58 protein-coding genes (2 of these 58 cut by a window edge) are annotated in these 53668 nt (G+C 67.7%); 32 read left to right on the forward strand and 26 right to left on the reverse strand.

The genetic code is table 11. The annotated features are described in order from the left end of the window. The 5 genes from ACFPN9_RS20745 to ACFPN9_RS20765 form a co-directional block, all read left to right on the forward strand. A protein-coding gene (locus ACFPN9_RS20745; RefSeq protein WP_377817543.1) for a hydantoinase/oxoprolinase family protein crosses the window boundary here: on the forward strand, positions 1 to 94 show its final stretch. 1964 nt of this gene lie to the left of the window's left edge; only the last 94 of its 2058 coding nucleotides appear in the window; its start codon lies off the left edge, out of view; its stop codon occupies positions 92 to 94. Further along, positions 91 to 1734, forward strand: coding sequence for a hydantoinase B/oxoprolinase family protein (locus ACFPN9_RS20750; protein WP_066722336.1), 1644 nt, complete (start codon positions 91 to 93; stop codon positions 1732 to 1734). The genes ACFPN9_RS20745 and ACFPN9_RS20750 overlap by 4 nt, the downstream gene beginning before the upstream one ends. 133 nt (positions 1735 to 1867) lie before the next feature. After that, a complete protein-coding gene (locus ACFPN9_RS20755) occupies positions 1868 to 2482 on the forward strand; it encodes a TRAP transporter small permease subunit (RefSeq protein WP_066722338.1) in 615 nt (204 codons plus the stop codon). Then, a complete protein-coding gene (locus tag ACFPN9_RS20760; protein ID WP_066722340.1) occupies positions 2479 to 3783 on the forward strand; it encodes a TRAP transporter large permease in 1305 nt (434 codons plus the stop codon). Before ACFPN9_RS20755 ends, ACFPN9_RS20760 begins: the two co-directional genes overlap by 4 nt. A 37-nt stretch (positions 3784 to 3820) precedes the next feature. Next, complete coding sequence (locus ACFPN9_RS20765; RefSeq protein ID WP_066722342.1) at positions 3821 to 4858, forward strand: TRAP transporter substrate-binding protein; 1038 nt, start codon at positions 3821 to 3823, stop codon at positions 4856 to 4858. A 62-nt stretch (positions 4859 to 4920) separates the two neighbouring features. Here ACFPN9_RS20765 and ACFPN9_RS20770 read toward each other — a convergent pair whose 3' ends face one another. Then, a complete protein-coding gene (locus ACFPN9_RS20770) occupies positions 4921 to 5934 on the reverse strand; it encodes a LacI family DNA-binding transcriptional regulator (RefSeq protein ID WP_197426655.1) in 1014 nt (337 codons plus the stop codon). 164 nt (positions 5935 to 6098) lie between these two features. On the opposite strand from ACFPN9_RS20770, the gene ACFPN9_RS20775 reads away from it, so the two are divergent. The 8 genes from ACFPN9_RS20775 to ACFPN9_RS20810 all read left to right on the forward strand — a co-directional run bounded on the left by ACFPN9_RS20775 (position 6099) and on the right by ACFPN9_RS20810 (position 13982). Continuing rightward, a complete protein-coding gene (locus ACFPN9_RS20775; protein ID WP_066722346.1) occupies positions 6099 to 6875 on the forward strand; it encodes an ABC transporter permease in 777 nt (258 codons plus the stop codon). After that, positions 6875 to 7663: an ABC transporter permease gene (locus ACFPN9_RS20780; RefSeq protein ID WP_377817544.1), complete on the forward strand. Its 789-nt coding sequence runs from the start codon at positions 6875 to 6877 to the stop codon at positions 7661 to 7663. The genes ACFPN9_RS20775 and ACFPN9_RS20780 overlap by 1 nt, the downstream gene beginning before the upstream one ends. A 13-nt stretch (positions 7664 to 7676) precedes the next feature. After that, complete coding sequence (locus tag ACFPN9_RS20785; RefSeq protein WP_066734838.1) at positions 7677 to 8474, forward strand: ABC transporter ATP-binding protein; 798 nt, start codon at positions 7677 to 7679, stop codon at positions 8472 to 8474. After that, the gene (locus ACFPN9_RS20790) at positions 8464 to 9720 is read left to right on the forward strand and encodes a DegT/DnrJ/EryC1/StrS family aminotransferase (RefSeq protein ID WP_245282298.1); all 1257 of its coding nucleotides are present in this window, start codon (positions 8464 to 8466) and stop codon (positions 9718 to 9720) included. The genes ACFPN9_RS20785 and ACFPN9_RS20790 overlap by 11 nt, the downstream gene beginning before the upstream one ends. A 33-nt stretch (positions 9721 to 9753) precedes the next feature. Then, positions 9754 to 10803, forward strand: coding sequence for an ABC transporter substrate-binding protein (locus ACFPN9_RS20795; RefSeq protein ID WP_068072729.1), 1050 nt, complete (start codon positions 9754 to 9756; stop codon positions 10801 to 10803). 88 nt (positions 10804 to 10891) lie between these two features. After that, a complete protein-coding gene (gene hpsN, locus ACFPN9_RS20800; protein WP_066720921.1) occupies positions 10892 to 12205 on the forward strand; it encodes a sulfopropanediol 3-dehydrogenase in 1314 nt (437 codons plus the stop codon). A gap of 3 nt (positions 12206 to 12208) precedes the next feature. Next, complete coding sequence (locus ACFPN9_RS20805) at positions 12209 to 12979, forward strand: SDR family NAD(P)-dependent oxidoreductase (protein WP_066720923.1); 771 nt, start codon at positions 12209 to 12211, stop codon at positions 12977 to 12979. 13 nt (positions 12980 to 12992) lie between these two features. After that, positions 12993 to 13982: a zinc-dependent alcohol dehydrogenase gene (locus tag ACFPN9_RS20810; RefSeq protein ID WP_066720925.1), complete on the forward strand. Its 990-nt coding sequence runs from the start codon at positions 12993 to 12995 to the stop codon at positions 13980 to 13982. Between the two features lie 199 nt (positions 13983 to 14181). On the opposite strand, the gene ACFPN9_RS20815 is transcribed toward ACFPN9_RS20810, so the two are convergent. Then, the gene (locus ACFPN9_RS20815; RefSeq protein WP_082737698.1) at positions 14182 to 15171 is read right to left on the reverse strand and encodes a Bug family tripartite tricarboxylate transporter substrate binding protein; all 990 of its coding nucleotides are present in this window, start codon (positions 15169 to 15171) and stop codon (positions 14182 to 14184) included. Positions 15172 to 15512: 341 nt separating this feature from the next. Here ACFPN9_RS20815 and ACFPN9_RS20820 point away from each other — a divergent pair, with 341 nt between their 5' ends. Further along, positions 15513 to 16415 (forward strand): MBL fold metallo-hydrolase, encoded by a 903-nt coding sequence (locus tag ACFPN9_RS20820; RefSeq protein WP_066720927.1) that lies wholly within the window; start codon positions 15513 to 15515, stop codon positions 16413 to 16415. A 21-nt stretch (positions 16416 to 16436) separates the two neighbouring features. On the opposite strand, the gene ACFPN9_RS20825 is transcribed toward ACFPN9_RS20820, so the two are convergent. The 8 genes from ACFPN9_RS20825 to soxY all read right to left on the reverse strand — a co-directional run bounded on the left by ACFPN9_RS20825 (position 16437) and on the right by soxY (position 23307). Then, the gene (locus ACFPN9_RS20825; protein WP_377817551.1) at positions 16437 to 16820 is read right to left on the reverse strand and encodes a c-type cytochrome; all 384 of its coding nucleotides are present in this window, start codon (positions 16818 to 16820) and stop codon (positions 16437 to 16439) included. 100 nt (positions 16821 to 16920) lie between these two features. Further along, positions 16921 to 18198: an NAD(P)/FAD-dependent oxidoreductase gene (locus tag ACFPN9_RS20830; protein ID WP_066733795.1), complete on the reverse strand. Its 1278-nt coding sequence runs from the start codon at positions 18196 to 18198 to the stop codon at positions 16921 to 16923. A gap of 72 nt (positions 18199 to 18270) precedes the next feature. Next, positions 18271 to 18600, reverse strand: a complete 330-nt coding sequence (locus tag ACFPN9_RS20835; RefSeq protein WP_066724383.1) for a c-type cytochrome — start codon at positions 18598 to 18600, stop codon at positions 18271 to 18273. Continuing rightward, positions 18600 to 19355: a c-type cytochrome gene (locus tag ACFPN9_RS20840; RefSeq protein ID WP_377817545.1), complete on the reverse strand. Its 756-nt coding sequence runs from the start codon at positions 19353 to 19355 to the stop codon at positions 18600 to 18602. The genes ACFPN9_RS20835 and ACFPN9_RS20840 overlap by 1 nt, the downstream gene beginning before the upstream one ends. Beyond that, on the reverse strand, positions 19339 to 20616 hold the full coding sequence (gene soxC, locus ACFPN9_RS20845; RefSeq protein WP_377817546.1) for a sulfite dehydrogenase: 1278 nt from the start codon (positions 20614 to 20616) through the stop codon (positions 19339 to 19341). Before soxC ends, ACFPN9_RS20840 begins: the two co-directional genes overlap by 17 nt. A 46-nt stretch (positions 20617 to 20662) precedes the next feature. Continuing rightward, positions 20663 to 22360, reverse strand: a complete 1698-nt coding sequence (soxB, locus tag ACFPN9_RS20850; protein WP_377817547.1) for a thiosulfohydrolase SoxB — start codon at positions 22358 to 22360, stop codon at positions 20663 to 20665. A gap of 101 nt (positions 22361 to 22461) precedes the next feature. Then, entirely contained in the window at positions 22462 to 22791 is a 330-nt protein-coding gene (gene soxZ / locus ACFPN9_RS20855) for a thiosulfate oxidation carrier complex protein SoxZ (protein ID WP_068075380.1), read from the reverse strand. Positions 22792 to 22842: 51 nt separating this feature from the next. Next, entirely contained in the window at positions 22843 to 23307 is a 465-nt protein-coding gene (gene soxY / locus ACFPN9_RS20860; RefSeq protein WP_377817548.1) for a thiosulfate oxidation carrier protein SoxY, read from the reverse strand. A 215-nt stretch (positions 23308 to 23522) separates the two neighbouring features. Here soxY and soxA point away from each other — a divergent pair, with 215 nt between their 5' ends. Together soxA and soxX are read left to right on the forward strand one after the other, a co-directional pair. After that, the gene (gene soxA, locus ACFPN9_RS20865) at positions 23523 to 24314 is read left to right on the forward strand and encodes a sulfur oxidation c-type cytochrome SoxA (RefSeq protein ID WP_068075161.1); all 792 of its coding nucleotides are present in this window, start codon (positions 23523 to 23525) and stop codon (positions 24312 to 24314) included. A 12-nt stretch (positions 24315 to 24326) separates the two neighbouring features. After that, positions 24327 to 24941, forward strand: a complete 615-nt coding sequence (gene soxX / locus ACFPN9_RS20870; RefSeq protein WP_068075153.1) for a sulfur oxidation c-type cytochrome SoxX — start codon at positions 24327 to 24329, stop codon at positions 24939 to 24941. Between the two features lie 5 nt (positions 24942 to 24946). Here the strand turns inward: soxX and ACFPN9_RS20875 are convergent, their stop codons facing one another. Beyond that, positions 24947 to 25516, reverse strand: a complete 570-nt coding sequence (locus tag ACFPN9_RS20875) for a SoxW family protein (protein ID WP_067253742.1) — start codon at positions 25514 to 25516, stop codon at positions 24947 to 24949. Between the two features lie 74 nt (positions 25517 to 25590). On the opposite strand from ACFPN9_RS20875, the gene ACFPN9_RS20880 reads away from it, so the two are divergent. From ACFPN9_RS20880 to ACFPN9_RS20890, 3 genes are read left to right on the forward strand one after another with little or no spacing between them, the layout of a single operon-like run. Then, complete coding sequence (locus tag ACFPN9_RS20880; protein ID WP_067253746.1) at positions 25591 to 25995, forward strand: thioredoxin domain-containing protein; 405 nt, start codon at positions 25591 to 25593, stop codon at positions 25993 to 25995. 2 nt (positions 25996 to 25997) lie between these two features. After that, positions 25998 to 26375: an ArsR/SmtB family transcription factor gene (locus tag ACFPN9_RS20885; protein ID WP_067253749.1), complete on the forward strand. Its 378-nt coding sequence runs from the start codon at positions 25998 to 26000 to the stop codon at positions 26373 to 26375. Between the two features lie 35 nt (positions 26376 to 26410). Further along, positions 26411 to 27481: a YeeE/YedE family protein gene (locus ACFPN9_RS20890; RefSeq protein WP_067253751.1), complete on the forward strand. Its 1071-nt coding sequence runs from the start codon at positions 26411 to 26413 to the stop codon at positions 27479 to 27481. A gap of 19 nt (positions 27482 to 27500) precedes the next feature. On the opposite strand, the gene ACFPN9_RS20895 is transcribed toward ACFPN9_RS20890, so the two are convergent. From ACFPN9_RS20895 to blh, 6 genes are read right to left on the reverse strand one after another with little or no spacing between them, the layout of a single operon-like run. Next, complete coding sequence (locus ACFPN9_RS20895; RefSeq protein ID WP_067253754.1) at positions 27501 to 28295, reverse strand: sulfite exporter TauE/SafE family protein; 795 nt, start codon at positions 28293 to 28295, stop codon at positions 27501 to 27503. A 28-nt stretch (positions 28296 to 28323) separates the two neighbouring features. Then, complete coding sequence (locus ACFPN9_RS20900; RefSeq protein WP_245282321.1) at positions 28324 to 28632, reverse strand: YgaP family membrane protein; 309 nt, start codon at positions 28630 to 28632, stop codon at positions 28324 to 28326. Between the two features lie 9 nt (positions 28633 to 28641). Further along, on the reverse strand, positions 28642 to 29079 hold the full coding sequence (locus ACFPN9_RS20905) for a YeeE/YedE family protein (RefSeq protein WP_067253761.1): 438 nt from the start codon (positions 29077 to 29079) through the stop codon (positions 28642 to 28644). Beyond that, positions 29076 to 29483, reverse strand: coding sequence for a YeeE/YedE family protein (locus ACFPN9_RS20910; RefSeq protein WP_067253764.1), 408 nt, complete (start codon positions 29481 to 29483; stop codon positions 29076 to 29078). Before ACFPN9_RS20910 ends, ACFPN9_RS20905 begins: the two co-directional genes overlap by 4 nt. Further along, a complete protein-coding gene (gene bigR / locus ACFPN9_RS20915) occupies positions 29480 to 29797 on the reverse strand; it encodes a sulfite-sensing transcriptional repressor BigR (protein ID WP_067253767.1) in 318 nt (105 codons plus the stop codon). The genes ACFPN9_RS20910 and bigR overlap by 4 nt, the downstream gene beginning before the upstream one ends. 17 nt (positions 29798 to 29814) lie before the next feature. Further along, positions 29815 to 31110, reverse strand: coding sequence for a bifunctional sulfur transferase/dioxygenase Blh (gene blh, locus ACFPN9_RS20920; RefSeq protein ID WP_068075155.1), 1296 nt, complete (start codon positions 31108 to 31110; stop codon positions 29815 to 29817). Positions 31111 to 31596: 486 nt separating this feature from the next. Between blh and ACFPN9_RS20925 the strand changes: the two genes are divergently transcribed. After that, entirely contained in the window at positions 31597 to 32475 is an 879-nt protein-coding gene (locus tag ACFPN9_RS20925; protein WP_066721388.1) for a LysR substrate-binding domain-containing protein, read from the forward strand. 139 nt (positions 32476 to 32614) lie between these two features. Continuing rightward, a complete protein-coding gene (locus ACFPN9_RS20930; protein ID WP_066721389.1) occupies positions 32615 to 33559 on the forward strand; it encodes an AraC family transcriptional regulator in 945 nt (314 codons plus the stop codon). 48 nt (positions 33560 to 33607) lie between these two features. Here ACFPN9_RS20930 and ACFPN9_RS20935 read toward each other — a convergent pair whose 3' ends face one another. Genes ACFPN9_RS20935 through ACFPN9_RS20950 form a run of 4 tightly spaced genes read right to left on the reverse strand, consistent with a single transcriptional unit; the run spans position 33608 to position 38122 of the window. Then, positions 33608 to 34294, reverse strand: a complete 687-nt coding sequence (locus ACFPN9_RS20935; RefSeq protein ID WP_066721391.1) for a hydrolase — start codon at positions 34292 to 34294, stop codon at positions 33608 to 33610. Positions 34295 to 34343: 49 nt separating this feature from the next. Continuing rightward, positions 34344 to 35948 carry an MFS transporter gene (locus tag ACFPN9_RS20940; protein WP_066721393.1) on the reverse strand — a complete coding sequence of 535 codons (1605 nt, stop codon included), beginning with the start codon at positions 35946 to 35948 and terminating at the stop codon, positions 34344 to 34346. Between the two features lie 9 nt (positions 35949 to 35957). After that, positions 35958 to 37835, reverse strand: a complete 1878-nt coding sequence (locus ACFPN9_RS20945; RefSeq protein WP_066721424.1) for an amidohydrolase — start codon at positions 37833 to 37835, stop codon at positions 35958 to 35960. A 14-nt stretch (positions 37836 to 37849) separates the two neighbouring features. Next, positions 37850 to 38122: a XapX domain-containing protein gene (locus ACFPN9_RS20950; protein ID WP_066721395.1), complete on the reverse strand. Its 273-nt coding sequence runs from the start codon at positions 38120 to 38122 to the stop codon at positions 37850 to 37852. A 282-nt stretch (positions 38123 to 38404) separates the two neighbouring features. On the opposite strand from ACFPN9_RS20950, the gene ACFPN9_RS20955 reads away from it, so the two are divergent. Continuing rightward, entirely contained in the window at positions 38405 to 39331 is a 927-nt protein-coding gene (locus ACFPN9_RS20955) for a VOC family protein (RefSeq protein ID WP_066721397.1), read from the forward strand. 95 nt (positions 39332 to 39426) lie between these two features. Here the strand turns inward: ACFPN9_RS20955 and ACFPN9_RS20960 are convergent, their stop codons facing one another. Further along, positions 39427 to 40269, reverse strand: coding sequence for an alpha/beta fold hydrolase (locus tag ACFPN9_RS20960; protein WP_066721426.1), 843 nt, complete (start codon positions 40267 to 40269; stop codon positions 39427 to 39429). A 291-nt stretch (positions 40270 to 40560) separates the two neighbouring features. Here ACFPN9_RS20960 and ACFPN9_RS20965 point away from each other — a divergent pair, with 291 nt between their 5' ends. Continuing rightward, a complete protein-coding gene (locus tag ACFPN9_RS20965; RefSeq protein WP_066721399.1) occupies positions 40561 to 40815 on the forward strand; it encodes a DksA/TraR family C4-type zinc finger protein in 255 nt (84 codons plus the stop codon). Between the two features lie 207 nt (positions 40816 to 41022). Here the strand turns inward: ACFPN9_RS20965 and ACFPN9_RS20970 are convergent, their stop codons facing one another. Further along, positions 41023 to 42351 carry an NAD(P)/FAD-dependent oxidoreductase gene (locus ACFPN9_RS20970; protein ID WP_066721402.1) on the reverse strand — a complete coding sequence of 443 codons (1329 nt, stop codon included), beginning with the start codon at positions 42349 to 42351 and terminating at the stop codon, positions 41023 to 41025. Positions 42352 to 42668: 317 nt separating this feature from the next. On the opposite strand from ACFPN9_RS20970, the gene ACFPN9_RS20975 reads away from it, so the two are divergent. From ACFPN9_RS20975 to ACFPN9_RS21005, 7 genes are all read left to right on the forward strand, one after another. Then, on the forward strand, positions 42669 to 43520 hold the full coding sequence (locus ACFPN9_RS20975) for a VOC family protein (RefSeq protein ID WP_377817549.1): 852 nt from the start codon (positions 42669 to 42671) through the stop codon (positions 43518 to 43520). A 93-nt stretch (positions 43521 to 43613) separates the two neighbouring features. Then, positions 43614 to 45221, forward strand: a complete 1608-nt coding sequence (locus ACFPN9_RS20980; RefSeq protein WP_066721406.1) for an ABC transporter substrate-binding protein — start codon at positions 43614 to 43616, stop codon at positions 45219 to 45221. A 180-nt stretch (positions 45222 to 45401) separates the two neighbouring features. After that, on the forward strand, positions 45402 to 46379 hold the full coding sequence (locus ACFPN9_RS20985; protein ID WP_066721408.1) for an ABC transporter permease: 978 nt from the start codon (positions 45402 to 45404) through the stop codon (positions 46377 to 46379). 4 nt (positions 46380 to 46383) lie between these two features. Then, entirely contained in the window at positions 46384 to 47214 is an 831-nt protein-coding gene (locus ACFPN9_RS20990) for an ABC transporter permease (RefSeq protein ID WP_066721410.1), read from the forward strand. Next, positions 47211 to 48833 (forward strand): ABC transporter ATP-binding protein, encoded by a 1623-nt coding sequence (locus tag ACFPN9_RS20995; RefSeq protein WP_066721412.1) that lies wholly within the window; start codon positions 47211 to 47213, stop codon positions 48831 to 48833. The genes ACFPN9_RS20990 and ACFPN9_RS20995 overlap by 4 nt, the downstream gene beginning before the upstream one ends. 142 nt (positions 48834 to 48975) lie before the next feature. Beyond that, positions 48976 to 49566: a peroxiredoxin-like family protein gene (locus ACFPN9_RS21000; RefSeq protein ID WP_066721413.1), complete on the forward strand. Its 591-nt coding sequence runs from the start codon at positions 48976 to 48978 to the stop codon at positions 49564 to 49566. Between the two features lie 23 nt (positions 49567 to 49589). After that, positions 49590 to 50147, forward strand: coding sequence for a TlpA disulfide reductase family protein (locus ACFPN9_RS21005; protein WP_066721415.1), 558 nt, complete (start codon positions 49590 to 49592; stop codon positions 50145 to 50147). A 116-nt stretch (positions 50148 to 50263) separates the two neighbouring features. Here the strand turns inward: ACFPN9_RS21005 and ACFPN9_RS21010 are convergent, their stop codons facing one another. Further along, on the reverse strand, positions 50264 to 50971 hold the full coding sequence (locus tag ACFPN9_RS21010) for a hypothetical protein (RefSeq protein WP_066721416.1): 708 nt from the start codon (positions 50969 to 50971) through the stop codon (positions 50264 to 50266). A gap of 123 nt (positions 50972 to 51094) precedes the next feature. Next, positions 51095 to 51481, reverse strand: a complete 387-nt coding sequence (locus ACFPN9_RS21015; protein WP_066721418.1) for a substrate-binding domain-containing protein — start codon at positions 51479 to 51481, stop codon at positions 51095 to 51097. A 147-nt stretch (positions 51482 to 51628) separates the two neighbouring features. On the opposite strand from ACFPN9_RS21015, the gene ACFPN9_RS21020 reads away from it, so the two are divergent. Continuing rightward, on the forward strand, positions 51629 to 52483 hold the full coding sequence (locus ACFPN9_RS21020; protein ID WP_066721420.1) for a metallophosphoesterase family protein: 855 nt from the start codon (positions 51629 to 51631) through the stop codon (positions 52481 to 52483). A gap of 6 nt (positions 52484 to 52489) precedes the next feature. On the opposite strand, the gene ACFPN9_RS21025 is transcribed toward ACFPN9_RS21020, so the two are convergent. Further along, entirely contained in the window at positions 52490 to 53122 is a 633-nt protein-coding gene (locus ACFPN9_RS21025; protein ID WP_066721422.1) for a hypothetical protein, read from the reverse strand. 495 nt (positions 53123 to 53617) lie between these two features. On the opposite strand from ACFPN9_RS21025, the gene ACFPN9_RS21030 reads away from it, so the two are divergent. Next, positions 53618 to 53668, forward strand: partial view of a dihydrolipoyl dehydrogenase family protein gene (locus ACFPN9_RS21030; RefSeq protein ID WP_066735467.1) — the beginning only. It continues 1428 nt past the right edge of the window; the window shows 51 of its 1479 coding nt (coding positions 1–51); it begins with the start codon at positions 53618 to 53620; its stop codon lies beyond the right edge, outside the window.

The following is a 53668-nucleotide window of genomic DNA, read 5'->3' on the forward strand; positions in this document are numbered from 1 at the left end:
ACAGGCCTATACGACCCTGATCATCCCGAGCGGGTGGCGGGTCACCGTGCGGCCATCGGGCGACCTGGTCGCGACCCGGGAGACGCAGTCATGAGCCAGGCCGTTTCGAAGGTTGATCCCGTCCTCCTCGAGATCGTCTCGCATGCGCTGGTCTCGGCGGCCGAGGAGATGTCGATCACGGTCTGGCGCACAAGCCGCTCGACGACGGTGCGCGAATTGCTCGACTATTCGACGGCGGTGTTCGACGGCGAAGGCCGCAACATCGCCCAGGCGGCGCGCATGCCGGTCCATCTCAATTCGATGGAGCTCTGCCTGCAGGAGATCATCACCCGGCATCTGCCGCTGGAGCGCTGGCGCGAGGGCGATGTCGTCGTCACCAACGATCCCTATTGCGGCGGCCAGCATCTGCCGGATTTCCTCGCCTTCAAGCCGGTGTTCGTCGAGGGGCGGCGCATCGCCATCACCTGCGTGCTGATCCACCATGTCGATGTCGGCGGTGGCGCGGCCGGCGGCTACAACGCCCATGCCGTCGAGATCTTCCAGGAGGGCCTGCGGCTGCCGCCGGTGAAGATCGTCCGCAAAGGCGAAATGCAGGACGATCTCTTCGCCACCATCCTGCAGAATGTCCGCGAGCCCGAGACCTTCCGCGGCGATTTCCTCAGCCAGATCGCAGCGCTCGAGGTCGGCGCCAGGGCGATGCGACAGCTCGCGGCGCGCTATGGCGTCGACACGCTGCGCCAGGTCGGGCAGGCCCTGCTCGACCATTCCGAGACGGCGATGCGCGCCGCGCTGACCGCGCTGCCCGACGGGATCTACCAGGCGGAGGACTTCGTCGATGGCGACGGCATGGAGGCCGGGCAGAAGCGCATTGCGGTGACGCTGACGATCGCGGGCGACAGCCTGACGGTCGATTTCGAGGGCTCCTCGCCCCAGGCGCGCGGGCCTATCAATGCGACGATGGCGACGACCCGCTCGGCGGTCTACTACGCCGTGATCGCGGCGTCGGGCATCGAGGCGACCGCCAATTCCGGCTGCTACCGGCCGATCACCGTCAGCGCGCCCGATGGGCTGCTCGTCAGCGCCCAGTTTCCCGCGCCGGTCTCGATGCGCATGCTGACCGGCCACCGGATCGCGACCGCGGTGCTGAAGGCCTTCGCGCAGGCGATCCCCGAGCGCATTCCCGCCTCCTATTACGGCGTGACCTTCAATCACGCGGTCAATATCCGCCATGCCGATGGCCGCCGGCAGGTCTATTTCGACGCCGAGATCGGCGGCTGGGGCGGCCATCCCGAAGCTGACGGCCCCTCGGGTCTCTCGGCCGGCTTCCACAACGGCCAGAACACGCCGATCGAGATGATCGAGGCGATCTTCCCGCTCCGTTTCACCCATTACGGCTTCCTGCCTGGTTCGGGTGGTGCTGGGAAGATGCGCGGCGGCCTCGGGCTGGTCAGAGAATGGCGCTTCATCGCCGAGCACGGCCTGCTCAACGCCTCCTTCGACGCCTTCGCCTCGCAGCCTTACGGGCTGGCCGGCGGCGAGCCCGGGCGCGGCGGGCGCCTCAGCCTGATCCGCGACGGACAGGTCACGGAACTGGCGGCCAAAACGATCGGCTGCGTGCTGAAGACCGGCGACATCGTCCGCATGGAGACGCCGGGCGGCGGCGGCCATGGCGACCCCCGCGAGCGCGATCCCGCGGCCATCGCCGCCGACAGGGCCGACGGGTACGTGTCGTGACCGGCGCGCCCGGGTGGCGGGACTATTGCATGGCAGGCCTGACGCGTGGTCACATGCGTCGTGACGCGCAGCGGGCGCACCGGAGACCGGCCTTGATGACGACGACCACCCGCCCGCGCAGCCCGGCGCGTCCATGAGCGACCTCGTCCGCCTGCTGCCCGACGAGCCGCTGCCGCAGCGCATCTCGCGCATCCTGGCTTGGGCCGCGGGCGCGATCGTTCTCGTCGGCTGCAGCTTCCTCATCACCATCGACGTGATCACGCGCTTCCTGTTCAAGCGCGGAATGGTCGAGAGCTTCGAGATCTCGGGCTATGCGCTGGCGGCCTGCATCGGGCTCGGGCTGGCCTTCACCGTGACCTCCAAGGCCAATATCCGTGTCGACATCCTGCTCGACGTGCTGCCCGGCAAGGTCCGGATCGTCTGCGACATCATCGCCTCGCTGGCGCTGGCGCTGATCGCCGCGGCGCTGGCCTGGTTCGCCTGGGGCACGCTGGCGCAATCCTGGGCCCTGAATGCCAAATCGGTGTCGCAGCTGCAGACGCCGATGGTGATCCCGCAGGGCATCTGGTGCGTCGGCCTGGTCTGGTTCGCCTGCATGGCGGTGCTGATCCCGATCCAGGCGATCGCCCGTCTGATTGCGCATGACCGGGCCGGCTTCGACGCGCTGATCGGTTCGCTGCGGGTGACCGAGGAGATCGAGCAGTCCGGCGTCGAGAACCCGGCCGCCGGCGCGGAGTCGCGCTCGTGATCGGGACTGCACTGTCCCTGCTCGTCGCGCTGGTCGCGCTGAGCATCCCCGTCGCCGCCGCCCTCGCCCTGATGGCCTATGTGCTGCAGGCCAACTACGCCTTCTTCCCGATGACCGGCGCCGTGGGCGAACTGGCCTGGAACTCCTCCAACGACTTCATCCTGATCGCCGCGCCGATGTTCATCATGATGGGCGAGCTGATGCACCGCTCAGGCATGAGCGAGCGCCTGTTCAGCGCGCTCTCGCCCTGGTTCGCCCGCGTTCCCGGCCGGCTGATCCATACCAACATCGCCGCGAGCGCGATCTTCGCGGCGACCTCGGGCTCGTCGGTGGCCACTGCCGCCACGATCGGCACGGTCGCGATCCCCAATATGGACAAGGGTGGCTACAACCGGCCTCTATTTTTGGGCTCGATCGCGGCCGGCGGCACGCTCGGCATCCTGATCCCGCCCTCGATCAACATGATCATCTATGCGGTGCTGACCGACACCTCGGTGGCCGATCTCTACGCGGCGGGCTTCATTCCCGGCTTCCTACTCGCCGGGCTGTTCTCGCTGATGGTGCTGGGCCTGGCGCTTTACAGGCCGGAATGGGCCGGCCCGAAAGTCGACAGTGCTGATCTCTGGCGCCAGCGCGTCTCGGGCCTGCGCCATCTCATCCCGCCGCTGGGGCTGTTCCTCGTGGTCGTCGGCTCGATCTATGCCGGCATTGCGACGCCGACGGAGGCCGCCGCGCTCGGCCTGATGGCGACGCTCGGCCTCGTCGCCGCCAACCGCCAGCTGACCTTGCCAGTGCTGCTGCGCGCCTTCGAGGGCACGGTGCGGACGACCTGCATGGTGATGCTGATCGTCATCGCAGCTTTCTTCCTCAACTTCGTGATGGTCTCGATCGGGCTGGTGAAGGCGATCACCGATCTCGTCTTGGCGCTGGGCTGGCCGCCGCTCGGCATGCTGATCGCGATCGTCGTGTTCTATCTGATCCTCGGCTGCTTCATGGAGACGCTGTCGATGATGATCGCGACGACGCCGGTCGTCGTCCCCGTGATCACGGCGCTCGGCTACAGCCCCGTGTGGTGGGGCATCATCTTCGTGATCCTGATGGAGGCGGCGCTGATCACGCCCCCGGTCGGGCTCAACCTCTATGTCGTCCAGGCCGTGCGCGGCAAAGGCAACTTCATGGATCTGTGCATCGGCGCGCTGCCCTTCGTCCTGGCAATGCTGGCGATGATCGCGATCCTGATCACTTTCCCGCAGCTGGCGCTCTGGCTACCGACCATCCTGAACCCGAAAGCCGGCGGCTGAGGCCGCCAGAACCCGCCCGAAGAAGGAGAAGCTTGCGATGAAACGCCTGATCCCGATCGCCGCCTTGGCCGGCACCCTCCTCTGCGGCGCCGCGCACGCCCAGGGCCTGCCTGCGACGAGCTTCAACGTCGTCGGCAGCATCGGCAATCTGTCGATGTACACCAACCGCGAGGTGCCGTTCTGGAACGAGACGGTGCCGAAGGAATCCGGCGGCGCCATCAAGGTGCAGGTCAAGCCCTTCACCGAGCTCGGCTTCAAGGGGCCCGAGATCTTCCGCCTCGTCTCGGCCGGTACGCTGCAGTTCGCCACCACGGTGCTGAACTACAATTCGGGCGAGGTCCCGATGAACGAGGCCACCGATTTGGTCGGTCTCGTCGGCTCGGTCGAGGAGCTGCAGAAGGTCGTCGACGTCTTCCGCCCGACCTACGCCAAGTTCCTCGAGGAGAAGCACGGCCTCAAGCTGCTCGGCTTCGGCACCTATCAGGCGCAGGTGATCTATTGCCGCGACGCCTTCACCAAGGTGGCCGACCTCAAGGGCCGCAAGATCCGCGCCTCGGGCGCCTCGCAGCAGGCCTTCGTCAGCCATATCGGCGGCTCGCCGATCAACCTCGCTTTCGCCGAAGTCCAGCCGGCGCTTGCCAGCGGCGTGATCGACTGCGCCATCACCGGCGCGCTTTCCGGCTATCGTTCCAAATGGCATGAGAGCGCGAAGTTCATCTCGCCGATGCCGATCAATTTCGGCCTCTCCGCCCAGCTCGCCAATCTGAAGTGGTGGAACACGCTCGATCCGAAGGTGCAGGCCTTCCTGACCACCCATCTGCGCAAGCTGGAGGATTCGATCTTCGACCAGGCTAAGACCGAGACCCAGACCGGTCTCGACTGCAACACCGGCAAGGCCTGCAGCGAGGGCACGCCCGCCAATATGAAACTCGTGCCGGTGACGCCGGAGGACGAGGCGCTGCGCAAGGACGCGCTGACCAAGGTCATCCTGCCAGCCTTCGCCGGTCGCTGCGGCGCGGACTGCGTCACCACCTGGAACGGGACGATCGGCGCCTTCCTGAAGATCAAGATCTAGTCGAGAGACCGCCATGCACCGCTTGCCCAAGGGCGGTGCATGGTGCCTATCGCAGGATCGGTTCAGGATGCCGCGAGCCGTCGGCACGAGCGACGGACGACCAGTTCGACCGGCAGGAGCTGCTGCGGCTCCACCGGCTGACCCGCAACCATAGCCATCAACGTCCTCGCCGCGAGGTTGCCGATCCGGCCCGTGGGAACATGGACGGTCGTCAGGCCCGGCGAGACATGGGCGGACATGTCCAGCCCATCGATGCCGATGACGCTGAGGTCCTCGGGAACCGCCATCCCGCGAGCGTGGGCTTCCTCGAGGCAGCCGATCGCGAAAACGTCGATGCCGCCGATCAGCGCGGTGGGGCGATCCTCGAGGTCGAGCAGCATCGCACATCCGGCCCGCCCGCCGGCGAGGGTCAGCGACTGCTCGACGACGAGGGGGTCCGGCAGCGAAAGGCCAGCCTCTTCCAGCGCCTGCCGAGCACCGGCGAGCCGGGCCCTCTGGCGATCGTTGAACTGTGTATGGCCGACGATCATGCCGATGCGGCGGTGTCCGAGGCTGATCAGATGCTCCGCCGCCAAACGGCCCGCCATCGCGTTGTCGATGGTGACGGCGGTAAAATGACCGTCGCCGCACCAGGTCAGGACCACAGGAAGGCGAGAGCTGCGCAGCAGAGCCGTCGTCTCCGGCGCCCGTTCGGCCCCGACCAACATCAGGCCGTCGACACCGCGTCCGAGCAGAGCGCGCACCGCCTGCGTCTCGGCCGCTGGGCTGGCCTCGTGCGAGGCGACGAGCAGCAGATAACCCGACTGGGCCAGCGTTGCCTGCATCGCTTGGAGGGCACGCGCGAAGATGGCGCTGTCGAGAGTGGGGACAATCGCGCCGATCGTCATGGATCGGCCCGAGGCGAGCGCCCTCGCCGCACCATCGGGCAAATAGCCGAGGCGCTGGGCACTGGCCCTGACCCGGGCGAGCGTGTCAGGCGAGAGCAGCTCGGGCTGGGCGATGGCACGCGACACCGTGGCAGCGGATACGCCGGCATCCCGGGCCACATCGCTCAGCTTGACGCGCGCAGCGCTCACCGGCGCCCCCATGAAATTTCTTTCATGCTTATAGCTGCATCATCGCAGGGCTCGCAAGCCGACCAACCAATATTGCGGCCAATTTCGCTATGGTTGACACATCTTCGAGAGTCTGGAACGTTAACTGAAAGCGCTTTCATCAGAAGAGCGCGCCGGGAAACGCCATGATCGGAAGACGGGGATGGATCGGCCTGGGCTCGGTGGCGGCTGTGCTGCTGCTGTGGTTCGGCCTGACCACGGTCACGGGCTTCGTGTCCCCCGGTCGCTTCCCCTCGCCGGCCGACTTCTGGGCTTCGCTGAACCAGATCGCGACCCGCGGCTATGCCGGCGGCGCACTTGCAGCCCATGCGCTGCAGAGCGTGAAGCTCGTCGTGATGGGCTTCCTCGTCGCCATCGCGACCGGTGTTCCGCTCGGCCTGTGGATGGGCTGGGACCGAAGGGCCGAGGCCGCGATCAACCCGATCTTCCTGATCATCCGGCCGATCCCGCCTTTGGCCTGGATTCCGCTCGCGATCCTCTGGCTCGGCCTCGGTGATGGCGCCAAGATCATGGTGATCTGGTTTGCCGCCTTCGTACCCTCGGTGATCAACTCTTTCGCCGGCGTTCGCAACATCGATCGACCGATCATCGAGGCCGCGCAGATGCTGGGCACGCCGCGCGGGCGGATGGTCACGGAGGTGATCGCGCCGGCCGCCGCCCCGATGATCTTCACCGGCCTGCGCCTGTCGCTCCAGGCCTCCTGGACGACACTTGTCGCGGCCGAACTCGTCGGCGCGCTCGCCGGCATCGGCTTCGTGCTCAACATGGCCCAGCAGGACATCTATCCGGGGATGATCCTCGTCGGGATGGTGACGGTCGGCGTGCTCGGCTGGGCGACGACCTACGCGCTTGGCCTGGCTGAGCGCCGTGCGCTGGCCTGGAACGTCGCGGGGAGAGATTGATGCAGTCGTCTCCCCTGCGCCTGAGCGAGAAGTGCGCCTGGGGGGCTCTCGGCCTCGTCGGCTTTCTCGGGCTCTGGGCGGCGCTGTCGGCCTTCGGCATCGTGCCGCGCCAGTTCCTGCCCTCGCCGCTCGATGTCCTGACCCGCTTCGTCCATCTGCTGACCAACCCCTTTGCCGGGGCGACGCTGCCGCAGCATCTGGCCTCGAGCTTCCAGCGCTATGCCTATGGCGTACTGCTGGCGGCCTTCATCGGCGTACCGCTGGGTCTGCTGATGGGCTGGTTCCGCTGGCTCGACGACATCGTCACCCCGCTCTTCGACGGGCTTCGCTTCATCGCGCCGATCGCCTGGGTTCCCTTCGCCGCTTTGTGGTTCGGCGTCGGCATCGGCGGGCCGATCCTGATCATCTTCGCGGGCGCCTTCCCGCCCTGCCTGATCAACGCTTATCGCGGCGCCCGCTTCGTCGAGCCGCGGCTGATCGAGGCGGCACGCATGCTCGGCACCGGGCATCTGCGGATGATCCTCGAAATTCTGCTGCCGGCGGCGACGCCCTCGATCGTCTCGGGCCTGCGCGTCTCGGCGGGGCTCGGCTGGCAGTCGCTGGTCGGGGCGGAGCTGATCGTCGCGGCGGCCGGGGTCGGCTTCATGATGGTGCAGGCGCAGGCCAATGTCGCGACCCCGACGGTGATGGCCGGCATGGTCGCGATCGGCCTCGTCGGCATGGCGATCGACGTGATGCTGCGGCAGGGCGAAGCCTGGCTTCGCCGCCGCCGCGGCCTCCAGGCGTAAGGGAACGAAGACGATGGGCTCGATCCGCTTCGACAAGGTCGACAAGGTCTTCGGTCCGGTGTCGGGTGGCGTGAAGGCGCTCGACTCGATCGATCTGGACATCGCCGACAAGGAGTTCGTCGCGATCGTCGGCCCCTCCGGCTGCGGCAAGACGACCTGCCTGCGCATGGTCGCCGGGTTCGAGCCGCCCAGCGCCGGCATCGTCAGCGTCAACGGCAAGGCGGTGACGGAGCCCGGCCCCGATCGTGCCGTCGTCTTCCAGCAATTCGCGCTGTTTCCGTGGAAGACGGTGCGCGAGAACATCGAGCTCGGCCTGCGCAACAAGAACCTGCCCAAGCCCGAGCGCGACAGGCTGGTTGCCGGCGCGCTCAAGCTGATGAACCTCGAGAGCCACGCCGATGCCTTTCCGCATCAGCTCTCGGGCGGCATGCAGCAGCGCGTCGCCATCGCCCGCGCCTATGTCCTCGATCCCGAGGTGCTGCTGATGGACGAGCCCTTCGGCGCGCTCGACGCGCAGACCCGCGTCGTCATGCAGGAGGAACTGGTGCGCTTGGCAAGGGTCAACCCCCGCACCGTGCTCTTCATCACCCATGCTGTTGAGGAGGCGGTCTATCTCGCCGACCGGGTCGCGATCATGACCCGCCGCCCCGGCCGCATCAAGGAGGTGCTCGACATCCGCTCGGTGCGGCAGGCCGAGAACTGGGACCGCCATGAGCGCATCGAGGATGTGATGGATCTCGAATCCTTCGTCCATCTGCGCACCCAGATCTGGAAGTCGCTGCGCGAGGAGAAGGGCGCCCATGGGGTCTGACCTCGCCATGCTGCCGCGCCTCGCGCGCGACCTGACCGAGCCGGAGCCCATTCCGGAGGCGGGCATCGCGCGCGCCTGTGAGCTGATGCGCTCGGGCCGGCTGTTCCGATATGGCGAGATGGGCGCCGACCAGAACGATGTCGCCCTGCTGGAGCAGGAATTCGCCGCCTTCGTCGGCCGGCGCTATTGCATCGCGGTCAACTCCGGCGGCGCCGCCCTGTGCCTGGCGCTGAAGGTGCTGGACCTGCAGCCGGGCGAGCCGGTGCTGGTCAACGGCTTCACGCTGGCGCCGGTGCCCGGCGCCATCCTTCATGCCGGCGGCCGGCCGGTTCTGGTCGAGATCGGCCCGGACTACGTCATCGACTGCACGGATCTGCGCGCCAAGGCCCGCGCCTCTGGCGCCCGCATCCTGCTGCTGTCGCATATGCGCGGGCATATCGCCGACATGGATGCCGTGATGGCCGCCTGCGACGAACTCGGCCTGCTTCTGGTCGAGGACTGCGCCCATGCGCTCTGCGCCGCCTGGGATGGCCGCGCCATCGGCACCTTCGGCACGGCGGCCGCCTTCAGCGCCCAGACCTACAAGCATCTCAACGCCGGCGAGGGCGGGTTCCTCGTCCTCGACGATGACGACCGCACGGCGCGCGCGATCCTCCAGTCGGGCAGCTACATGCTGCACGGCCAGCATCGCAGCGCGCCGGCTGCAGATGTGATGTCCCGCTGGGAGGAACAGACACCCAATTTCAGCATGCGGATGACGGCACTTGCCGCTGCGCTGCTGCGGCCGCAACTCCACGACCTGCCGCGCCGAGCCGCGCGCTGGAACGCCATCCATGATCGCCTGGGCGCCGCCATCGCGCGCTCTCAGCATGTCCGGCTGCCGGCGCGCTCGCCGAAGGAGCGCTACGCCGCGACCTCGGTCCAGTTCTCGCTGCTCGGTTTCGGGGACGACGAGATCGCGGCCGTGCTCGAGCGCTGCGCCGCCCGCGGCCTGCCGATCAAATGGTTCGGCGCCGGCCGGCAGCGCGGCTTCACCAGCGCGCCGCGCCATTGGCGCTATGCGGGCGAACAGGGGCCGATGGCGCAGACCCACGCCACCCTGGCCGGGCTCTGCGACATCCGCACCCCGCTCTCGCTGACCGTTCAGGACTGCGACCTCGCCGCGGAGATCCTGCGCGAGGCCATCGAGACCATTGTCTCCGCACGTGCGGAGACAGGGAAAACCGGGCGGGCCGCCACCGGCTGAGACCCGGGTCAACGACAACAGGGAGAGACGAAGATGAAACGCATCGCTGCCGGATTGGGTCTTGCCGCCGCGCTGGCCTTCGCCGCGCCTTCGCCGGGTCGGGCGCAGACCGCCATTGGCGTCAGCTACCAGCCCTCGCTCTACTGGGCGCTGCCGTTCCATTACGCCACCGTCAAGGGCTGGTGGAAGGAGGTGGGCCTGACCCCCAACTTCTCGACATTCCCGGCCGGCGCGCCGCAGATCGCGGCCTCGGCCGCCAAATCCTGGGATGTCGGCGGTACCGGCTCGGTCCCCGCCGTGCTCGGCGCGGTGCGCTTCAACATCCTCACCATCGGCCTCACCAATGACGAGTCGAAGACCAATGCGATGATGGTGCGCGGCGACAAGTTCGACGCGATCAAGGCCGATCCCAAGCTGTTGAAGGGCCAGAAGCTTCTCCTCACCACCAATTCCACGGTGGATTACGCGGCGCGCAAATGCCTGACCAAGTTCGGCCTGCAGCAGAGCGACATGCAGTTCGTAAATCTCGGCCAGGCCCAGATCATCACCGCGATCACCTCCAACAATGGCGATGTCGCGGGCGTCTGGGCGCCCAACACCTACACGCTCGAAGAGCGCGCCAACGCCAAATATCTCTGCTCGGGTGCCGATGCCAACGCGATCGTGCCCGGCGCGCTGATCGTGCGCGGCGATTTCGCCAAGGAGCGTCCGGACGACGTGGCGAAGTTCCTGGCCGTCTTCCTGCGCGGCTGGTCCTGGGCCAAGGCCAATCCGGCCGAGGCGCGCACGCTCGCGCTCGACTTCTACAAGCAGGGCGGGCTCGAGGTGACTCCCAAGGCGATGGACCAGGAGTTCGCGCTGCGCCCGACCTTCGGCCTCGACGAGCAGCTCAAGCTGATGGCGCGGGCCTCCGGAGCCTCGACGGTGGATGGCTGGTTCTCCGAGATCGGCAAGTTCATCACCGAGGTCGGCACTATTCCCTCCAACCCGGACGCGAAGAGCTACGTCACCGACGACTTCCTGAAGCGCGTCGCCGCCGACCCCAAGCTCAAGGCCTTCGCGACCGAATTCGACAAGAAGTAACGGGCTCACGATCGACCGACCGCTGCGGTGACGTCTTCCAAGGCGTCACCGCCACCACCTCCCTGCGCTCCGAAGCGGACCTCAAGCCATGGCCATCACCCATCTCAAGACCGCGACCAAGACGCCGGAAACGGAAACCGACACCGCACGTGCGGTCGTGACCGAGATGCTCGCCGCAATCGAGGCCGGGGGCGAGCAGGCGGTGAAGGATTATGCCCTCAAGCTCGACAAATGGGACGGGCCGATCGTCCTCGATGAGGCCGCCATCGCCGAGCGCATCCGCGACGTGCCGCAGGCCGTCAAGGACGACATCAGCTTCGCCGCAGGCCAGGTGCGCCGCTTCGCCGAGGCGCAGCGCGCCTCCTGCCAGGATTTTTCGCTGGAGATCTCGCCCGGCCTGCATCTCGGGCAGAAGCTCGTGCCGGTGAACACGGCCGGCTGCTATGTGCCGACCGGCCGCTACGCCCACATCGCCTCGGCCTATATGTCCGTCGCCACGGCCAAGGCCGCCGGCGTCAAGACCGTCGTCGCCTGCTCGGCGCCGTTCCGCGGCCAGGGCATCCACCCGCATGTGCTCTATGCGCTGACGGTGGCCGGCGCGGACATCATCATGTGCCTGGGCGGCGTCCAGGCCGTCGCGGCCATGACCTACGGGCTGTTCACCGGCAAGCCGGCCGACATCATCGTCGGTCCCGGCAACAAATTCGTCGCCGAGGCCAAGCGCATGCTGTTCGGCAAGGTCGGTATCGACGTCTTCGCCGGCCCCTCCGAGGTTGCCGTGATCGCCGACGACAGCGCCGATCCGCTGATCGTCGCGACCGATCTCGTCGGCCAGGCCGAGCATGGCCATGAAAGCCCGGCCTGGCTGATCACCTCCTCGCGCCGCATCGCCGACGAGGTCGCCAGGCTGATGCCGGAGCTGATTGCCAACCTGCCGCCCACGGCGCGCGATGCTGCCGGCGCCGCCTGGCGCGACTATGGCGAGATCGTCCTCTGCGACAGCCGCGAGGAGATGGTCGCGGTCTCCGACGCCTACGCCTGCGAGCATCTCGAGGTGCATTGCGGCGAACTCGACTGGTGGCACGCCCATCTCAGCAATTACGGCTCGCTCTTCCTCGGCGAGGAGACCAATGTCGCCTTCGGTGACAAGGTCTCGGGCCCCAACCACATCCTCCCGACCAAATTCGCATCCCGCTATTCGGCCGGGCTGTCGGTGCACAAGTTCCTCAAGCCCCTGACCTGGCAGCGCATGGACCGTGCCGCCTGCCAGCGCATCGCCCCCGTCTCGGCCCGGATCTCGCGGCTGGAGGGCATGGAGGCCCATGCTCGCACCAGCGACGCGCGGATGGCCAAATATGCGCCGGGCTCGAATGTCGACCTCGGCACGCCGGTCGAGGTCTGAGGGATGTTCCGGCTGACCTCTCTCTTCGACCTCACCGGCAAGACGGCGCTGGTCACCGGCGGCAACAGCGGCATCGGGCTCGCCATGGCCCGCGCGCTGGGTCTGGCGGGCGCGCATCTGGTCATCGTCGCACGGAGGGAAGAGGCACTGCGCGAGGCGGCCGAAGGGCTGCGGGCGGACGGCATCGCGGCCGACATCATCGCCGCCGATCTCGCCTCGCCGGAGGCCGGCGCCACCCTGGCGGCGGCCTGCGAGCGGCTGGGGCGGACCATCGACATCCTCGTCAACGTCGCCGGGCTCAATCTGCGGCAACCCTTCATGCAGGTTTCGGCCGAGGCTTTCGACCTGCATATGGCGGTGCATCTGCGCGCGCCCTTTCTGCTGACCCAGGCTTTCGCACCGGGGATGGCGGAGCGCGGCTATGGCCGCATCGTCAACATCGCCTCGCTGCAGAGCTACCGCGCCTTCCCCGACTGCGCGCCCTATGGTGCGGCGAAGGGCGGCGTCGTCCAGCTGACGCGGGCGATCGCCGAGGAATGGTCGCGCCATGGCGTTACCTGCAACGCGATCGCGCCGGGTTTCTTCCCGACGCCGCTGACGGCGCCCGTCTTCGCCGATCCCGCGCGCGCCGCCAAGAACGCGGCGCAGACCGCCATCGGCCGCAATGGCGAGCTCGACGATCTCGCCGGCGCCACGGTCTTCCTGGCCTCGCCGGCCTCGGCCTATGTCACCGGCCAGACCCTGGCCGTCGATGGCGGCTTCACCGCCAAATGAGGAGGGTCGCCGCATGAAGGCCCTGGTCTATACCGGTCCCAACAGCCTCGTCTTCCGCGACGAGCCGGATCCCGTGCCGCAGGCCGACGAGGTTCTGGTCAGGGTCGAGGCGGTCGGCATCTGCGGCTCTGACATGCACGCCTATCACGGCTTCGATGCGCGCCGCCCGCCGCCGCTGATCCTCGGCCACGAGGCGGCGGGGCGAATCGCGACGGGGCCGCGTGCGGGCGAGCGCGTCACCATCAATCCGCTCGTGGTCGACCCGGCCTGCCCCTATGCGATCGAGGGGCGCTGGCATCTCTCGCCGACGCGGCAGATCATCTCGATGCCGCCACGGCCCGGCGCCTTCGCGGAGCTGGTGCGGATTCCGCTTCGCAATCTGACGCCAGTCCCTGACGCCATGCTGATCGCTCATGCGGCGCTGGCCGAGCCCGTCGCCGTCTCCTGGCATGCGGTGCGGATCGGGATGCAGCGCCTGCACCAGCCGCTCGCGGCCTGCAAGGTCGTGGTGCTCGGCGGGGGCGCGATCGGGCTGGCGGCCGCACTGGTCGCGCGGCTGTTCGGCGCCCGCGACCTCGTCATCGGCGAAACCAACCCGCAGCGTCGCGCAACGGTGCTGGCGGAAGCGATCGGCGTTTATTGTCCCGGCGAGGACCAACCGGACGACAACAGCGCCGATCTCGTGATCGATGCCGTCGGCGCCGATGCGACGCGGGCGGCAGCCTGCCGCATGGTGCGCCCCGGCGGGGTCATCGTCCATGTCGGTCTGCTGCCCGGCGCAGGCGGCCTGGACGTCCGCAAGCTCACTCTCCAGGAGATCACGCTAGCCGGCGTCTACTGCTACACGCCGACCGACTTCGCGCAGGCCGTCGAAGCGCTCGCCCTCGGCCATCTCGGCGATCTCGGCTGGACGGAGCACCGCTCGCTCAGCGACGGCGCGCAGGCTTTCTCGGCAATCGATGCCGGCCGTGTGGGTGCTGCGAAAGTCGTCCTGACAGTTTGATCGCAGCTCGATCGCGGCGGTTGGGCGCAAGGCCTGCCCAGCGCCGGTCGCGTCTTGGCTGCTCTTGGCGCAATCTGATCCGGCACCGTCTGGTGGCCGAAGCCGCGAGAAGCGGCAGCGGCGGCACGGCCCGAAGCGGATTCGGCGATCGCTGGGGAGAGGCCGCCAAGGCCTCTCCCCATATTCGATCTGCGGTGCGTCAGCCCTTGGCGAGCCCGCCCGCCTTCATGAAAGCGCCCATCGCCTTGTCGCTCTCGGCCATGAACGAACCGAAGGCAGCGGCGTCTGCGTACTTCATCGTCAAGCCGCGCGAGTTCATGAAGTCCTTGTACTCCTTCGAGTCGTAGATCTTCTTGAGCTCGGCGGAGAGCAGCGCGGCCATTTCCGGCGGAAGGTTCTTCGGCCCGCCGATGCCGCGCCAGGAGCCCAGCGGCACCTCCAGCCCCATGGCCTCCTTCAAGGTCGGAACGTCCTTGAACTGCGGGTTGCGCTCCGACGCCATGATGGCGAGCGACTTTGCGCGTCCGGCATCGATCATCGCACGCGCCTCGGGGACCGAGCATGTGACGAGGTCGATGCCGCCCGCCGCAAGATCCTGCATGGCGGGGGCCGCCCCGTTCGACGGCACCCAGGCGACGTGATCCGGCTTCAGCCCCATCGCCTGCATCCAGCCGACCAGAGCGAGGTGCCAGATGCCGCCCTGCCCCGTTCCGGAAGCCTTGAACTTGCCGGCGGGCGCGGCCTTGATCGCATCGGCGAGCTGGTTGACGTCCTTGTAGGGCGAATCCGCCCTCACCTGGACGCCCGGCGGATCGTCATTCATCAGCGCCAGCGGCGTATAGCTCGCATAGGTCAGCTGCGTCAGGCCCTGATGATGCATCATCGCGATCTCGGAGGTGATGATGCCGAGCGTGTAGCCATCCGGCGCGGCGGTCGCGAAGGCCGAATGGCCGACCACCCCCGATCCTCCGGTGCGGTTCACGACGTTGAACGGCTGTCCGAGGCTTTTCTCCAGGAGCGCCGCGATGATGCGGGCGACAGCATCCGTGCCGCCGCCCGCGCCCCATGGGCAGACCAGCGTGACAGGCCGTGACGGGTATTTCGACTGGGCGATGGCGGGCGCGACAATCAAGCCGGTCACACCGGCGGCCGCACCCTTGAGCAAACGACGTCTGTTGATGAATTTCACCGAGATATTCCTCCACAAAGTCAATTGAATTGCAGACGCTCCTCATCCGCGACGGGGCGCCCTTGAACGATGTATTATTGAAATTGATCGCGACCGCCCCGCAACGCCCGATTTTGCATATCACCTCCGCTTGCACTGACCCCGCTCGACGACAGCGTGCGTGCCGGGCGGCCATCCTGGCGAGGCGGGAACGACATCGGCCGGAAGCCCCCGGGTGACACCACGCCAAGATCGCCTCCGCGAGGCACGGCCTGATCGGTCTCTGACAGCCCACAGCTGCCTTGCACGGCCGGGAAAAGTCGATACATTCGGATATAACGATATAATGTCGGGAGGGTTCGATGATCGATCGGCGCGGCGTTCTCGCGGGTGGGGCGGCGCTGCTGCTGCCCGCTGCGCCCAAGCCGGCACCGGCGCAGGTGGTCGCCCGCGGTGGCAGCGGCGAACCCGCCCTCACAGTCCTCAGCGATGGCGGCTTCGAGATGCCTGCCGCCATGCTGGCCCGCGACGTCGAACCCGAGACAATCAGGAGCACTGCCCAACTGTCCGGTCCCCTGACGACGGTGCTGAACGTCACCTGTCTGAAGCGTGGCGACCAGACGATCGTGTTCGACTGCGGCTCGGGTGCGAATTTCCTGCCCGGCACCGGCAAGCTCGCGGGAAGCCTGGAGGCGGCCGGCATCGCGCCCGATAGCGTCACCCATGTGCTGTTCACCCATCTGCACCCGGACCATCTCTGGGGTGCGCTGGACGATTTCGACACACCGCTCTTTCCCAATGCGCGCTGGCTCGCCAGCGCGGACGAGGTCGCCTACTGGACGAGCCCTAAAGTCTACGAGGGACTGCCGGAGGACCGGCACGCCTTCGCCGCGGGCGCGCAGCGGGTTCTGAAGGAACTCGGCGACCGGCTGGAGACGCGCACCGCCGGTCAGGAGTGGGTGCAGGGGGTCACTGCCATTTCCACGGCCGGCCATACGCCCGGCCATGTCTCCTTCGTCTTCAGCGATGCGCAGGGCCCGGTTTTCGTCCTCGGCGATGCGCTGACGCATCCCGTCATCTCGTTCGCCCATCCCGACTGGCGCCCGGCTTCCGACCATGAGCCCGAGCGGGCGATCGCGACGCGCCGCGCCCTGCTGGAGCGCGCCGTTGCGGAGAAGGCCCGCATCATCGGCTACCATTTGCCGGGGGCGATCGGCCGCGTCGAGAAGCAGGGCGCGGCCTATCGCTTCGTCCAGCCGGCCTGAAGCGCGGCCGGCGGCAGGGGCTCAGAGCTTCTTGCCGTCCTTGCCGAACTGCTTGAGGAAGGCCGTCAGATCGGCGATTTCCTTCTCGTTCTTGATGCCGGCGAACACCATCTTGGTGCCCGGGATCTTGGCGCGCGGATCCTTGATGTATTCGGCGAAGACCGCCTCGTCCCAGGTCAGGTTCGCTGACTTGTTGGCAGCCGAATAGCTGTAGCCCTCGACCTCGCCGGTGTGCCGGCCGAACAGGCCGTTGAGGTGCGGACCGACTCCATTCTTGGCGCCCTCCCCGATCTGATGGCAGGCGCGGCACTTGTTCCAGGAGCGCTCGCCGGCGGCGATGTCCTGGGCCGAAGCGGGCGAAGCCGCCGCGAGGGCCGAGGCGACGAGGAGGGCGCGGGTCAGCATGGGCATGAGGGGTCCTTCATTCGACGGGAAAAAAAGGGCCGCGCCGTCAGGGCGCGGCCAGGGAGGTCGCACCACGCGGGAGTCGCGGTGCGGGGGACGCTCAGCTGAACATGTCGGCGGTGATGGCGGCGTACCAGCCGAGATTCTCGGCCTGGTTTTCCTTGCGTAGCGCATCGCTCTCGCCGGGCTGCGACACGAAGGTCTCGGTCGCGGTGATCTTGCCATCCTTGGGCTCGTAGCGGCCGCCGACCTTGATGGTGTCGTCGGTATCGACCAGCGACCAGCAGGTGTTGACGTAGCGCGCCGGGAAGGTCCGGGCGCCGGTCAGCTCGCCGCGGATCGTCATGGCCGCGACCTTGGCCTGGCTGTTGGCCGAGAAGGCCGATTTCGGCATGTCGCCGCCGATGCAGGCATCGCCCAGAACGAAGATCGACGCATCGACAGTGGACTTCATCGTCGCGGCATCGATGGCGCAGTAGCCGCCGGCCGGAGCGAGGCCGGCGCTGCGGGCGATCTCGCCCGCCATCTGAGCGGCAATGACATTGACGAAGGCGCAGTCCTTGTAGGTCTCGAAGCCGGTAACGACGGTGTTGGTCTTCGGATCGACCGACTTGATGCCGTCATGCACCCGCGGGCCGAGCCATTCGATCATCCCGCCATAGCGCTTCTCCCAATCCGCCTGGAACACGCCCTGTTTGGAGAAGCTCTCCTTCGGATCGAGAATGATGATCTTGGCGTCGCTCTTGCCGGCCTTCTTCAGCGCATGGGCGAACATCGAGGCGCGCTCATAGGGTCCGGGTGGGCAGCGATAAGGGTTGGGCGGGGCGATCATGACGATGAGCCCACCATTGGGCACGGCGTCGAGCCTCTGCTTGATCAGCTGGGTCTGGCGGCCGGGCTTCCAGCCATGCGGCATGGTCTCCTCGGCCTCTTTCGACCAGCCCGGCACGGAATCGTATTTCAGGTCGATGCCCGGCGAGACCACGAGCCGGTCATAAGGCAGGCGCTGGCCAGTCGAGAGCACGACCTCCTTCCTGTCACGGTCGATCTGGGTGGCGCGGGCGCGGGCGAGCGCAATGCCATGAGTCTTCGCCAGCGCATCGTAGCGATGGACGATCTCGTCATAGGTCTTGAAGCCGCCGAGATAGAGGTTGGAGTGGAAGCAGGTCTGGTAGGTCTCGTTTTCCTCGATCAGGGTCACCGCGATCGCGCCCTGGCTGTCCTTCGCGAGGTAGCGCGCGGCGGTCGCGCCGCCGGCGCCGCCGCCGATGACCACGACGCGCGGCTTGGCCTGGCCGAGAACGGCCGGCGCGCCGAGGCCGAGCGTCGCCGAAGCGGAGAGGCCCGTCAGAATGAGAGAGCGACGATCGAGATGCATGGCTGATCTCCCCTTTGTTGTTCTGTTTATGGGGCGCGCCCATCGATGCGCGCCGCTGGTCTCTCGGCGGGCCTAGCCCGGCGGCTTCAGGCTCTCGTAATAGGCGGCGAGGGCCAGGATCTCCTCCTCGGTCAGACGCGCCGCGATCGTCTGCATCACGTCGTTGCTGCGCTGCCTCGTCCGGTAGGCGTCCATCAGCGCGAGGAACTGGTCGGCAGGATGACCGACGATCGCGGGAATGCCGCCGACCTGCCGGCCGCTGGTCTGGTGGCAGGCCGTGCATTCGGAGGAGAGATATTCCCCGAGCGCCTTGTCGCCGGAGGCCAGAGCGGGACCGCCGGAGAGCGAGGCCGCGAGGGCGACGAAGCTGAACCAGCCGGGCGACTGCCGGGAACTCCGCATCAGTCGACCTTCGGCGCCGATTTCGAATCGGGCGTGACGTCGAGCACCGCGGCGCGCCCCGTGATCTTCACCTCCGGTTTGCAGTTCGTCATGCAGGGCTCCTTGCCCCAGAACGCCTTCTCGGCCGTCTCGCGATCATCGTCATAGAAGGCGCCGGCATTGGGCAGCTTCACCGATGTGAAGTTCTTGTCCGACAATTCGAAGTCCTCGTCCTTCACGATGTCGTTCAGGAAAAGGAGATAGGCCGTGAGCGCATAGGTCTCGTCCGCGCTCAGCGACTGGGCGTTGCCGAACGGCATGGCGCGATGGATGTAGTCGTAGACCGTCGAGAGATCCGGCCAGAAGGAGCCGATCGTCTTCTCGGGGCGGTCGGCGGTGAGCGTGCCCTGCCCACCCGCCAGCACCGGCCAGCGGCCATTGCCCTGGCCGAATTCGCCATGGCAGCTGGCGCATTGCGCCTGGAAGAGCTCATCGCCCTGCCGGACGGTGCCCTTGCCCGGCGGAAGGCCGACGCCGTCGGGGCGGACGTCGATGTCCCAGGCCTTGATCTCGGCCGGCAGCGCGAGGCGGCCCAGCCCGAGCGGCGCGGGCTTCGCCGGGGCGGCAGGCGTGGCTGCCGGAGCCTGGGCCCGGGCGGCCGGGGCCGTCTTCTCCACCGGAGGCGTTTTGGCGGTCTGGGCGATCAGTGGGCCGGCGCCGAGGAGGGCGAGCGCAGCCAGGCCCGAGAGCAGGACGGGCTTAAGCGATCTCGACATTCTCGGTCTCCCCGCTGGGTCGGACATGCCAGGTCTGGATGCCGTTGTTGTGGTAGATGGAGTTGACCCCGCGGACCTTGCGCAGCTCGTCCTTGGTCGGCTGGACATAGCCGGTCGAATCCATGGCGCGGGACTGGACCAGCAGTTCCTGGCCGGCCCAGTCAAAATCGACATAGAAGCGCGTCAGAGACTTCTCGAGCACGGGCCCGTCGATGCGGGCGGACTGCCAGTTCCTGCCGCCGTCGAGCGTGACGTCGACCCGCTTGATCGTGCCGCGGCCCGACCAGGCCAGCCCCGAGAGGACGTTGCGACCCTTGTGCTTCAGCGGTGCCTGCGGCGAGGGATTCGTCACCACCGACTTGGCGTCCATGATGAAGGTGTAGCGACGCGAGCGGCCGTCAGCCAGGAGATCGGTGTATTTCGAGGTTTCCTCGCGCGCCTGCCAGGGCTTGTCCCCGGCCTCGATGCGGCGCAGCCACTTGACCCAGATGTTGCCCTCCCAGCCCGGGACGACCGCCCGCAGCGGATAGCCCTGCTCGGGGCGCAACGCCTCCCCATTCATGGCAAAGGCGATGAGCACGTCGTCGAGCGCCTTCCCGACCGGCAGCGAGCGGTTCATGCCCGAGGCGTCGGCGCCCTCCAGCATCAGCCATTTGGCGCTGGGCTTGAGCCCGGCCTCGGCGAGCAGGAGCTTCAGCGGCACGCCCGTATACATGACGTTATGGATCATGCCGTGGGTGAACTGGCAGCCGTTGAGCTGCGCGCCGCGCCACTCCATGCCGGAATTGGCGGCGCATTCGAGAAAGTGGACATGGTTCTGGCGCGGCATCCGCCGGATGTCTTCCATCGTGAAGACCAGCGGCTTGTCGACCAGGCCATGGATCATGAGCCGGTGATTGGCCGGGTTGATCTCGGCGATGCCGCCATGATGACGCTCGAAGCACAGGCCCGAGGGCGTGATGATGCCGTCGAGCTCATGCAGCGGCGTGAAATTGACCGAAGAATCCGGCGAGGCCGTCAGCCAGGAGACGTCGCGGCGGACGATGTGCTTCTCGAAGGGCGACGGCGTGCCATAGGGGCGCTTGTCGACGCCCTCGCCGAGATAGCGGTTCCAGTCCTGGACCTCGGTGATCAGCGGGTCGGGCTTGGCCTCCTGCGCCCGCAGCGGCAGCGCGGAGGCGGCGAGCCCCGCGCCGGCGAGGCCGGCGGCGCCGAGAAAGCGCCGGCGGTCGAGCGGTTCGGTCTTCGGGTCTGAGCTCATCGGCGGATGTCCCGTGGTTGTGGTGCCCAGGATCGGCGGGGCGCGCTCAGGCGCCGCTGACCTTGACGGCGTCGTTGGGGCGGATGCTGACGGTTTTGCGCGCGGCGACATGGGTGCGGACCACGTCCCAGATCGGCGGGCCCTGTGTGCCTTCGTTGACGCTGGCCCAGCCGGCGACGACATATTTCCGCGCCGCATCGATCGGCTGGCCCGATTTCAGATGCGTCAGACCCGAGATGCGGCTGCCCATCGGCTTGCCGACATCGATCGCGTAGCCCATGCCGCCAATGCGGACCATGTCGCCACCGCCCTGGAAATAGGGGTCGGGGTGGAAGATGTTGTCGGCGACGTCCTCGAGGATCTCCTTGAGTTGGGCGCCGGTCATCTCGTTGCGGTAGCAGTTGGGGTAGGTCATCGCCGTGGCGTTGGTGATCGCCTCCCAGGTGATGGCGTCGCCCGGCAGCAGCGTGCCGCCCCAGCGGAAACCCGGCGACAGCGCGATCTCGGCGTCGCGCTGCTCCAGCATGGCCTCGCAGATCAGATCGTCGAAGGTGCCATTGAAGTTGCCGCGCCGGTAGAGCAGCGAATCCGTCCGGCCGATTTCCTTCGCGAGATCGGCCGCATAGGGCGCGCGCACCTTGGAGATCAGCGCGGCCATGTCGGCATCGGGGGCGATCGCGTCCGAGAAGACCGGCATCAGCTTGAAGCGGATGTCGGAGACCTTGCCGTCCTTGGTGGCGATGTCGAGCCGCGAGACGAATTTGCCATGCGAGCCCGAGCCGACGAGCACGGTGTCGCCGACGCGGATCAGGCCCGGCATCGCGTCATGGGTGTGGGCGGTGAGGATGATGTCGAGGCCCTTGACCCGCGAGGCGAGCTTCTTGTCGACGTCGAAGCCGTTGTGGGAGAGCAGCACGACCACGGCGGCGCCCTCGCCCCGCGCCTCGTCGACCTGCTTCTGAATCTCCTCCTCGCGGATGCCGAACTCCCAGTCCGGGAACATCCAGCGCGGATTGGCGATGGCCGTGCGCGGCAGTGCCTGGCCGATCACCGCGACCTTGACGCCGCCCTTCGCGAAGACCTTGCGCGGCGGGAAGACCGGCTCGTTCCATTCCCGGTCCCTGATGTTCTGGGCGAGGAAGGCGAAGGGCGCGCTCTCGGCGATCTCCTTGACGCGCTCGGCGCCGAGCGTGAACTCCCAGTGCCCGACCATGGCGTCGGTCTTCAGGGCCGACATGACGTCGACCATGTCCTGCCCCTTGGTCTGGAGCGAGGACCAGCTGCCCTGCCAGGTGTCGCCGCCATCGAGCAGCAGCACCTTGTCGTCACCGCGCTCGGCCCTGACGGCCTTGACCAGCGTCGCGACGCGGTCGAACCCGCCCATCCGGCCATAGGTCTTCGCCAGGGCGACGAAGTCGTCCGAGGTCAGGGCGAAGGCGTCGGCGGAGCCGGCGGCGATCTTGAAATGCGCACGGAATTCGGCGTCGACGAGATGCGGCGGCTGGCCCCTGGCCGGGCCGACGCCGAGATTGATCGAGGGCTCGCGGAAATGCAGCGGCATCAGCTGCGCATGGATGTCGGTGACATGAAGGATCGTCAGCGTGCCCAGCGGATCGAAGCGCAGGATGTCGCTCTGCGCCAGCTTCTGCTGTGCCGCCGCCCGCCCGAGCGGGCCGAGCCCGGAGGCTGCCGCAATAGCCGCGGCGGCGGCCGTCGCCTGAAGAAATTCGCGTCTGGAGACCATGATTCACCTTCTGGGCGAGCGCGAAGCGCCACCCACCGGCGATGTCCTTGCGGACATCGCGCATCACCTCATCAGGAGTGTCGTCGGCCGGATCGGCCCGCTCAGCCGACGGTCAGCTTGTTCTTCGCGGTGTATTCGGAGCCGTCGTCATCCTTCCAGACGAAGGTGAACTCGCCCGATTCCGTCGCCTTGAAGAAGAACGACTGGTAAGGATTGGCGGAGATCGCCGGGTGCCAATCGGCCGCGAAGACGGGCTTGCCGTTGAAGCTCGCGCTGAACTTGTTGATGATCTTGCGCGGGATCGTCTTGCCCTGCGCGTCCTTGCGCTGGCCCGATTCCATCTCATGGGAGATCAGGGTCTTGATCTCGATCAGTTCGCCGGCAGCGGCCTTGGCCGGGACGCGGACACGCGGGGCGGGTTTGGTCGTCATGGCGTCATCCTCACCTGAAGTCGTTTTTTTTGTGGGGCGGTAGCGGGCCGGTCAGCCGCCGCAACCGCCGATGGTGACCTTCACATTGGCCTTGGCCATATGGAGGGAGCCGTTCGACATCTCGGCGACGCAGACGATGTTCTGGGTCTGGGCGAGGCGCATGCGGGTCGCGGCCGAAGCCTTGCCGCAGGCCGGCGTGAAGCTGTAGCTGACGATGCCCGGCTGCGGGTTGCCGTCGGCATAGATGTGGACGGCCTTGACGTAGTCGGCCTCCGTCATCGGGCTATCGACCTCGACATTGACCGGAACGACGAGGCCGTTCTCCGCGATCTCGGGGATATCGAGCTTGATCTTGCCCTCGGCCATGGTCTTGTCGCCATAGAGCTTCTTGATCTCCGCCATCACCATCTTCTCGTCGGCGAAGGCGAGGCGCGCGCCGAGAAGGCTCGCGAAGCCGGCGAGCGCGCCGGCCGTGAGGGTGCTGCGGCGGGTGAGACCCGCATTCGGGGTTGGCATCGGCTTCCTCCTTGGAAATGTTCTTGTTCCGCTCTTGACGGCATCGCCGCCACGCGATCATCATTTGCACGTATCGTGATATTGTTTTCTGTGAATGTAAAGTCCCTCCGACAGAGAGGGTATCAAACAAAGGTCGCGCTCGGCGGCCGATCGAGGAAACGAAAGGGCAAGAGATGAAGCTCCCCATCATCGGAGCGGCTGTGCTGGCGGCCGCCATGACATTGGCCGCCGGGCACCTGACCGCGCAGGCCCCGCCGCAGGACGACAGCGAGAAGGAGATCGAGCGCTATCGCCAGATGCTCTCGGACCCATTCTCGAATCCCGGCTTTCTCGCGGTTGATCGCGGCGAGGCGATCTGGGCCGAACCGCGGGGCACGAAGAATGTCTCGCTCGAGGCCTGTGATCTGGGCGAGGGTCCGGGCCAGCTCGAAGGCGCCTTCGCCAAGCTGCCGCGCTATTTCGCCGATGCGGACCGGGTGATGGACACCGAGCAGCGCCTGCTCTGGTGCATGGACAAGCTGCAGGGGCTGGACACCAAGGACATCGTCGCCCGCCGCTTCTCCGGCCCGGGCCGCGCCTCGGATCTCGAGGATCTCACCGCCTTCATCGCCAACAAGTCGAGCGGGATGAAGATCGAGCCGCAGCTCAGCCATCCCAAGGAGATCGAGATGGCGGCGGTCGGCGAAGAGCTGTTCTACCGCCGCGGCGGCGTGATGGATTTCTCCTGCGCCACCTGCCACGCCGAGGAAGGCAAGCGCATCCGCCTGCAGGGCCTGCCGAACCTCTCGACGCCTGGCGCCGCGGCACAGGCCACCATGGCGTCCTGGCCGACCTATCGTGTCTCGCAGAGCGCGCTGCGCACGATGCAGCACCGTCTCTGGGACTGCTACCGCCAGCAGCGCTGGCCGGTGCCCGAATACGCCTCCGACAGCCTGACCGCCTTGACGGTCTTCCTGCAGAAACAGGCCGCCGGCGGCGAGATCGCCGTGCCGTCGATCAAGCGCTGAGAGGGCGAGACGATGACCAGAACCGCTTTCGCCGCCGCGGCCTCCGCCGCCCTGCTGATCGCCGGCCCCGCCCTCGCCCAGCAGAAGCCGAGCCAGGCCACCATCGAGGCCTATGTCAAATCGACCTTTGGCAAGGCCTCCCCGGAATGGGTGGCCCGGATCACGCCCGACGAGTCGCTCGCCGTCTGCAACGCGACCCGCAACAACGTCACCTCCGCGCAATCGGAGGCGATCATCAAGCGCGAACTGGCCAAGGTCACCTATCCGGCCGACGGCAAGCTGCTCGGCGACTGGAAGAAGGGCTATGCGGTGGCCAATAACGGCCGCGGCGGCCAGTTTTCCGATCCGCCGGGAACCGTCGCCGGCGGCAACTGCTTCGCCTGCCACCAACTCGACCCCAAGGAGGTCAGCTACGGGACGCTCGGCCCCAGCCTCACCGCCTATGGCAAGGACCGGAAGTACGACGCCGAGGCGATGAAGGACGCCTATACCAAGATCTACAATTCGATGGCGGTGGTGCCCTGCTCGAACATGCCGCGCTTCGGCACCAACAAGGTGCTCGACGAGCAGCAGATCAAGGACGTGATGGCCTATCTGTTCGATCCGGAGTCGCCGGTGAACAAATAGGGGCTTCAGCCGCCGGCCGGCTTCTTCCCGGGCCAGTCGGCGAAGGCCCCGCGCTCATAGCCCTTCTCGCGCACGAAGCGGAACCAGGCGAGAAACTCGCGCGGATCGGGCAAGCCCGGCATCCGCGCGACCTCGCGGGCCGCGGTCGGCCTCGCGCCCAGCCCCTCGGCGGTTTCGGGAAAGAACTGGATCGAGGGCGTGCCCTCGATCGCATAACGCGCGGCGAAGGCCTTTTCGCCAGGCTTGCTGCCGTCGAAATCGGTGACCGGGCGCTGGCCGAGAATGTTGAGATGCAGGATCTCGAAATTCTCGCGGATGTAGCGCTCCGTCGCCGGGTCGGCGAGATGGACTTCGTGCATCCGGCGGCAGGCCGGGCAGCCCTTCAACCCCCAGAGGATAGCGAAGCGCTTCCCGGCGGCGGTAGCCGCCGCAAGGTCGTCGGCCAGATCCAGGAAGCTTTCGAGATACCAGTCCAGCTTGTAGAGCCCGTCCTCGCCGAGCGTGGCCCGCGCCGAGGCACTCGCCGGAAAGGCGGCACAGAGGCCGGCTGCGAGGATCGTGCGGCGCGTCTGCATGGCGAAACTCCCGACACGAAGCAGCCTTCGGTTCGTGACTGGAATAAACATACGAATACGACTATGTTACCGCAATGGGTTTCATCCGTTCCCGCACAGTGGCGCTCCTGGCTTTGCTCGCCCTCCTCGGCTCCGGCGTGGTGCCCGTGGCCGCGGCGGAGCTCGTCATGTTCACGCGCGAGGGCTGTCCCTGGTGCGCGCGCTTCGAACGCGAGGTCGCACCCGCCTACCATCTGACCGACGAAGGCAAGCGGGCGCCGCTGCGCCGCGTCGCGCTCAGGCCCGGCGGATCCACCCTCGCCGGGCTCGCCGCGCCCGTCATCGCCGCGCCGACCTTCGTGCTGATCGAGGATGGACAGGAAGCAGGCCGGATCACCGGCTATCAGGGCGACGACGCCTTCTGGGGATTGCTTGGCAAGATGCTTGCTGACATGCCAGGCCCTATTCACCGCAGCGGCGCCGCCGCGAAATTGGATTGACCATGAGCGCGATCGTATCAAAGGCCCTCGAAGCCGAGTTGCGTGACGGCGAGGAGTTCTCGGCCGAACTCGACCTGCTGATGCGCAAGGCCCGCAAGGCGAGCGACTTTCTCAAGGCGCTGTCGCATGAGAACCGTCTCCTCCTGCTCTGCCTGCTGGCCGAGCGCGAGCGCACGGTGACTGAGCTCGAGAACATCCTCTCGCTGCGCCAGCCCATGGTCTCGCAGCAACTGGCGCGGCTGCGCCTCGACCAGCTCGTAACCACCCGCCGCGATGGCAAGGCGGTCTATTACAGCCTGGCCAATGACGATGTCCGCCGGATGATTGCGGTGATCTACGACATCTTCTGTGGCCCGCCGGCGACGCCGGCCGTCGAGTGATGCCGGAGCGCCTTTCCCTGGTTTCGATCTGAGGCATGGCGCCGCTGCCGGCCTGGTCGATCGCGCTCGCGGGCATCGCCATCGGCGCGGCCTGCGGTTTCACGGCGAGGCGGGGGCGCCTGTGCTCCTTCGGCGCGATCGAGGATGTCTGGCTCGGCGGCGACACCCGCCGGATCCGCATCTTCGGCCTTGCGCTCGGCGTCGCCCTCCTCGGCACCCAGGCGATGGTCTGGGGCGGCGTGCTGAACCCCGCCCTTTCGACCTATGTTCCCAGCGCCATGCCCTGGTTTGCGATCCTGGTCGGCTCGACGCTGTTCGGCGTGGGCATGGCTCTGGTCGGCACCTGCGGCTTCGGATCGCTGGTGCGGCTCGGGACCGGCGACCTGCGCAGCCTGATCGTGATGATGGTATTCGGCGCGGCCGCCTATGCGACTCTGCGCGGCATACTCGCGCCCCTGCGGATCGACGGGCTGGAGGCGGTGGCGATCGGTGTTCCCGGCGCGGTGCAGGGCGACCTCTCCTCCGTTCTGGCCTGGTGGGGTTTCGGCGATCTGCGGCTGGTCATCGCCCTCGCTGCGGCCTCCGTTCTCGTTCTGGCCGTGGCGCTCGACGGACGGTTGCGGCGCTCGCCCCGTCTGCTGCTCGCGGGCGTGACGCTGGGCCTCGGCGTCGTGGCAGGCTGGTGGGCGACCGGGGTGGCGATCGACGAATTCGCGATCTCTTCCCGGCCCCAGAGCTTGACCTTCGTGTCGCCGGTCGGTCGGGCGCTCTATGCGGTCCTGACGACGCCCGAAGGCCTGCTGGATTTCGGCATCGGCTCGGTGATCGGCGTGGTGCTCGGATCATTCCTGTCGGCGCTGATGGATCGCGAGCTGCGCTGGGAGGCTTTCGACGACCATCACGAGATGCGTCGCCATCTGGTCGGTGCGGTGATGATGGGCGGCGGCGGCATCCTCGCCGGAGGCTGCACCATCGGTCAGGGTATCACGGCCGGCTCGATGATGGCCCTGTCCTGGCCGCTCGCGATCTTCGGCATGATGGTCGGTGCGCGAATGGGCATCGCCTTCCTGCTGGAAGGCTCGATCCGCCAGATCTTCCGGAACTGACGGCTGCCCTTGTTCTGCCTCAGCCCAAGACGGCCGTATAGCCGCGAAGGACCACGTAAACCCCGACGATGGCGACGATCGCGGCGAAGACCCGCGACAGCATCGTTTTGTGGCGCGAGAGGTGCCGGGCCAGCAACGTGCCGCCAAGACCACCGGCGACGCCACCCGCGACGAACAGGATGGCGATGCGCCAGTCGACAAGGCCCGACAGCGCATAGGAGGCGGCGGTTGTCGCACCGAAGGCGGTGACCGCGACCAGCGACGAGCCGATGGCCATGATCATCGGCATGCGCGCGGCGCCCATCAACCCCGGCACGATCAGAAAGCCGCCGCCGATGCCGAAGAAGCCGGACATCGCGCCGACAAGCCCACCCATTCCAAGCAGGCGCGGCAACAGCGTCGACGCGGTTGCCCGTCCGAGCGGCCTGAAACCTGAGCCGTCGCCCGCTTTGCGCACCAGCATCATCGCCGCGATCACGATCATCAGCACGCCGAACAGCAGCAACAGCTTCTGACCATCGAAGCGCTTGCCGATGGCCGACCCGGCGGCGGCTCCCGCGATCCCCGCGGTCGAGAACACCAGCGCACAGGGCCAGCGGACATGGCCGGCGCGGGCATGGCCGAGCAGATTGGCGAAGGCGCTGAGCGCGACCGCGACGGCGCTGGTGCCGATCGCGACATGCGGCGAGGCCACGCCCACGGCATAGACCAGCAGCGGCACGGCCAGGATCGAGCCGCCGCCTCCGATCAGTCCCAGAACGAAGCCCACCAGCGAGCCCGAGCCGACAGAGGCCAGATCGGCACCCGCGATCATGACGGCGCCGCCTGCTTCAGCGGTCGCATCAGGACTTGGCCACCGGACAGGTCCGGATGCCCAGCAACGTATAGGCCGGGCAGAACCGGAAGGCCGCCGTCGCCAGCATCGCCACACCCCAGACCGTCAGCGCGCATTTCCAGGCTCCCCAAGACGCGACCATCCCGGCGAAAGGTGGAACGAAGACGGCGGCGACGAGCAGCGCTCCCAGGAGGAATCGAAGGGTGCGATCGAGTGCGCCTACATTGGTCATAACTGTCTCTCCGGTGATGAATCCAAAACTCGAAACATGCGAATATTTGCATTTAAAAACGTCAATGGGGCTGTTCAGCGGCACCTGCGACGCCTAGGCAGCCCTCGCCAGAACGCGGTCATGCAGGAGCATGCCCGCGATCATCGCCACGATGAACAGCAGGACCGGTGTCAGTCCCGTCGTCAGGGCCGACAGCGCCGGACCGGGGCAAAAACCGGCCAGCCCCCAGCCGATGCCGAACAGCACCGAACCGCCGATCAGGCGGGCATCGATGTCGGTCCGCTCAGGGATCTGGAACTGCGTGTCGAAAACCGGCCGCTGCAGGCGCCGCTGGATCGTGACGGCGATGAAGGCGATGCAGACCGCCCCGCCCAGTACGAACATCAGGCTCGGGTCCCACCGTCCGCTGGCGATGTCGAGGAAGCCCAGCACGCGGGCCGGATCGACCATGCCCGAAAGCGACAGGCCGTAGCCGAAGAGCGAACCCGACAGGAGCGCCACGGTGATGCGGGCGATGGCGAGCGGGCTCATGACAGCATCCCCGAAAGAGTGGCCGTCGCCACTCCGGCGCCGAGGAAGCTCAGCGTGGCGACCATCGAGCGTTTCGACAGACGCGCCAGGCCGAGAATACCGTGACCGGAGGTGCAGCCCGAACCCATCCGGGTTCCGATGCCGACCAGAAGCCCCGCGACGATGATCACGGGCCAGGACGCAGAAACCGTCATGGCCGGGAGCGCGCCATGGATCGTGGCATAAATCGCGGGACCGGCGAGAAGCCCGGCGACGAAGGCGCCGTTGACCCAGGCCTGAAGACCGCCGAGCAGGCGCCCGACGATGCCGCTGATACCGGCGATGCGACCGTTGAGCAGCAGCAGCATCCCGGCCGAGAGGCCGAGCACCATGCCGCCGAACAGCGAAGGCCAATAGGCGCTCATGAAACATCGTCCTTCTGACAGAAAATATCGTACAGCGCCGCGATCAGCTGCGCGGCCTTCTGCTGCGTCAGGCGGTAGAAGATCTGTTTGCCGTCGCGGCGGGTCTCGGCGATGTCGGTCTCCCTGAGAATGCCGAGCTGCTGCGACAGCGTCGGCTGGTGAATGTCGAGCAGGCTCTCCAGTTCGCCGACGGAATACTCCCCTTCCGCAAGCTTGCAGGCGAGCATCAGGCGGACGGGGTGAGCCATCACCTTCAGCAGGGCAGCGACCTCCTCGGCGCGCGCCGCCATCGCGTGACGGGCGTCGGCCTCCATCGGTGACGGCGCGCCGCTCACCAGACCGCCCCCGGCAGAGCGTTGAGCGGGATCTTGAGATAGCGCCGCCCGTCATTCTCCGGCTCCGGCAGGCGGCCGCCGCGCAGATTGATCTGGAGCGAGGGCAGGATCAGCTTGGGCATGGGCAACGTCGCGTCGCGGGCCTCGCGCAGCGCGATGAAGCGCTCCTGCGTCATGTCGACGAGATGGCCATTGCTGGCCTTCTGCTCGCCGACCGTGCTCTCCCAGCGCGCATGGCGCCCGTTCGGCTCGTAATCATGCCCGGTGAACAGCCGCGTATCGTCGAGTAACGCCAGGATGTCCTGGATGGAGGCCCAGAGCGCTTTTGCACTGCCGCCGGGAAAATCCGCTCGCGCCGTGCCGGAATCGGGCATGAAAATGGTATCGTGAACGAAGGCGGCGTCGCCGATGACATAAGTCACGGAGGCCAGCGTGTGCCCCGGCGAGAAGAGCACGCGCCCGGCGAGACTGCCGAGCTTGAACCGATCTCCCGCCTCGAACAGCCGGTCCCATTGCGAGCCGTCCGTCTCCAGGGCGGGCCAGTTGTAGAGACGCCGCCACAATGTCTGGATCTCTGTCACGCGGGCGCCGATTGCCATGGGCGCACCCGTCTTCTGCTTGAGGTATTGGGCCGCCGAGAAATGGTCGGCATGGGGGTGGGTGTCGAGGATCCACTCGACCGTCAGGCCCTGTTCGGCCACAAAGGCGAGGATCGCATCGGCATGCGTCGTCCGAGTCGCACCCGACTTCTCGTCGAAATCATGCACCGGGTCGATGATCGCGCAGCAATGCGTCGCCGGATCCCAGACGACATACTGAATGCTGCCGGTGCGGGCATCATGGAAGCCCTTCACGCGCGGCGTCCGCGTGCGGTCCCGGTCGATCCAGGCCTTCGCAGCGGACAGGTCGAAGCCAAGCCGCGCACCGAAGGGAGCAATGTCCTCCGCTCGCATCCGCCCGTCCAGCACCTCGCCGAGGACATGCAGGATCGCGACGCGCGTGCCGGAGCGGCAATGCGCATAGACGGGCCCCTTCATGGCGGCCACTTCGGTCTGGAACGCCCTGATGTCGGCCTCGGTGATCGTCTCGGACCGCACCGGGACATAGGCGTAGCCCAGCCCGGCTTCCCGCGCGATCAGGGCCGCGCGCTCATGGTCGATCTGCCCACCCTCCTCGCCATCGGGCCGGACATTGACGACGCCGGCGAAAGACGAGCCGGAGAGCCCGGCAAAGGTGGCCGCATCGGGCTGGCCGGCGGCCGTCAAGGTGGGAGAGATTTCGATCGCGGCCACGACATCCTCACATAGACATTATACGATTAAACATAATGTATATCCAACGGGTCGATCAGGCAAGGGGCTGAATCTCCTCCCGCATCGCGCAGCGCTCAGGCCGGCGGCGACAGCTTCTCGGGGCCGTCGGGAAGCCCGCCGCAGAAGCTGACGACGTTGAGGCTGATCAATTTGACGCGGCGTCTCGTGGGATCGGCGGTCGGCGTGCCCTGCCGGAGCGCCGCTCCAGCGGTGCGTGGACAGGCTGCACGCCGTGAAGCGGCCGCCCTGCTCGGTTTGGTCCTCTCGCGAGGCCCGAAACATCGAGCCGAACCAACCGGCACTGAGCAACGGAGCGCCATTGACGCAGGCAGATTGCGGGCGCTGCAAGAGATCGAGGACGGACGCTAAGCAACCAGATCGGAACGGCCATGTCCGGCGGCGTTTTCAGTGCCGCCAGCATCCCGCTTGCATGGCCATGACGAAGACACCGCAGGAGACCGCTTCATGAACATGCGCCAGATCGAGGCGTTCGCAGCCGTGATGAAGGCGGGCACGGTGTCGAGGGCGGCTGAAATCATCGGGGTCAGCCAGCCTGCCACCAGCCGTCTGATTGCGGATCTCGAACGATCGCTGGGCTTCAGCCTGTTCAGCCGTGTGCGAAGTCGAATCATCCCGACTCCGGAGGGTCGTCTCTTCTACGAGGACGTCGAGGCGAGTTTCCGCGGCATGGACCGCCTGCGCTCGACCGCGGCGCGCATCCGCGACAGCGGCGCCGGCGAGATCAGGATCGCCAGCCTCTCCTCGCTCAGCGGCTCGGTCGTCCCCAAGGCGATCGTGAAATTCCGCACCCGCTGGCCCGATGCGACGGTGACGCTGATGGTCCAGTCCTCCCGCGACGTGCGTGACGGCGTTGCGAGTGGAGCCTACGATCTTGGATTGGCGGCGGACGAAATCGAACTTGCCGGTATCGAGCAACAGATTTTCGTCCAGCCGCGCGAGCTCTGCGCCCTGCCACCCGGCCATCCCCTGGTCGGGCGCGAGGTCATCCGGCCTCACGATCTCTCCGGACGCGATTTCATCGCCTATGTGCCAGAGGATCGGGTGCGCCGGCGCTTCGAGATGATCTTTCGTGAGGCCGGTGTCCCGATGCCGCGAATCGTCGTCGAGACCCTCTATGCTTCCACCGTCTATGCGATGGTGGCCGAGGGGATCGGAGCGGGCCTGCTGACCAACTATGCGGTCGCGGGCTTCGACCAGAGCCGGGTCGTGCTGCGGCCGTTCGAACCGGTCGTCAACAGCCGCACCCTGCTCATCCGCCCGCCGGAGCGGCCCAAGTCGCAACTCGTGCGCGACTTCATCGACTGCCTAATGGAGTCGCGCTGAGTACGGCGCGCCAGGGCCGTCGCGAATCGTCCATAACGCCACCGCATAAGCTCATCCGGGCAGATGATTGCCGGGCCTTCGACGGTGCTGCAGCATGGGGTCCAGCCTGACACCACGCTCGCAAACCGGGAGACCGATCATGGGATTGCCTGTGCCGCTGTCGACCGACGGCTTCTTCGGTCAACGCGCCGCCCGGCATTTCGGCGTGCGCGGCCAGGACGTCAGCACACTGAGGCTCGAGGGCGAACTGTCGCTGGTGGCGACGCGGCTGACCTGCGGCGAGAGGCGGCGCGAACGCACGCGGCCAGCCCCGCCCGATGCGGCCTTTTCGCTGCTCTGTCCGATCGACCGGCTCGACGGCCACAGCTGCTGGGTGGGGGGTGAGCCGCAACATCACGGGCCGCTGCCCGCTGGCTCTGTCAGCCTGACCGATCTGCGCGACAAGCCGCAATGGCAGCTCTGCGGCCGGGTCGATGCGCTGCAGATCTACATCCCCGTCAGGGCGCTGGCCGCGGTCGGCGAGCGTCGCTCCCAGTCTGTCGGCAGCCTGCGCTGCGATGCCGGGCGGCCGGACCCAATCCTGGCCGGCCTGTGCGACACGCTGATGCGCGCCGCCCAGTCGACCGGCTCCAACACGCTGCTGATCGACCAGCTCGCGATCTGCCTCCTGACCCATGTCGCGGAGGTCTATGGCGGTCCCGGCTGCGCCGAAGAACGGGCAGGCGGGCGGCTCGCACCCTGGCAGGAGCGCCGGGCCAAGGAGATCATGTCCGCGCGGCTGGCATCCGAACTGACGATTTCCCAGCTGGCGAGCGAATGCCGCCTCACCGCCAGCCATTTCGCCCGAGCCTTCCGGCGCAGCACGGGCGTCGCGCCGCAGCGCTATCTGATGCAGCTGCGGGTCGACGAGGCGAAGCAACATCTCGCGGCCGCCCACCTCCCGATTTCCGACATCGCGTTGATCTGCGGCTTCGGCGACCAGAGCCATCTGACCCGCGTCTTCAAGCAGCTCGTCGGGATGCCGCCCGGTGCCTGGCGGCGGCGGCTCGAGCCGGCCGCCGACATCCCCCGCCTGTCCGCCTGATCCGCGGGCGGCCGGCGTCTCCCGCCAGCCGCCCGGACCGGGCTCGGTTCAGGCCACCTTGGCCGGGTTGGGGCCGATGCGCTCGCCATGCGCGACACGCTCGGGCGCGCCATGGACCATGGTGTAGGCGTAGTCGATGCCCATGCCATAGGCGCCGGAATGCTCCTTGGCGATCGCGACGACGGCGTCATAAGTGTCGCGGCGGGCCCAGTCGCGCTGCCATTCGAGCAGCACTTGCTGCCAGGTCACCGGCACGACGCCGGCCTGAACCATGCGGTCCATCGCGTATTTGTGGGCGTCGGCCGAGGTGCCGCCGGAGGCGTCGGCGACCATGTAGATCTCATAGCCGCCCTCCAGCATGGCGCAGAGCGCGAAGGTGGTGTTGCAGACCTCGGTCCAGAGTCCCGAGACGACGACCTTCCTGCGGCCGTTGGCGGCGAGCGCGTCGCGGACGTTCTGGTCGTCCCAGGAGTTCATCGAGGTCCGCTCGAGGATCTTGCTCTCGGGAAAGACGGCGAGAAGCTCGGGATAGGTGTGCCCCGAGAAGCTCGTGGTTTCGACGGTTGTGATGGTCGTCGGGATGCCGAAGACCTTCGCCGCCTTGGCGAGGCCGACGACATTGTTCTTCAGCGCCTGACGATCGATCGACTGTACGCCGAAGGCCATCTGCGGCTGCTGGTCGATGAAGATCATCTGGCTGTTCTGGGGAGTCAGGACTTCGAGATAGCCGGACATGGTCGTCTCCTTGGGTTGGGATGGAAGGCTGATGCAGGGGATCTCCCCGTCACGCGGGCGTCGGGCGCAGATCGAGGAAATGGCGCACGACGGGCGGGGCATCGCCGAGATGGAAGCGTCTGACCTGCTGCTGCAGATCGGCATCGGCTTTCGACACCCGTTTGTGCTGGCGCAGATGCTCAGCCCAGGACGAGACGACGAACCACTCGACCAGCGTCTCCGGGTCGGCGGTGTCTTCGGTGATGCCCCAGTCATGGGCGCCGTCGCGACGACGTGCGACGGCGAGACGCCGGATCGCCGCGACGAACGCTTCACGATCCGTCGCCTGAACCCGGTATTCGATCAGGATCAGAACGGGACCGCGGTCAGGCGCGACGCTGCTGGCCACCAGAGGCTCGGGCCAGTGGTTCGACGGCGCCAGATCCGCTTCGCCAGCGGGAAGCCTCACCCGGTGCATGACGATCGCAGCGACCAACAGGCCGCCTGCTGCGATCACCAGCGTTCCCCGCAGGCCCGCGGCCTCGGCGACCGTGCCCCAGCTCAGGCTGCCCGCCGTCATCGCGCCGTTGAAGACGGTCAGATAGACCGCCAGCGCCCGACCGCGCACCCAGTTCGGCAGGATCGATTGCGCTACGCCGTTGAGCGTCGTCAGGGCGATGATCCAGGCCGCGCCGAGCAGCATCAGGATCGCCACGGCGATCCCTTGCGGGGGCGCCAGCGCCAGCGTGGCCATGACCGCCGCGGTGACGATGCCCGCCAGTAGCAGCAAGCCATCGGCATCGAAGCGCGCCCGCAACCGCGGTAGCAGGAGGGCGCCGATGATGGCGCCTGCGCCGACCGCGCCGAGCAGGATGCCATAGAAGCCGGCTCCGCCGCCCAGGAGATTGCGCGCAACGAGCGGCAGCAGTGCCCAGACGGCGCTGGCGCAGGCGAAGAACACCGCGGCGCGCAGCAGCACGACATGCAGCTCGCGGCTCGCCCGCGCATAGCGTAGCCCGGCGATGAAAGCGCCTGTGAAGCGCTCGGACAGGGCATCGTCGGCTTGGGGCGCGCGCCGCCACCAGATCAGGGCGGCGATCACGACGACATAGCTCAGCACGTCGGCGCCATAGGTGAAGCCGGCGCCGAGCGTGGCCAGGATCAGGCCACCCAGCGCCGGCCCGATGGCGCGGGAGATGTTGATGCCCAGCGAATTGAGCGCGACCGCACTCTTGAGATCGGGCTTCTCGACCAGTTCGGGCACGATCGCCTGCCAGGTCGGTGCCATCAGGGCGGCCCCGATGCCCCCCAAAAAGGTGAGAGCGACGAGCGAACTCACGCTCAGGAGCCCGGCGGTCGAGAGGAGCATCAGCGACAGGCTGACGAGGCCGAGCAGGAACTGGATCGCGATCAGGAATTTGCGGCGGTCGAGAATGTCCGAGAGCACGCCGGCCGGGATCGCCAGCAGGAAGATCGGCAGCGTGGCAGCCGCCTGGACGAGTGCGACCGCCGCCGGCGCCCCCGACAGATCGGTGACGAGCCAGGCGCTGGCGACGTCGCGCATGAAGGAGCCGACATTGCCGATGATCGTCGCCGCCCAGAGCACGGCGAAGACGCGCCCGCGCAGCGGCGCGAAGGCCGATGCCTGTGCCGGCTTGCTCTCGGGCGTGCTCATCGTGCCCCCTCAGACGGCCCAGCAGGCGCAGCCGAGCGCGCCCCAAAAGCTTTTGAGGTCGGAGATCGGCAGCGTGCTCGCCCAGGCGCCGGCATGGTCGTGGCCATGGACGCCGCAGGAACTGGCGCAGCCGCAGGCGGTCATCGCGTTCCGACGCAGGGAGTTCTTGCCCGCGCCGTCCGGCTCGCCCCAGGCGCCATAACCCCTGAAGGTTCGCACCGGCGACCAGTCCGGCATCGCCGGCGGCAGCTTGGTCTCGTCGAGCGACGCGAAATCGCCGGCGCCGTAGACGATGCGGCCGCCGACGACGGTCAGCTCGGCCGATATGTAGGAGATCTCGTCCTCCGGGCAGGAGAAGAAGTCGCGGTCCGGCACGATCAGATCGGCGAGCTGGCCGACCGCAATGCGGCCCTTCTTGCCCTCCTCGTTGGAGAACCAGGTGACGTTCTCCGTCCACATGCGCAGCGCGGTCTCGCGGTCGAGGCAGTTGCGCTCGGGCGTGAGGCGCAGGCCCCCCAGCGTGCGGCCGGTGATGAGCCAGGCCAGCGAGACCCATGGATTGTAGGAGGCGACGCGGGTGGCGTCCGTGCCGGCGGAGGTTTTGATGCCCTTCTCCAGCATACGCGCGACCGGAGGCGTCGCTTGCGCGGCGTCCAGCCCGTAGCGCTCGACGAAATACTCGCCCTGGAAGGCCATGCGGTGCTGCACGGCGACGCCCCCGCCGAGCGCCGCGACCCGATCGATCGAGCGTTCCGAGATCGTCTCGGCATGGTCGAAGAACCAGTTCAGCCCCGCGAGCGGAATGTCCCGGTCGACCTTCTCGAAGACGTCGAGCGCGCGCGAGATCGTCTCGTCATAGGTCGCGTGCATCCGCCAGGGCCAGCGGTTCTGCGCGAGGATGCGCACCACGCCCTCGAGGTCGTCCTCCATCTGCGGCGGCATGTCGGGCCGCGGCTGGCGGAAATCCTCGAAATCGGCAGCCGAGAACACCAGCATCTCGCCGGCGCCGTTGTGGCGGAAATAGTCGTCGCCCTGCTTGTAGGTGGAAGTCTTCGTCCAGTTGAGGAAGTCCTCCTTCTCCTGCCCAGCCTTCTGCGTGAACAGGTTGTAGGCGAGGCGGATGGTCAGCTGGTTCTCGTCGGCGAGCTGCTGGATGACCGCGTAGTCGTCAGGGTAATTCTGGAAGCCGCCGCCGGCATCGATCGCGCCGGTGACGCCGAGGCGGTTGAGCTCGCGCATGAAATGGCGCGTGGAGTTGAGCTGGTAGTCGAGGGGTAGCTTCGGCCCCCTGGCCAGCGTCGCATAGAGGATACCGGCATTGGGCTTGGCGAGCAGCAGACCGGTCGGGTTGCCGGCCGAGTCGCGCGTGATCTCGCCGCCCGGCGGGTTCGGGGTCGCCTTCGTGTAGCCGACAGCCCGCAGTGCCGCGCCGTTGAGCAGCGCGCGGTCGTAGAGATGCAGCAGGAAGACCGGCGTGTCCGGAGCGACCGCGTTGATCTCCTCGATCGTCGGCAGGCGCTTCTCGGCGAACTGATGCTCGGTGAAACCACCGACGACACGCACCCATTGCGGCGGCGGTGTCACCGCGACCTGGCGCCTGAGCATGTCCATCGCGTCGGCGAGCGAACGCATCCCGTCCCAGCGCAGCTCCATGTTGAAGTTCAGGCCGCCGCGGATAATGTGGAGATGGTTGTCGATCAGCCCGGGCAGCACCCGCCTGCCCTTCAGGTCGACGATCGTCGTCGCCGCCCCGGCCTGCGCCATCACCTCGGCCTCGTCGCCGACCGCGACGAAACGGCCGTCCCGGATCGCGGCGGCGCTGGCGACCGGATTGCTGCGGTCCAGCGTCGTGATCCGGCCATTGCGCAGGATCAGCTCGGCGGCCATGGCGGGCTCCTTCATCAGCCGCGCTCCCGCTCGCCGGAGGGGCTGCGGCGTCCGTCCCCGGCCGGGAGATGGCCAAAGACATGCGGGCGGACCTGCCGGTGCCAGGAGTGGCCGGCCGGCTCGCGGCTCCACAGACCCTTCAGCAGCGGCGGCACCTGCTCGCCCACGAGGATGCCGAGCAGACCAACCAGCGCGACGACCGGCGGCGCTGGCGAGCGGACATTGATCAGGCCGTAGATGACGCCGACCAGCAGCCCTGCCCCGAGCGACAGCAGATAGATCTTCATCACCGCCCCCCTCGGCCTCGGCGCGTCCCGCGCCGGCTCGACCCTCTCAGCCAAGGTGGCGAGTGGCCTCTGCGGCGTCTTGTCCGGATCGGCGGCGCTTTGTCGGAATCCGTCGGCGCGGGGGAATGGGCGGGTTGAGCCGATGCCCTCCGGCCTCGTCGGCGGCCGCAGGGGGCGGCAAAAGATGAGGGCTTTGTCCAAGACACGGCCCGCAAACGGGCGTCTCCTCGCCCTCGCTAGCACCGCGTGCCGCGTCAAGACGGCGCGCGCGGGGAGATGCCGATGTCGCCAGTCAGCGGGCGTGGCCTGCATCACGTCACGGCCGTCGCCACGGACCCCACACGCAACCTCGCCTTCTACCGCGACGTGCTGGGCCTGCGCCTCGAGAAGCGCACGGTGACCCATGAGGACCCCGGCGCCTATCATCTGATCTATGGTCAAAATCGCGGCCTGCCCGGCGGTCACCTGACCTTCTTCTCCTGGCCCAGCTCGGCCCCCGCGCCCCGGCGGCCGGACGAGACCGAGTTCGTCTCCTTCGCGATCGACCCTTCGACGTTCGGCTGGTGGGAGGAGCATCTCGGCCGGTCGTCGGTGGACTGCCGCAGGGGCGCCCTGCCGTCGGGCGAGGCCGCGCTGCTGCTGGAGGATCCGGACGGCCTGAAGCTGGCGCTGGTCGGCGGCACGGCTGGCTGGGCGGCTGATAGTGCCATGCCGGCTCCTGCAGCGATCCGTGGGCTTCATGCGGTCGCGCTGAGCCTGCGGGCCGCCGATCTGATGGCCGCGATCCTGACGCGGGTGCTGGGCTACCGCGCGACCGGCCGGTATGGCGACTGGAGCGGCTTTGCGGCACATGACGAGGCGGGCGGCGCGTTCTGGCTTCACCACCGCAGCGAGGATGGGCGGGCGCGGCTGGGAGCCGGGGCCCTCCATCACGTCGCCTTCCGCGCGCGGGACGGTGTTCATCAGGCGGATATCGCCGCGCGGCTCGGGCGCCTCTTCGGGATCGAGGCCGGACCTGTGAAGGACCGCTTCTACTTCCGCTCCGTCGATTTCCGCGGGCCGGACGGGATCCTGATCGAGATCGCCACCGACGGGCCGGGCCTGCTGATTGACGAGCGTCCGGATGACCTCGGCCGTCGCCTGGCGTTGCCACCGGACCTGGAGATGCGCCGCGCAGAATTGCTGCGCCTGCTGCCGCCGCTGGACTGAGCGACGACGCGGGCTGTGGGCTCGCGCCGTTCGCGGTTGCGGCGAGGACGGGCCTGCGCCCTGCCCTCGCCGCTATCCGTGGTGTCAGAGGCGTCTCAGCCCTTCACGAATGCCAGCAGGTCGGGGTTGATGACGTCGGCATTGACCGTCAGCATGCCGTGCGAAAAGCCCTTGTAGACCTTCAGCGTGCCGTTCTTCAGCAGCTTGACCGAAATCTCGGCGCTGGCCGCGATCGGCACGATCTGGTCGTCGTCGCCATGCATCACCAGCGTGGGCACGGTGATGGCCTGGAGATCGTCGGTCTGGTCGGTCTCGGAGAAGGCCTTGATGCCGTCATAATGCGCCTTGGCGCCGCCATTCATGCCCTGGCGCCACCAGTTCAGGATGACGCCCTGATCGACCTTCGCGCCGTCGCGGTTGAAGCCGTAGAAGGGGCCGGACGGCAGATCGTGGAAGAACTGGGCCCGGTTGTCGGCGAGCGCCTTGCGCAGACCGTCGAAGACCGAGATCGGCAGCCCGCCGGGATAGCGCTCCGTCTTGAGCATGATCGGCGGAATGGCCGAGACCAGAACGGCCTTGGCGACGCGGCCCTGCGGCTCGCCGAATTTTGCGACATAGCGGGCGACTTCGCCGCCGCCGGTCGAGTGGCCGATATGCACGGACTGGCGCAGGTCGAGATGCTCGGCGACGGCCGACGCGTCGGCGGCGTAATGGTCGATGTCGTGGCCGGTGTCGACCTGGGTCGAACGGCCATGGCCGCGCCGGTCATGGGCGACGACGCGATAGCCGTGGCTGAGGAAGAACAGCATCTGGTTATCCCAGTCGTCGCTGCTGAGCGGCCAGCCATGGTGGAACATGATCGGCTGGGCGTCCTTCGGGCCCCAGTCCTTGTAGAAGATGTCGACGCCGTCCTTGGTCTTCACGAACCCGCTGCTCATCTGCTGCATCCTTGTCTCGGGAGGGGCTGGCGCGATTGCCTGCGGGAGAACGCATTCGGTCCGGTCCGCGTTCACCTCGCGCGGAAGAGGTAAGCCCCCCTGCCCGCCGGGGATTGCAGATTAGCGTCGCGGCTTGGCTGGATTTGCGCTGACAGTCGGCTCGCCAGGCCCGCAGGCTGCTCGAGACGCACCGCGACCGGGCGCATCACCGGCGATCGATCTCCTTGTGGAGCGCGGGCACACCGGAACCGACAGCTGCGATCTCCGTTTCGCTGCCACAGGAGGATTGCCATGGCCAGCGGCTGGGCTCCGGACGGAGCCGTTCAGGACCAGATCGACGATTCCGTCTCCGACGCTGTCAGGCTGGCCCGCTCGCGCCTGCCGACGGGGCCGGGCGAGATCCACTGCCAGCAATGCGGCGACGAGATTCCGCCGGCGCGGCGCGCCGCCATGCCCGGCGCACGGCTCTGCGTGGATTGCCAGTCGGGACATGACCGCCCGGCCCTGGCGTCCGCCTATACCCGCCGCGCCAGCCCAGCCGGATAGACCATTTGGCGGGATGATCCGGTCAGTCTTTCGAGAGACCTGGGACCCGGCACCCATCCGCGCATGGGTGGGCGAAAGGCCTCGAGAGAGCCGCTGGCGCATCACAGGCCGCATACCCGCCAGGGTGGCATGCTTGAGCAGCGTTGGGTGATCTCAAGCCCTTCGCGTCCGTACCGATAGATAAGGCGTGGTCATCACGCGCGTGGCTCAAATCTCCCGCGCGTCCAGAGCCCGGTAAAGCGGCAGGGCCAGCGGCGCGATGCGGCGGACGAGGTCGCGCATCGGCTGGGCCTTCGGCTCCGACAGCGGCAGGCCGAGCGTTTCGACTTGCACGCCCTGCGTCGCCCGCGCGAGCTCACGTCCCAGCGATACGGATAGCGCCACCGCCCGGCCATTGCAGCCGACCCAGCCGAAGGCGTCCGGCCCCAGCCGGTGGATGCGCGGATAGCCCGGCACCTGCGGTTTCAGCACATCGTCCGGCGTCATGCCGATATAGCCGGACCAGACATAATCGAAGGAGACTTCGCCCAGTTGCGGCCACAGACGCAGCAGCCGCTCGGCCACCGGCTTGCGCAGATTGTCGCCGCCGGCCCCGGGAAACACCGCCGCGCCGCCCGTCACCAGCCGGTTGCGCGCGTCCCAGCGGGCGAAATAGAGCTCGCGATGCGTGTCCGACATCGCCTGCCGATCGGGAATGATCGTCTTGGCGATGTTGTCGCTGATCGGTTGGGTCGCCATCTGCCAGGACAGCACCGGAACGACCTCCGCGGCGATCGCGGGAGCGAGTCCGCCTTCGAATGCGTCCGTATAGGCATTGGTCGCCAGCACCAGCGCGCGGGCCGTGACCGAGCCCTTGGCGGTCTTCACCAGCCAGCGCTCGCCCTGGCGCGTCATGCCGGCAACGGGCGAGCGGGCATAGATGACGGCGCCGAGCGTGAGTGCGATCTGGGACAGGCCGCGCGCCAGCGCGAGCGGGTTGATATGGCCGCCTGTGCGGTTCCAGAAACCGCCGAACCAGGCCTCCGAGCCGGTCATCCGCGCGGTCGCGGCCTTGTCGAGCAACTCGACCGGCGCGCCGATCGAAGACCATTCACGCACCCGCTTCTCGGCCAGCTTGAAGCGGCCCGGCGAATGCACCGGCTGAACCCAGCCCGCCTGCTCGGCTTCGGCGGCAATGTCGTATCTTCTGATGGTGTCGAACAGATACTGCGCACTGTCGCGCAGCACCGCGTTGAAGCGCTCGCCTGCCTCGCCATGGCGCGCCACCATGGCGGAGGGATCATGCCCGGCCAGCGTCGGAATGACCTGGCCGTTGTTGCGGCCCGACGCCCCCCAGCCAGGCTCGGCCGCCTCGACCACCACGACCTCGACCCCGGCCTCGCGCAGATGGATCGCCGTCGACAGGCCGGTGAAGCCGGCACCGATCACCACGACATCCGCCTGCACCTCGCCCTCCAGCGCGGGCAGGGCCGGGCCGGCCGGAGCGGTCGCCGCCCAGAGCGAGGGCGGCCAGGTGACGGGGGCAGAGGCGGACATGGGCTGAACTTCCCGAGGCGGCGACAGGGGCACCAGGACGGCGCGTGAATCCATCCTTGCCACCTCGCGGCGCGGACGCAAGGGGCACCTTTTCGCGCCGGCGAGGCGTGGAGTATGCCCTTCTCCTAAACGCCCCCGTTGCGCGCGATTTGTTCCAAAAACGTCGATATATCATTCTGTCCTTGGAATATTCATCCACGTCTCGCTATGTTTGCAGCGCAGCAGGGGGCTGTCGGGACGGAGCGACCGGGCGATTGCGCCCCGGCCGCGCTTCGGCTGAACTCTCTCCCCCGTCGGCTTTCGACCAAGGGTCTCCCATGTCGCTCCAGCACATCCTCGGCCTCGACCATGTCGTGGTCACCGTCCGTGATCTCGACGCAGCCGCTGCGCAGTGGCGGGCGCTCGGCTTCACCGTCTCGCCGCGCGGCACGCATTCGCCGATCCTGGGCACCGGCAACTACACGATCATGTTCGGCGACGACTATGTCGAGCTGCTCGGTATCCTGACCGAGACCGAGCAGAACAAGCCGACGCGCGACTATCTCGCCAAGCGCGAAGGCCTGGAGCGCGCCGCCTTGACCACGGACGACGCGGCGGCCGGCGCCGAGGAGCTGAAGAGCCGCGGCATCGAGGCGCTGGGGCCGATCCATTTCGGCCGGCCGGTCGAGCTGCCCGGCGGCGGCACCGGCGAGGCGCGCTTCAACGTCTTTCGCTGGCCGCTCGGCGAGCAGCCGGGGGGACTGCGCATCTTCGCCTGCCAGCATCTGACCCGCGAAACGGTCTGGATTCCCGAGCGTCAGCGCCACGCCAATGGCGCCAGCCGCATCCTGCGGCTCGAGGTGCTCGCGGCCGATCCTGCAGCGTCCGCCGCCCATCTCGGCCGGCTGATCGACGAACCCGCCCGGGCCGAGGGCGACGCCTGGCTGGTGCCGAGCGGCGGCCGGCGGGCCGATATCCTGTTCTACGACGCCGCCGCCCTCGCCCGGCGCTACCCGCAGGCCGTCCGCGACGGTGCCGCGCCGGAGGGCGCGGTGGCACTGGTCGTGGCGACGACCGACCTCGCGGCCGCCGAGGCCAGCCTCGGCGCCGCCGCCACGCCCCATGACGGCGCGCTCAGCGTGGCGGCGAGCGCCGCCAACGGCATCATCGTGAGCTTCCGCCCGCAATAACCCGCCTGCGCGATCGGGGGCCGGCCCGTTGACGCCCGCTCCCCCCGCGCCCATCGTTTCCCGTACGTGACCGCAGGACCGAGGATCTTCCCCATGGACATGACCCGCCGCGCCGCGCTTCTGACCAGCGCCGCCATCGCCTCCAGCGTCGCCTTTCCGATGCGCTCGCTCTTTGCCCAGGAGACGCCGCGCAAGGGCGGGGTCTTCACGGTCCATTACGGCGCCGAGCAGCGCCAGCTAAACCCGAGCCTCCAGGCCTCGACCGGCGTATACATCATCGGAGGCAAGATCCAGGAACAGCTCGTCGATCTCGACGCGGCGGGCAAGCCCGTGGGCGTGCTGGCGACGAGCTGGGAAGCCGCGCCCGACGGCAAGACCATCACCTTCAAGCTGCGCGAGGGCGTGAAGTGGCATGACGGTCGCCCCTTCACCTCGGCGGACGTGCAGTTCACCGCGATGGAGATGTGGAAGAAGATCCTCAACTACGGCACGACGCTGCAGCTCTTCCTCACCGCCGTCGACACGCCCGACCCGCTGACCGCGGTCTTCCGCTACGAGCGGCCGATGCCGCTGAACCTGCTGCTGCGCGCCCTGCCCGATCTCGGCTACATCTCGCCGCGCCACATCTACGAGGGCAAGGGCGACATCCGCCAGAACCCGGCCAATCTCGCGCCGATCGGCACCGGCCCGTTCAAGTTCGTCACCTATGAGCGCGGCCAGCACGTCATCGCCGACCGCAATCCCGACTACTGGCGTCCCAATGCACCTCATCTGGACCGCATCGTCTGGCGCGTCGTCACCGACCGCGCCGCCGCGGCCGCCCAGATGGAAGCCGGCCAGATCCATTACAGCCCGTTCTCGGGCCTGACGATCTCGGACGCGGCCCGCCTCGGCAAGGACCCACGCTTCATCGTCTCGACCAAGGGCAATGAGGGCAACGCCCGCACCAACACGATCGAGTTCAACTTCCGCCGCAAGGAGCTGGCCGACATCCGCGTCCGCCGCGCCATCGCCCATGCGCTCGACATCCCCTTCTTCATCGAGAACTTCCTCGGCGACTTCGCCAAGCGCGGCACCGGCCCGGTGCCCTCGGTCTCGACGGATTTTTACCCCGCCGACAACGGCCCGCAGTACCCCTTCGACAAGAAGCGCGCCGCGGCCCTGCTCGACGAGGCTGGCTTCAAGGCCGGCGCCGGCGGCACCCGCTTCTCGCTTCGTCTGCTGCCGGCGCCCTGGGGCGAGGACATCACCCTCTTCGCCACCTTCATCCAGCAGTCGCTGGCCGAGGTCGGCATCAAGGTCGAGGTCGTGCGCACGGATGGCGGCGGCTTCCTGAAGCAGGTCTATGACGAGCACGCCTTCGACCTCGCCACGGGCTGGCACCAGTACCGCAACGATCCGGCCGTCTCGACCACGGTCTGGTACCGCTCGGGCCAGCCCAAGGGCGCGCCCTGGACCAACCAGTGGGGCTGGACCGACGAGACCATCGACAAGATCATCGACGACGCGGCGACCGAGGTCGATCCGGCCAAGCGCAAGGCGCTCTATGGCGAGTTCGTCCGCCGCGCCAATACCGAGCTGCCGATCTGGACGCCGATCGAGCAGATCTTCCTGACCGCGATCAGCGCCAAGGCCCGCAACCACTCGAACACACCGCGCTGGGGCTCGAGCTCCTGGCACGATCTGTGGTTGGCCGAGTGAAGCCACCCGAACCTCACCGTCATCCTGGACAAGCCGCGAAGCGGCGCAGCTCCGGGATCCATCGAGGGCACCGACGCGTTCTATGATGGATCCCGGCTCTCCGCTTCACTTCGGCCAGGATGACGGCGTGTTTCCGAGCCGGAATCACAAACTCTCCTTGCTTTTGGAACCGCGTAACCAATGCGCATCCTGACCCTCGCGGGGCGGCGTCTCGCCGCCTCGATCCCGACACTGGTGCTGATCCTGATCGGGGTCTTCGTCCTGCTGCAATTCGCACCGGGCGACACGGTCGATGCGCTGATGGCGCAGATGGGCGGCGGCGACGCCGAGACCGCCAGGCAGTTGCGCCAGTATTACGGCCTCGACGTCTCCGCCTGGGCGCAGCTCGGCAATTATCTCTGGCGTCTGGTGCGGCTCGATCTCGGCTTCTCGGCGATCTACGGCAAGCCGGTCGCGACCGTCATCGCCGAGCGTCTGCCGGCGACGATCCTGCTGATGACCGCCTCTCTCTCGCTCGCCTTCTTCTTCGGCCTGATCTTCGGCGTCATCGCCGCGCGCGGCGTCAACCGCTGGCCCGACACGCTGATCTCGACGCTCGGCCTCGTCTTCTACGCCATGCCGACCTTCTGGTTCGGCCTGATGGCGATCGTCGTCTTCTCGATCTACCTGCAATGGCTGCCGGCCGGCGGCTTCGAGGACATCACGGTCGCCCACACGGGCCTCGCCCGTACGCTCGACATCGCCAGGCATCTCGTCCTGCCGACGCTCACGCTCGCGCTGTTCTACATGGCGATCTATCTGCGCATCATGCGCGGCTCGATGCTGGAGGTTCTGACGCTGGATTTCGTCCGCACCGCCCGCGCCAAGGGCATGGACGAGACCCGCGTCGTCGTCCGGCACGTCCTGCGCAATGCGCTGCTGCCGATGGTGACGCTGATCGGCCTGCAGGCCGGCACGATGCTCGGCGGCTCGGTGGTGGTCGAGAGCGTCTTCTCCCTGCCGGGGCTCGGCCGCCTCGCCTATGAATCGGTGATCCAGCGCGATCTCAACACGCTGCTCGGCATTGTCTTCGTCTCGGCGCTGCTCGTCATCACCGTCAACTTCATCGTCGACCTGCTCTACGCCCGGCTCGACCCGCGCATCACGACGGGGAGCTGACGCGATGTCCTTCCTGAAGCTCTATTTCCGCAGCCCGCCGGCGGTGATCGGCCTCCTGCTCCTGATGCTCGTGCTCGCCATGGCGATCAGCGCCGACTGGCTCTATCCGCGCGATCCCCTCGCACTCGCGGGGCGGCCGCTGATCTGGCCGTTCTCCAATCCCCGCTTCCTGCTCGGCACCGACAATTCCGGCCGCGACATCGCCGCCCAGATCTTTCACGGCGCGCGCATCTCACTGCTGATCGGCCTCGTCGCGACGCTGATCTCGGTGGTGATCGGCATCACGATCGGTGCCGTCGCCGGCTACTACGGCGACTGGGTCGACACCATCCTGATGCGCGTGACCGAAGCCTTCCAGACCCTGCCGAACTTCATCCTGCTGCTGGTGCTGGTCGCCGTCTTCGGTTCCACCATCACGACGGTCACGGTCGCGATCGGCATCGTCTCCTGGCCGGCCTCGGCGCGGCTGACGCGGGCCGAGTTCCTGTCGCTACGCAACCGCGAATTCGTGCAGGCCGGGCGGACGCTGGGCCTGCGCGACGTCAAGCTGATCTTCGGTGAGATCCTGCCCAACGCCCTGCCCCCGGTGATCGTCTATGCCAGCGTCGTCATGGCGATCGCGATCCTGCTCGAAAGCGCGCTGGCGTTCCTCAAGCTGTCGGACCCCAATGTCGCCTCCTGGGGCAATCTGATCGGCGCCGGCCGCGACGTGCTGCGGGTGCAGTGGTATGTCTCCGCCATTCCCGGCGTCGCCATTCTCGTCACCGTGCTGGCCGTCTCGCTCGTCGGACAGGGGCTGAACGATGCGCTGAACCCGAGGCTGAAGGGCCGATGAGCGCGATCCTGACCCTCGACGCGGTCAGCGTCAGCCTGCCTAGGAATGCCGACCGCCCCCATGCGATGAGCGAGGTCTCGCTGTCGCTCTCCGCCAACGAGATCCTCTGCGTCGTCGGCGAATCCGGCTCCGGCAAGTCGATGACGGCGAATGCTGTGATGCGGCTGCTGCCGCCCGGCGTTGCCATCGATGGCGGGCGCATCCTGTTCGAGGGCCGCGATCTCGCGGGCCTGAGCGAACCCGAGATGCGCAAGGTCCGCGGCGCCGGCATCGCCATGATCTTCCAGGAGCCGATGACGGCGCTGAATCCGCTGCGCACCATCGGCGACCAGATCGGCGAGATGTTCGAACTCCACACCGATCTCGGCAAGGCCGAGATCCGGGACAAGGTCCAGGCCCTGCTCGAAGAGGTGCGGATCCCCGACCCCGTCGCGGCGGCGAAAGCCTATCCGCACGAGCTTTCCGGCGGGCAGCGCCAGCGTGCGATGATCGCGATGGCGCTGGCGCTCGATCCCAGGGTGCTGATCGCCGACGAGCCGACGACGGCGCTCGACGTCACCACCCAGGCCCAGATCCTCGAGCTGATCCGCGACCTGCAGAAGCGCAAGGGCACGGCCGTCCTGTTCATCACCCATGATTTCGGCGTCGTCGCCGAGATCGCCGACCGCGTCGCGGTGATGAGCCAGGGCCGCGTCGTCGAGCAGGGCACGGCGGAAGTGGTGCTCGGCAACCCGCAGCACCCCTATACCAAGCAGCTCATTGCCGCTGTCCCGCCGCTGAAGGCTCCTGCTCCGCGCGAACTCGCGACCGAGTCGATCCTCGCCATCGAGCACGTCTCAAAGACCTATCGCACCGGCGGCTTTCTCGGCCGCGGCCAGCGCGTCACCCGTGCGGTCAAGGATGTGTCGCTCGTCCTGCCCAAGGGCGCGACGCTCGGCATCGTCGGCGAGTCCGGCTCGGGCAAGTCGACGCTGGCGCGCTGCCTGGTGCGCCTGATCGACCCCGAGAGCGGCGCCATCCGCATCGGCGGCACCGATATCGCCAGCCTCTCGAAATCCGAACTGCGCGCCGAGACGCGCCATATCCAGATGGTCTTCCAGGACCCCTTCGCCTCGCTCAACCCGCGCCGCAAGGCGGGAGACGCCGTCGCCCAGGGGCTGATCGTCCATGGCACGCCCCGCGCCGAGGCGCTGGCGCGGGCACGGGATCTCTTCGCGCTGGTCGGGCTCGACCCGGCGGCGACCGACCGCTACCCGCATGAGTTCTCCGGGGGCCAGCGCCAGCGCATCGGCCTGGCGCGCGCGCTCGCTCTCGAACCGCGCGTTCTGGTCGCCGACGAGCCGGTCTCCGCGCTCGACGTCTCGGTCCAGGCGCAGGTGCTGAAGCTGCTGGCCGATCTGCGCCAGCGCCTCGGCCTCTCGATCGTCTTCATTACCCACGACCTGCGCGTCGCCGCCCAGGTCTGCGATCTCGTGGCGGTGATGAAGAATGGCGAGGTCGTCGAGGCCGGCCCGATCGGACAGGTCTTCGGCGATCCGCAGCACGCCTATACGAGGGCGCTGCTCGCGGCGATCCCCGGGCGCGGTTTCGGATTGCCCGTATCGGCTTCCGCTGGCTGAGCGGCTTGCCGTCGGGCAACAGGGCGAGACGCCGTCGAGCGGCCATGAGCGATATCGGGAGATTTGCCGATCACCACCGCGTGAGGCTGTAACAAACGTGTCGGGCTCCGCGAAACGGTCGTTATGGCAAGAGACCATAGCGATGTTCGAAAGGCCGATCGTGACCGACATCAAGCCCGTGCTGCCCCGCACTCCCGTGCCGAGCCTCGAGCTCCAGCTCGCTCCCGATGGGGCTGCCTTCAGCCTCCATGCCGAGCGCCCTGCGCATTTCTCGCTGGTCGTGGTCTATCGCGGGCTGCACTGCCCGATCTGCAGGACCCAGCTGCGCGACCTGGAAAGCAAGCTCGACGCCTTCATCGAGAAAGGCGTCCGCGTCATCGCGCTCTCGACGGACAGCGAGGAACGCGCCGCGCGCGCCAAAACGGACTGGGGCCTGCCGAGGCTGCGCGTGGGTTATGGCTTCTCGCTCAATGCGGCGCGCGAATGGGGCCTGTTCCTGTCGGCCGGCCGCGGCACGACCTCGATCGGCGTCGAGGAGCCTGCGCTCTTTGCCGAGCCGGGGCTCTTCCTGGTTCGGCCGGACGGCACGCTCTATTTCTCCAGCGTTCAGACCATGCCGTTCGCGAGGCCATCCTTCGCTGACATCCTCGGCGCGATCGACTTCGTCATCGCCAAAGACTATCCGGCGCGTGGCGAGGTGGCGACGCTGGAGGACGGATTGGCGGCGTTCTGATGAGGGTGACGCGCAGAACTCTCATGCTCGGCTCGGCCGCCGGCGCCTTCGGCGGCCTGCCGCCGGCCGAAGCAGCCGACCCCTATCCACCGCCGTTCAGCACGCCTCACGCCCAGTTCACCGTTCTCGATCCGCGCGAGGAGGCCGGCCACATCTCGCTGCGCGATCTCGAGGGTCGACGGCGCACGCTCGCGACCTATCGCGGCAAGGCTGTCCTGCTCGCTTTCTGGGCGAGTTGGTGTCCGCCCTGCCGACGCGAACTGCCGATCCTGCACCGGCTCCAGAACCAGGCGAAGAGCGAGCCCTTCACGGTCGTGCCGGTGTCGCTGGATCGCGACGCTGGAACGGCCGCCGCCTACATCCGACGGCTCAAGCTGGACGGGTTTTCCAGCTTCATCGACACCGGCGGCGAGGTCGCCTCCGGGCCGAAGTCGAAGGTCGCGACACCCTTCCCGCTCTACGGCATGCCGATGAGCTACGTCATCGACGCGAGGGGGCGCAGCGGAGGCTATCTGACCGGAGAGGCCGACTGGAGCGCGCCGGAGGCACTCGCTTTGCTGCGCTTCTACGCCCGGTCCTAGGCGTCGGCGGCGGGAGATCCCCTGTCGCCCACGCTCATTCATCATCCTTGAATCAGAGGCCGTCGCGGGATTGGCCCCATCATCCTCAAGCGCGGAGCGGCGCGGCCAACTCTGGCTCAGTCCCTGCCGATCATCACGTCGAGGCGCTCGCCGGTATCGGTCTCGATCGTGGCGCGCGGTCCCCGCAAGACGAGGAACCGCGCGACGCGCTGCGTGACCGGAGCCTTGCGGAGGACCACGGCGCGCCCGCCCTTGAAGCCGATCGCAGCCAGGTCTTGGCGTGACAGCGACGGGATCACGATCTCGGGCGTACCATCCCCGTCGAGGTCCCCGATCTGCGCGAGATCGAGGTCGCGCTCGCCCAGGCGGTGATTGGTGAAGCCGTCGATTCGCGAAACCTCGACGAGCGCCCTGCCCGCCAGACGGTAGAGACGCAGCGAACCCGCCAGATGCGGCGTGACCACGGCCGCGAGCATGGCCTGCCCCGAGCCGACAAAATCCGCGACGCCGACCGGGTTGAGCCAGCGGTTGCGCTGCCCAATGGCCGGGCCCTCGGCGAGGGGCTCGATCGCGTGCCGGCCGATCCGGTAGACTGCGAGGGCGGCGCCGCGATCGAGATAGGCCTTGACCAGGATCGCTTCCGGCTGCCCGTCGCCATCGAGATCCGCCAGGCGAACGCGGCGGTCCTCGAAGACCGCGTCAGGACCCAAGCGAAACAGCAGGCGCTGTCCGTCCCGCTCGACGACGAACCCGCCGGCTTCGATCGCATCCCCCAGAACGCCATGGCCATAGCGCGTCGTCGGATCGACGAGATAGGCGACCATTCCCCTGCTCCGGGTGACCTCGCCATCCGGCCGACGCAAGAGGTCCTCAGCCTGCGCGCTGCCGCCACAGCCGATGGCCAAAGCCATCGCCATGATCAGGTGGCCACCCGGTGTCGCAGCATGTCAGCCTCTTCCCAGCGCCGAGTCGCCATTTGGGGCCAGGCCGCGCTCCGCCATGGCGTTGAAGTTCCCGTCGAAATGGATTGCGAGTTCGACGTGCGCGTTGCCGGCGACGATGACGTCGGCGGGATGCGACGCGCCATGGCGGCATCGGAAGACCGTTTTCGGGTCGATGCCGCAGCTCCGGAAACAACGCGTCGGGATCAGCCCGCCGGAGGTCGAGCCCCGATCGGCGAAGGAGGCCCGCACCTCCGTGGCCCGCTCCGGCCTTGCGCCGATCGCGAGGCCCGGCCGCGCCCGGACGATGTCGTGGGTCGAGGGGAGCCTGTCATAGCCTACAGGGGCGATGGCGGCCGCACCGGCCAGAAACAACGAGCGGCGGTTCAACATCGCTTATCCCTGTGCGGCGCCGGACCGGACCAGGCCCTGGAGGGTCGTCCGCGGCGGGTTTTGCCGGTACCGAGAAATGACGGGCGCGGGGCCCGTAACGTTACGCCACGACAGAGCGAATACCGGATCGTCACGGACAGGGATGCGATGACGCGCGATCGGACATGGCTGCTCTTCGGCGGCCCCTATGGCAACCTGCAGGCCACCCAGGCGCTGCTGGCGGAGGCCGGGCGGCTTGGCATCCCTCCGGACAGGATGCTCTGCACGGGCGATCTCGTGGCCTATTGCGGCAATCCGGTCGAGACGATCGATCTGATCCGCGAAAGCGGCATCGCCGTGGTCGGAGGCAATTGCGACGAGCAGCTGGGCGCGAGCGCGAGCGACTGCGGCTGCGGGTTCGAGCCTGACAGCGCCTGCGCCAGATTATCGGCCGCCTGGTATGCCTTCGCCGACAGTGTCGTCAGGCCCGACCAGCGTCGCTGGCTGGCCTCGTTGCCAGGACGCATCGACCTGCAGATCGGCGGGCGGAGCCTCGCGGCGATCCACGGCTCGGCCCACTCCATCAACAGCTTCATTTTCGCGGGCACGCCCGAGGGCGAGAAGCGCCGCAGTCTCGACGCGCTTGGCGGTGATGGCGTCATCGGCGGCCATTCGGGCCTGCCCTTCACCCAACTGCTCGGAGGGCGACTTTGGCACAATCCGGGCGTCATCGGGATGCCGGCCAATGACGGCACGCCGCGTGTCTGGTTCAGCATCGTCAGCGAGACAGAGGCTGGGCTTGCCATCGCGCATCGGGCCCTGCCCTATGATCATGAAGGCGCACAGGCCGCCATGCGCAGCGCCGGCCTGCCCGAAAGCTACCGCAAAGCGCTTGCGACCGGGCTCTGGCCCAGTCTCGACGTCCTGCCCGATCGCGAACGCGCCGAGACGGGACGGCCGATCACGGAAGCGTCGACGCTCTGGCCGGCGCGCCAGCCCGCCCGGGCGCTCCCTGCGGTCTGACCGGTTTCAGGACGCCCGAAGGCTCTGCAGAAGGGTGAGTCTCAGGTGGAGGAAGGTGGTCCGGAGCCAGCCCCGGTCGCGATACTTCCGGGCGCTGGTCGTAACCGTCGCGCCGACAGGCTGAATCGCCAGGCCTGCGCGCCGGGCGTCGCGGACCAGTTGGTGGTCCTCGCCATGCGCCGCGGTCTCGTCGTAACCGCCAAGGGCATGGAACGTCGCGGCAGGGAGGCACAGCGCCTGATCGCCGAAGGGCAGGTCGAAAACCCGTGAACGGAAACGGACGCCGCCTTCGGTCAGACGCATCAGGCCGCCGCCGTCAAAGCGCAGGTCGAAATAGCGCAACGCGGCGTGCTGCTCCTGCAGCCCCATGAGCAGCTTCGACACGGCATCTTCGCCGAGCGTCGTGTCGGCATGCACGAACCAGAGATGGCGCCCTCGAGCGACGGAGGCCGCTTGGTTCATGCTGGAGGCGCGCGTTCCCCCGCGCGCGAGAATGATCTCGAAGGTCTTGGGAAGGGTCGCCAGCAGCGCTTCCGGAACACCCTCGTGCTCGGCCAACGGGATGATCACGGAGACGAGCGCGCCCTCAGCGCGCGGTTCGGGCGGACGGACATCCAGCGTCACGGTGTCGTGCATCATAGACCAGGCCCCATGTCGATGTCCGCGACGCCCGTCGGAGCCGTAACATTCGACGTCGCACATCGTCGCTTTGCAACGCTTGCAGGATGATGGGCGCGCGCCCTCGAGCTGCAGCGACTTCTGATCAGGCACGCACAAGCTCAGGTCAACCTCGCGAAACAAGCAGGCGAGCCCGCCAGATCAGCGGCTCGCCCAGCCGGCGAACTCCTCGAGCGCATACGCCTTAGCGTGCAGCGCCCAGCCTGTGCCGCGATGCCTGAACCCGCCCTGCCAGCGCTCGGGCCGGCGATAGGTCCGCTCGGGCGTCGGGCCCTAGCCGTCGAAGATGGCCATGCCGTTCACGACCTTGCTGACGTCAGAAAAACCGCCGCGCGGTCCGCGGGACCCGACTGAGGTCACGACAGGGCCGACACGAAGCCGTGAACCGCGTAACGTCATACGGATCCGGCGCGAACACGCTGTCAAACCCGAAGTCTGCGTCCCGAAGCGACCCCCATGGCCGATCCTGCACCTGCCTCGCTCCCGCCGAAGCGCCCCTTGCGGCAG

It is taken from the genome of Allobosea massiliensis (genome assembly GCF_042655245.1).
In the GTDB taxonomy this organism is placed as follows: Bacteria; Pseudomonadota; Alphaproteobacteria; order Rhizobiales; family Beijerinckiaceae; genus Allobosea; species Allobosea massiliensis.

What these genes read in the sequence shown, in the direction of transcription:
- ACFPN9_RS20750 (WP_066722336.1), top strand. Translation starts at nt 91, where the DNA reads ATGAGCCAGGCCGTTTCGAAGGTTGATCCCGTCCTCCTCGAGATCGTC.
- ACFPN9_RS20755 (WP_066722338.1), top strand. Translation starts at nt 1,868, where the DNA reads ATGAGCGACCTCGTCCGCCTGCTGCCCGACGAGCCGCTGCCGCAGCGC.
- ACFPN9_RS20765 (WP_066722342.1), top strand. Translation starts at nt 3,821, where the DNA reads ATGAAACGCCTGATCCCGATCGCCGCCTTGGCCGGCACCCTCCTCTGC.
- ACFPN9_RS20775 (WP_066722346.1), top strand. Translation starts at nt 6,099, where the DNA reads ATGATCGGAAGACGGGGATGGATCGGCCTGGGCTCGGTGGCGGCTGTG.
- ACFPN9_RS20780 (WP_377817544.1), top strand. Translation starts at nt 6,875, where the DNA reads ATGCAGTCGTCTCCCCTGCGCCTGAGCGAGAAGTGCGCCTGGGGGGCT.
- ACFPN9_RS20785 (WP_066734838.1), top strand. Translation starts at nt 7,677, where the DNA reads ATGGGCTCGATCCGCTTCGACAAGGTCGACAAGGTCTTCGGTCCGGTG.
- ACFPN9_RS20790 (WP_245282298.1), top strand. Translation starts at nt 8,464, where the DNA reads ATGGGGTCTGACCTCGCCATGCTGCCGCGCCTCGCGCGCGACCTGACC.
- ACFPN9_RS20795 (WP_068072729.1), top strand. Translation starts at nt 9,754, where the DNA reads ATGAAACGCATCGCTGCCGGATTGGGTCTTGCCGCCGCGCTGGCCTTC.
- hpsN (WP_066720921.1), top strand. Translation starts at nt 10,892, where the DNA reads ATGGCCATCACCCATCTCAAGACCGCGACCAAGACGCCGGAAACGGAA.
- ACFPN9_RS20805 (WP_066720923.1), top strand. Translation starts at nt 12,209, where the DNA reads ATGTTCCGGCTGACCTCTCTCTTCGACCTCACCGGCAAGACGGCGCTG.
- ACFPN9_RS20810 (WP_066720925.1), top strand. Translation starts at nt 12,993, where the DNA reads ATGAAGGCCCTGGTCTATACCGGTCCCAACAGCCTCGTCTTCCGCGAC.
- ACFPN9_RS20820 (WP_066720927.1), top strand. Translation starts at nt 15,513, where the DNA reads ATGATCGATCGGCGCGGCGTTCTCGCGGGTGGGGCGGCGCTGCTGCTG.
- ACFPN9_RS20825 (WP_377817551.1), bottom strand. Translation starts at nt 16,820, where the DNA reads ATGCTGACCCGCGCCCTCCTCGTCGCCTCGGCCCTCGCGGCGGCTTCG.
- ACFPN9_RS20830 (WP_066733795.1), bottom strand. Translation starts at nt 18,198, where the DNA reads ATGCATCTCGATCGTCGCTCTCTCATTCTGACGGGCCTCTCCGCTTCG.
- ACFPN9_RS20835 (WP_066724383.1), bottom strand. Translation starts at nt 18,600, where the DNA reads ATGCGGAGTTCCCGGCAGTCGCCCGGCTGGTTCAGCTTCGTCGCCCTC.
- ACFPN9_RS20840 (WP_377817545.1), bottom strand. Translation starts at nt 19,355, where the DNA reads ATGTCGAGATCGCTTAAGCCCGTCCTGCTCTCGGGCCTGGCTGCGCTC.
- soxC (WP_377817546.1), bottom strand. Translation starts at nt 20,616, where the DNA reads ATGAGCTCAGACCCGAAGACCGAACCGCTCGACCGCCGGCGCTTTCTC.
- soxB (WP_377817547.1), bottom strand. Translation starts at nt 22,360, where the DNA reads ATGGTCTCCAGACGCGAATTTCTTCAGGCGACGGCCGCCGCCGCGGCT.
- soxZ (WP_068075380.1), bottom strand. Translation starts at nt 22,791, where the DNA reads ATGACGACCAAACCCGCCCCGCGTGTCCGCGTCCCGGCCAAGGCCGCT.
- soxY (WP_377817548.1), bottom strand. Translation starts at nt 23,307, where the DNA reads ATGCCAACCCCGAATGCGGGTCTCACCCGCCGCAGCACCCTCACGGCC.
- soxA (WP_068075161.1), top strand. Translation starts at nt 23,523, where the DNA reads ATGACATTGGCCGCCGGGCACCTGACCGCGCAGGCCCCGCCGCAGGAC.
- soxX (WP_068075153.1), top strand. Translation starts at nt 24,327, where the DNA reads ATGACCAGAACCGCTTTCGCCGCCGCGGCCTCCGCCGCCCTGCTGATC.
- ACFPN9_RS20875 (WP_067253742.1), bottom strand. Translation starts at nt 25,516, where the DNA reads ATGCAGACGCGCCGCACGATCCTCGCAGCCGGCCTCTGTGCCGCCTTT.
- ACFPN9_RS20880 (WP_067253746.1), top strand. Translation starts at nt 25,591, where the DNA reads ATGGGTTTCATCCGTTCCCGCACAGTGGCGCTCCTGGCTTTGCTCGCC.
- ACFPN9_RS20885 (WP_067253749.1), top strand. Translation starts at nt 25,998, where the DNA reads ATGAGCGCGATCGTATCAAAGGCCCTCGAAGCCGAGTTGCGTGACGGC.
- ACFPN9_RS20890 (WP_067253751.1), top strand. Translation starts at nt 26,411, where the DNA reads ATGGCGCCGCTGCCGGCCTGGTCGATCGCGCTCGCGGGCATCGCCATC.
- ACFPN9_RS20895 (WP_067253754.1), bottom strand. Translation starts at nt 28,295, where the DNA reads ATGATCGCGGGTGCCGATCTGGCCTCTGTCGGCTCGGGCTCGCTGGTG.
- ACFPN9_RS20905 (WP_067253761.1), bottom strand. Translation starts at nt 29,079, where the DNA reads ATGAGCCCGCTCGCCATCGCCCGCATCACCGTGGCGCTCCTGTCGGGT.
- ACFPN9_RS20910 (WP_067253764.1), bottom strand. Translation starts at nt 29,483, where the DNA reads ATGAGCGCCTATTGGCCTTCGCTGTTCGGCGGCATGGTGCTCGGCCTC.
- bigR (WP_067253767.1), bottom strand. Translation starts at nt 29,797, where the DNA reads ATGGAGGCCGACGCCCGTCACGCGATGGCGGCGCGCGCCGAGGAGGTC.
- ACFPN9_RS20925 (WP_066721388.1), top strand. Translation starts at nt 31,597, where the DNA reads ATGAACATGCGCCAGATCGAGGCGTTCGCAGCCGTGATGAAGGCGGGC.
- ACFPN9_RS20930 (WP_066721389.1), top strand. Translation starts at nt 32,615, where the DNA reads ATGGGATTGCCTGTGCCGCTGTCGACCGACGGCTTCTTCGGTCAACGC.
- ACFPN9_RS20935 (WP_066721391.1), bottom strand. Translation starts at nt 34,294, where the DNA reads ATGTCCGGCTATCTCGAAGTCCTGACTCCCCAGAACAGCCAGATGATC.
- ACFPN9_RS20940 (WP_066721393.1), bottom strand. Translation starts at nt 35,948, where the DNA reads ATGAGCACGCCCGAGAGCAAGCCGGCACAGGCATCGGCCTTCGCGCCG.
- ACFPN9_RS20945 (WP_066721424.1), bottom strand. Translation starts at nt 37,835, where the DNA reads ATGGCCGCCGAGCTGATCCTGCGCAATGGCCGGATCACGACGCTGGAC.
- ACFPN9_RS20950 (WP_066721395.1), bottom strand. Translation starts at nt 38,122, where the DNA reads ATGAAGATCTATCTGCTGTCGCTCGGGGCAGGGCTGCTGGTCGGCGTC.
- ACFPN9_RS20955 (WP_066721397.1), top strand. Translation starts at nt 38,405, where the DNA reads ATGTCGCCAGTCAGCGGGCGTGGCCTGCATCACGTCACGGCCGTCGCC.
- ACFPN9_RS20960 (WP_066721426.1), bottom strand. Translation starts at nt 40,269, where the DNA reads ATGAGCAGCGGGTTCGTGAAGACCAAGGACGGCGTCGACATCTTCTAC.
- ACFPN9_RS20965 (WP_066721399.1), top strand. Translation starts at nt 40,561, where the DNA reads ATGGCCAGCGGCTGGGCTCCGGACGGAGCCGTTCAGGACCAGATCGAC.
- ACFPN9_RS20970 (WP_066721402.1), bottom strand. Translation starts at nt 42,351, where the DNA reads ATGTCCGCCTCTGCCCCCGTCACCTGGCCGCCCTCGCTCTGGGCGGCG.
- ACFPN9_RS20975 (WP_377817549.1), top strand. Translation starts at nt 42,669, where the DNA reads ATGTCGCTCCAGCACATCCTCGGCCTCGACCATGTCGTGGTCACCGTC.
- ACFPN9_RS20980 (WP_066721406.1), top strand. Translation starts at nt 43,614, where the DNA reads ATGGACATGACCCGCCGCGCCGCGCTTCTGACCAGCGCCGCCATCGCC.
- ACFPN9_RS20985 (WP_066721408.1), top strand. Translation starts at nt 45,402, where the DNA reads ATGCGCATCCTGACCCTCGCGGGGCGGCGTCTCGCCGCCTCGATCCCG.
- ACFPN9_RS20990 (WP_066721410.1), top strand. Translation starts at nt 46,384, where the DNA reads ATGTCCTTCCTGAAGCTCTATTTCCGCAGCCCGCCGGCGGTGATCGGC.
- ACFPN9_RS20995 (WP_066721412.1), top strand. Translation starts at nt 47,211, where the DNA reads ATGAGCGCGATCCTGACCCTCGACGCGGTCAGCGTCAGCCTGCCTAGG.
- ACFPN9_RS21000 (WP_066721413.1), top strand. Translation starts at nt 48,976, where the DNA reads ATGTTCGAAAGGCCGATCGTGACCGACATCAAGCCCGTGCTGCCCCGC.
- ACFPN9_RS21005 (WP_066721415.1), top strand. Translation starts at nt 49,590, where the DNA reads ATGCTCGGCTCGGCCGCCGGCGCCTTCGGCGGCCTGCCGCCGGCCGAA.
- ACFPN9_RS21010 (WP_066721416.1), bottom strand. Translation starts at nt 50,971, where the DNA reads ATGGTCGCCTATCTCGTCGATCCGACGACGCGCTATGGCCATGGCGTT.
- ACFPN9_RS21015 (WP_066721418.1), bottom strand. Translation starts at nt 51,481, where the DNA reads ATGTTGAACCGCCGCTCGTTGTTTCTGGCCGGTGCGGCCGCCATCGCC.
- ACFPN9_RS21020 (WP_066721420.1), top strand. Translation starts at nt 51,629, where the DNA reads ATGACGCGCGATCGGACATGGCTGCTCTTCGGCGGCCCCTATGGCAAC.
- ACFPN9_RS21025 (WP_066721422.1), bottom strand. Translation starts at nt 53,122, where the DNA reads ATGATGCACGACACCGTGACGCTGGATGTCCGTCCGCCCGAACCGCGC.